The organism is Vibrio sp. 1CM8B (assembly GCF_023161685.1).
GTDB lineage: Bacteria > Pseudomonadota > Gammaproteobacteria > Enterobacterales > Vibrionaceae > Vibrio > Vibrio coralliirubri.
This window is the reverse complement of the sequence record NZ_JALNTU010000007.1, coordinates 1-57671: the sequence shown is the minus strand read 5'-3', so window position 1 is coordinate 57671 and position 57671 is coordinate 1. Positions and strand designations below refer to the sequence as shown.

The following is a 57671-nucleotide window of genomic DNA, read 5'->3' as shown; positions in this document are numbered from 1 at the left end:
GTGCGAACGGTAGTGCAGGATTTGCTCTTCACGTTGGACGACACGCTTCTTACGTATCGATTGAATACGGTCTGCTAACTTAGAGAAATTCGCATAGTCCAACCATTCCAGTTTATGGCCGACAGACTTATTGGTCGTTGGGTCATAGTAACGACGCTTCCATTTCGGTTTGCCTTTACGCAGCCAGCGCCAAAGAATATCTCTCAAATCATCTTTGAAGATCTCACGTAGAGCGTAGATGAAAGACATCGCCACAATGAAGGAGGCGGTAATCTCACCAAGAAAGTCACGAGCCAAGATCACAGTAGTGGTCACGACAACCATCACCAAACCCGTTGCAATACCTTTCACGGCGCGCTTAACGTTCTTACCCATCGATGTCGTCTTTTCTTTAAGCACGATAGGGTGCTCAATCAAACGACGCAGCAAACGCATCTTGTTACTCAAGCGAGTAACGTCTTCTCGAACTCTCGCTGAGTTGTAGCGGTTCAGTTTACGGTGTGCAGTCTCTTTATCACAAAGCGTTAAGAGTCGTTCTTTAATCGTTGAATACTCACTGCCACGTGGCATATGCGAAACCAGCGATAAGAACTTTTGCTCTGTGTACCATGAAAGGTAGTTATCAATATTTGCGTAGTAGCGTTTGAGGTTCTCTTCATAGGGAATACTACGACGAAGCTTTTTCAGAATATCTAACGCCAGTTCAATGACTTCATCTACTTCATCAGCCGTTACGTCGTCACTATCAGTTTTATTTAAGCTGCTGACTGCTTTATCTAAAGCAATAACATATTGGTAGGCAAACAGACTCAAACTGACACGATACTGTGTTGTAGATAAGCGTCCACGTTTTGCTAAGCGACTGTGTACCAAAGGTAAAAGTGTTTTGTCACTATAGTAGGCACGTTTTTGAGTGATCGAGCTGTAGAAAAAGGCACTTTCAGAAAGCACTTCAGGAGTCAGTCCAAGTTCACCGGGAATGAATAGATAAACGTCCATGTCGAGCTTTTTGGTCTTAGCCATGGCATGGTTAATTTTAAGTGTTATCGCATCTTGTTTATCAACGGTGATCAACGATGTCTCCTAGAATGTAAAAATATGAATGAAACTAGCGAAAGCATATCAGAGATCACGTATAATCTCCGCCAAATTTAAAGTAGAGACAATCTTGATGATTAATATTGGTCAAATAAACAACTTAGAAGTAGTAAAACAAGCAGACTTCGGTGTATTCCTTGACGCGAGCGACTATGGAACCGTGTTGCTGCCGAAACGATTTACTCCTGAAGGTGTGGAAATTGGTCAAAAGCTAGATGTTTTCTTATACATTGATTCTGACAACCAGATCGCTGCAACCACAGAAAAGCCGATCGCTCAAGTAGGCCAGTTTGGTTTGATGACGGTTGAAGGTGTTAACAGCACTGGTGCATTCATGAGCTGGGGCGTAAAAGGTAAAGACCTTCTTGTTCCTTTCAGCGAGCAGCGCGGCCGTTTAAACGAAGGCCAGTCAATCTTAGTATATGTGTATATCGATAAAGCATCGAGCCGTATCGTTGGTACAACGAAGTTCAATAAATGGTTAGACAACACGCCTGCGACTTATAAGCAAAATGAGCAAGTCGATCTCATTATCGCTGAGCGTAGCCAACTTGGTTACAAAGCGATCGTGAACGGTGAACACTGGGGTATGATTTTCCCATCTGACATCATCGGTAAGCTGTTCATTGGTAAAACACTAAAAGGCTATATTAAAAACGTTCGTGAAGAAGACGGTAAGATTGATCTGTCTCTTCAGAAAGTTGGTGTCGCTAAGATGGATGACCTAAGCACTAAGGTTCTTGACCTGCTTGAGAAGAAAGGCGGTTACCTGCCTTTGAATGATAAGTCTTCTCCTGATGCTATTTTCTCTGCATTCAGAACCAGCAAAGGTACGTTCAAGAAGACAATTGGTGGTTTGTACAAATCTGGCAAGATCACTATCGACAAAGAAGGTATCAGCTTAGTTAAATAAGCGGTCCTCTCGGTCAAAAAAAAGCCCAAACCTTCCTGTTTGGGCTTAGGGGAAAGGGCTCCGAAGAGCCTACGCTAATCGTTTTAATCTTTTGACTATTAGATTGAAGTCTAGTTTAGATTCCCTAAAGTGCGATTTTTCTTTTTGTAAATAGTGACTTGAATTGATATTTATGTAATTAGTTGTTGATTTACAAGCGCTCGCACACTGAGTTACATGGCCGATAGAATAGAAAAAGCCCAAACAATTAACGTTGTTTGGGCTTTTTGTTTATCTAGCTGTATACAGGGAGAAAGCTTTAGAATAGGTTCTTATCGCGCACTAACTCGCGTGGTAAACCGTTCTTCACTCGGTTGCCAACCCACTTACCAAGGCCGATGATTGCACCGTTGTACTTCACTAGTACTTCACCTTTGCCAGATAAGCCTTCAGGGCGAACATCGCGTCCCATGAACCATTCACGAGCATCTTCAATGCTTAGCTCGACAACATTAGCTTCATTACCTGTTGCAAGCGTTGTCGCTACTTGGTGCTGCCAGCGGTAACCTTTTTTATGGGTTTCGGCGATCTTGATTCCCATGCGAGAGAAACGGAATTCACCGATCATAGGCTCTAGCGCTTCTGGGAATAGCCAAACGTCTTTGTCACGAATCCAAACTTGAGTATCGCTTGGTAATTCGATATCGAGAGTACTCATCAGTTGTTCAGCGACTTCTTGCTGAGTTTTGTTTGAGGCTTTTTCAAATGGGAATTTACCCATACGCTTTTTAACTTCTAGTGGAGTCACAGATGCTAGCTTGCGAATACGAGCAACGAAGAAGCCTTCAGAGTCATAAACTTGTGGGAAGATGTGTAGAAAGCCTTCCTCTGTCGTGGTTGCTTTTGCATTGTCGAACAGTGATTCCAGAGATTCGAATTCAACCGCATCACCAAAGGTTTCTTTTAGGTGATGACACACTTGTTGGTTCTCTTCGGTGCTAAGCGTACACGTTGAGTAAACTAAAACACCATTAGGTTTGAGAGCATGGAATGCACTTTCAATCAGATCTTTTTGCGTGTCGGCAATATCGACCACAGATTGATACGTCCAGTTCTTCATCGCATCGGCGTCTTTACGAATGGTACCTTCGCCAGAGCAGGGTGCGTCTAGCAACACAGCATCAAACTGTTCTGGTAACCAACCACCGAAAACTCGACCGTCAAAGTTACTTAGAGCGGCATTACGAACACCACAACGTTCTATGTTAGCGTGAAGGACTTTTACACGGCTTGCTGCGTACTCATTGGCAACCAATACACCGCGATTATTCATTAGCGCAGCGATTTGCGTTGTTTTAGAACCGGGTGCAGCCGCAGTGTCTAACACCGCTTGGTAATCAGCTTCGCCTTGGAAAAGTGCCGAGGGGGGCATCATCGAGCTGGCTTCTTGGATGTAGAAAAGACCAGACATGTGTTCTGCCGTATTGCCTAGTGGCGCTTCACTTTCATCAGCTGTAATCCAAAAGCCCGTTTCACACCAAGGTACAGGCTCCAGTTCCCAGCCTTTCTCTTTTGCTCGTACTAGGAAGTCTTCAACACTGATTTTCAATGTATTGACTCGAATACTTTTACGAAGTGGTTTTTGGCATGACGCAACAAAAGAAGCCATATCTAGATGACTAGGCATGATTGCTTCGATGTGCGTTAGGAATTCTTCAGGAATATATACGTTAGCGTGCAAAAGAGTATCTCGATTTATTGCATTAATGCGGGGAGTTTAAAGCAAAATGAGGCCGTCCTAAACCATATTTGCAGCAAACAACAAAAATGCAGCCTAATGGCTGCATTTTGATGAAGAATTAATCTTCTTGAAACGTCAGGGGATTCTCTCTATGGGCGAGGAATTGCTGTTCTCCATGATTTCCACTCATCTTCGGCTTGAGGATAGAGATAGAAAGACTGATCTTCGCTTGCCACTGGTTGAAGTTCATTCGTCGGCGGCGTTGAGAATGTAATCCCACCTCTTAACAAGCTGTCTACCGTTCCGGCTTTGATGTTGGCGCCAGACAGACCGATAGAGACATCGACGCCCGACACGTTCCAGAACACAGTGTTTGCGCGGATTAGATACGCGTAGTCTGGTTCTATTTGAATCGTAGAGATGATGCGGTCAGCGAACTCGCCTAACTGAACATCGATAACACTGCCGATTTCTAGCTCACGGAATAGGATAGGCGTGCCTTCAGATACCGAGCCTCGCGTTTCGCTTTGTAGCTGGAATATCTTGCCTTCAGGCTGCACAGGTCCCTTACTAAGCTCAAATTTAGTGTTTCTTTCACCTTTACCCGGATCTACGTTAATGTGCTTAGAGAGCAGCGCAGAGACGTTTTTGATGCCGTTAAGGCCAATCTCAGGTTCTGCCAACCAGAAGTGACTGTTCGCCACGGCAATTTTGTCGACGTATTCAGGTAAAATACGTGCAGTGATTTCAATGCCGCCCTTGTTGAAGTTCGGAATCACCAAAGTAACCTCACCAACAGTGACACTTTGATATTTGATCGCCATGCCCTTGCTGATTTCTTGATCGCCAGAAGAGGTGATAGTAATTGCGCGACCAAATTTTCGAGCAGATTTCGAATCTTTATATAGCTTCCACACATCGCCGAGTTTGTTGTCGATTCCTGGCAGAGAGTCAAAAGCAATACCGCCTTGGATAAGGGTTTTAACTGGTGCCGCTTTAATGCTGATACCCGATAGCGATGCATCAACCTCAACGCCTGAACGGTTCCAGAAAACAGTGTGCTTATTGAGTAAGTGCGTGTAACGATTTTCGATTGTGACTTTGATTCTTACGCCACCGTCTGCAAGCTGAAAATCAGAAATACTACCCACTTGTAGGTTACGGTAGAGGAGTGGGCTACCTTTAGAGATTGAAGGTAACTCACTGGCAAACAAAGAAAGTGTCTTTGAACCAGACTGATTAAACTTAGCAATTTCTGCTAACGACTTACTTTGGAAAAGTTGGTAGTCCGTTCGAGCTTCAGATTTACCTTCACTCACAAAGCTAATCGAGCCAGTAAGGAGCTGTTTCGCTGGTGGGACCGTAACACTCAAGCCTGATTCGGTTAGCTCTGCGGTAGCACTGCCTGTCACAAAGAAACGGTTGTGGCTTTTGATAAGGTGCGCGTATTCATTATCGATAAGTGCATCCATGAAGACTTCGTGTTTATCAGAGCCCGTACCAACACCATCAACTAACCCTACATGGATGATAGAGCCAACGGCAATGCCTTTGTAGAGAAGTTGTGTACCGACATCTAACCCGAACGAATTGTTCGACGTTAAGCGAATCGCAACGGATTTCTCTTGTTCCTGACTGAATTCATTTTTGCGGATTGCAGTAAATCGACGCGCCTTTTCACCTTCACCCGGTACCAAGGTCAAAAAGTTACCTGTCACTAAATTGGCAATGTTTTTCATGCCAGTAAGCGACAGTTCAGCCTCTTCTAGAACGAATTTACTGCCGCTGTTTAAAAAGTCACTGAATGCCGGTTGGATAGCGGCAGATGCAACGACGTTTTCACGCCCTTCACTTAGCGATAAATCAGTGATTTGACCGATTTCAATGCCGCGATACATGATCGGAGCACCCGTTGCACTTATTTTATTATCATCGGGAACGGCGATCTTGATAGAGATACCACGACCCGCTGTTTTCAGATCTGGGTAGAGCTTGAACTTGGTGTTCATCTCAACCGGTTGGCCTTCTCCTGGAGAGTCGACCGCAATTGAACCGCCAAGCAATGCACTTAGGCTATCTAAGCGAACATCAACACCAGAAAAACCAATACTGGCACCTAAACCACTGACATTCCAAAAACGGCTTTGGTCTGTAATGATATGGCTGTACTCATCTTTAATTGACGCTTGAATCGTAACGGATTTCGCGTTGTCGTTTAACTGGTAGTTGTAAACCTCACCAATTGGGATTTTACGGTAAACGATTTGAGAACCCACAGACACACCGCCCAGATCTTTGGTCGTCAGTGAAATATTCAAACCTTCAGAAGCCAGTAAGTCAGAAGGGGATGATTCTAAGGCTTGGAAAACGGTTTCTGGGTCTTGTTTGGTTTCGCTCGGGTGGATAGCAATATAGTTACCTGAAACAAGTGCGTCTAATCCTGAAATACCCGACAAACTAGCTGTTGGTTTTACTAGCCAGAATCGAGTGCCTTTTGAGAGTAGCTTCTTCGCTTCTGGGTAGATGTCAGCATCGACATAGATGCTCGATAGATCTTTGGATAAAGTGATGTCGCGTACCATACCCACCTCTAAGCCTTGGTAACGAATCGTTGTTCGACCTGCGACTAAACCTGCGGCATCTGAGAAGTATATCTGAACACGCTGCCCAGCATCGTGTATCGATTTCATGACCAACCAACCGGCTAAGGTGACGGTTAATATCGGCAGAATCCACAAAGGAGAGATGCCTTTGTTTTTCCTTACTTCTGGTGAATATGACGTTTGTGATTGGTTATCGTTGTTCATTCACTGACTCATCTTTAGAGGTGTAGTTATCCCAAATTAGCCTAGGATCTAAGCTTTCCGCTGCTAGCATCGTGAGAACAACTACGACACCAAAAGCGACGGCACCATAACCTGGTGAAAAGTTTAAAATTTGTCCACGGTCGACCAAGGTCATCATGATCGAAATAACGAACAGATCCATTACCGACCATTTTCCCACCCATTTCACGATGAAATAGATGGTCATACGTTGCCTGTGGTATACGGTGCGCTTCATCTTGATACAGATTAAGATGTACGCGAGGCCCAGTATTTTCGCGACGGGCACGACGATACTGGCAATGAAAATGATCGCTGCGATGCCATACATATTGCTATTAATCAGCGAGGCGACACCTGAAATGATGGTGTCTTCCAGCCTTTGACCGTTGGTAATAAGGATAGAGATAGGAATAACGTTAGCGGGAACAATAGCCACGGTTGCGGCAAACAGCAGAGCCCAAGTCTTCTGTATAGAGTAGGGCTTGCGGTGATATAAGTCATGGTGACAACGCACACAAGTATGACCGTCAGGCTGAGATAGGTGACAGTTGTGACAGTGTACGTTCTTACTTTCAGCAAAAAAGTATTCAGATTCTTTTGCCCAAGCTTCCCAGTAGCGACGCACACTGATACGGCTTACCAGTAATACGCTGAATAGCTGCAGAAGAATCAGGCCAATCAAACCAGGGCCGACGAAAATGTCTGAGTAATCTTGCAGTTTGAAACATGAGACCGCCAAACTTACCAGAAACACATCCAACATCATCCAATGTTTGAGAGTCTGAATAATGGCTAATGCATAACGAAAGGGTGTGAAGATCTTAAAACGCAGTGAAGCATGAGTGATGAGTACCGAGGTGCACACCAGCAACGGAGCGATCGAACTGCAGAACAGGATCAGTAAACCAAGTAGAGGAAAGCCTTCGCCCATTAAGGTAAAAACACCCGATGGTAACGTCGCGGGTATCATGACACCAATCAGGCGAATACTGATGAATTCAAAAAAGTGCGATGGGATAAACAGCAATAAGCAGGTAATTGCAATTGCTAGGTTTCCAGAGAGGCTAGGGGTGCCGCCTCTATAAAGCTGAGTTCCGCATCTTGGGCAGTAAGCGGATTTCCCTAAAGGGATGTCCATTTTATCTACGGGAAGTTCGCAGCCCTGGCAAAGACGCACTGAGCTGCTGTCGCATTGGTGTTTTGTTGATAAAGGGTTGGTTACGGATGGGGAGGTCACGCGACCTCCCAAATTGAAACGTAAGTTAGGTGAGCAACCCGACTTAAAGACTCAGAGCCACAAACATCAGGCGTGCGATTGCACACTGCCGTAGAGTGTTTGATAGAGTCCTTGTTGTTCAACCAATTCACCATGTGTTCCCGTCTGTGTGACTTGTCCATCTTCTAAAACATAGATTAGATCGGCTTGTTTCACCGCTGATAATCGATGAGCCACTATCAAAGTTGTGCGATCTTTCAAAAACTCGCTCAACGCTTTATGCAGCGCTGACTCTGTTGCTGTATCGAGTGCAGATGTCGCTTCATCAAGAATAACAAACTTAGGATTGCTCAGCACCATACGAGCTATTGCTAAGCGTTGTCGTTGACCACCAGACAGTCGAACGCCGTTCCTACCAATTTGTGTATCTAAGCCATTACTAAGTTGCTTGATGACATCTTGCATTTGAGCGACTTCAAGCGCACGCCACAACGACATTTCATCGTATTCAGCACCAAGGGTCAGATTATGCCTTAATGTATCGTTAAAGAGTATAGGTTGTTGTAAAACCACGGCAATTTGATTGCGTATTACATCAAAGCTGATGTCATCGGTTGTTTCACCGTTATAGCGAATGCAACCCGAGTCTGCTTGGTAAACCCCAATCAGCAACTGGATTAAGGTAGATTTACCACCGCCACTTGCGCCCACCAAAGCGACTTTCTTACCTGCAGGGATGTGCAGCGATAGCCTATTTAAAACAGTGTTTTCCAATGTGTAAGAGAATGTAACGTCTTCGATGTCGACTTTCACTTCCTGATCTTCAGTGAATGGGTTCACTTTACTAATAGGGCGCTTCTCTTCTTCTAACTGAAGAAGATCGTTGATGCGTTGCAGTGCCGCTTTCGCGCTATACCAAGAGAATTGAATCCCTAGTAGCTCTTGAACTGGGCCTAACATGAACCACAAGTAGCCAAATACTGCGAAAATCTGACCAATGGTTAAGTCACTGAATAACACCATTAGCATAGCGACGGCACGGAAAAGCTCGAAACCTAATAAGAAGAGTAGAAACGAAACACGGCCAGCAGCTTCAGATTGCCAAGCATATTTGTCTGCATCGATTCTTACTTGGTTTGCTTGAACCTTAAGTTCATCGAGAAAAATGCGTTCTTTATTCGCCGCACGCAGTTGGTAAATGCCGTCTAAGGTTTCCACCAAACGGTTTTGAAAGCGCTCGAAAGATTGGTTTTCGTACTTCTTAAGGTGTTTGACCCTGCTGCCTAGTTTACGGGAGAAATAAATCACAACAGGATTGACCAGTAAAATAAACAATCCTAAACGCCACTCTAACCACAACAGCACGATCGCTGTCCCGAAAACGGTCAGGAAGCTGATGATAAATTTAGAAAGGGTCGAGCCAATGAACTTATCTATTGTCTCTATGTCTGTTATTAGGTGGGCGTTAATACCGCCACTGCCTTTGGTTTCGTATTGTCGAATACTGATGCGGCCAAGCTTATCTATCATCTTGCTGCGCATCTGATAGGTAATTGTTTTGGACACAAGCGTAAACTGACGCCCTTGCAGAATGTTCAGCGCTTGGCTAACGGAGCGCATGATAATCACTAACAACAAAGTTAGTGCTATATAGCCAGTCGGTGTTTGTAATGAAGATGGAAGTAGGTGGTTCATCATCTCTAAGCCTGAAGCGGGCTTATCAAGTAATACTTCATCAACCATTAATGGCATGAGCAACGGGATAGGGACACTAATGAGAGTTGCAAATATGGCAATAATGTTAGCAAACAGTAATTTGGACTTGTGTTTTTTTACTTGAGTTATTAACCAAGAACGGCTAATAGTGTCTTCTGAATTGTTCATTGTAATGAGAATAAGTCCTATTTAGTTTGATGGCCGCATTCTACTGCGTTCTCTTGATAATGGAAGTCTCAATTTAATTGGAAGTTAATATGAAAATAGAACATTACCAACGCTTAACCAAACAAGCCGTTGCATTAATTGAATCAGAAACCGATCTAACTGCTAATCTTGCTAATATCAGTTCATTATTATTCATGGAATTGGATGACTTGAGTTGGGCGGGTTTCTATTTAATGAAGCAGGATCAAGCTAAGGAAAAAGACGAACTTGTACTGGGTCCTTTCCAAGGTCAACCTGCTTGTGTGCGAATTCCGGTAGGGCGTGGTGTGTGTGGAACTGCGGTTGCGACGAATACAGTTCAGCGCATTCATGATGTTCATGAGTTCGAAGGTCACATCGCTTGTGACGCTGCAAGTAACTCAGAAATCGTTATTCCGTTCTCGATTGGTGGAAAAATAGCAGGCGTTCTTGATATCGATAGCCCAAATGTTGGTCGTTTTTCTCAAATTGACGAGGACGGATTAACATTTTTCATGGCAGAAGTGGAAAAGCTGCTTAATTCGCACGCGAACAAGGCATAAATTATTCTCTTACTGTGGTTTTTCCCAAGCATCTCTCTATAATACGTAAAAATATTTTCTTAATGCTCGCGGAAAACCGCAAAAACCAGGAACCCACATGGAAAACACTGAAAAGTTAAAAAACAGCAAAGAAGTTATCGCATATATTGCTGAATGTTTCCCTAAATGCTTTACTCTAGAAGGTGAAGCGAAGCCACTTAAAATTGGTATTTTTCAAGATCTTGCTGAACGTCTAAATGAAGACGAAAAAGTAAGTAAGACTCAGCTTCGTGCAGCGTTAAGACAGTACACATCATCATGGCGTTACCTGCACGGCGTAAAAGCTGGCGCAGAACGTGTTGACCTAGACGGCAACGCGTGTGGCACACTAGAAGAAGAGCACGTTGAACACGCAAAAGCTACACTTGCAGAAAGCAAAGCGAAAGTTCAGGCTCGTCGTAAAGAACAAGCACAAAAAGCTCGTGAAGAAGGCAAAGCAAAACCTAAGGCGAAGAAAGCTCAACAGCCTCGTCGTCAAGCGCCTAAAGCACCAAAAGTAGAAAAGCCTGTAGAAACACGCGCTTTGAACGCTGACGAATTCATCGCTGGCAAAGAAGTAAATGTGAACATGGGTAAAGGAAACATGGCTGCGACCATTGTTGAAATCAATAAGGAAGATGTGCGTGTTCAGTTAGCAAACGGCCTACAAATGGTTGTTAAAGCGGAGCACTTGCGCGCTTAAAGGAGATACTCCTACGCATGAAATGCCGTTCAAAATTGACACTGATTGCTGCTAGCTTTTGGCTAGCAGCTTCAGCTCAGGCTCTTGAAGCCAAATTAGATCAGGACGATTTACCTCTACTCGCTCCTGAGGTCCAACACGAAACTGCTAGTAAACGTGTTACTTCTCGATTTACTCGTTCTCACTATAAACACTTCAATCTCAACGATGATTTCTCTCAAGCTATCTTTAATCGTTACTTAGAGATGCTGGATTATAATCGTAATATCTTCACTCAAGCTGATATTGACTCTTTCGCTGCGTCATCTACACAAATTGATGATCAACTGAAAGCAGGCAATAACCAGATTGCATTCGATGTTTATAATTTGTCTATGCAGAAGCGTTTTGAACGTTTTCAATATGCATTGTCTTTGCTAGATACAGAGATTAAGTTTGATACTGATGAAAGTATTGAGCTCAATCGTAGTGAAGCTGAATGGCCAAAAGATATCGCTGAAGTGAATGAGCTTTGGAGAAAACGCGTTAAATACGATGCGTTGAATCTAAAACTTACTGGCAAAGAGTGGCCAGAGATTCAAGAAGTTTTGGAAAAGCGTTACAACAATGCGATGAAGCGTATTACGCAATCGCACAACGAAGATGCTTTCCAAATCTACATGAACGCATTCGCGCGTGAAGTTGATCCGCACACCAGTTACCTTTCTCCAAGAAATGCAGAACAATTCCAATCTGAGATGAATCTATCTCTAGAAGGTATTGGTGCTGTACTTCAGATGACAGACGACTACACCGTTATTCGATCTTTAGTTGCTGGTGGCCCCGCGTCAAATAGCAAGCAATTGAGCGATGGCGACCGTATTGTTGGCGTTGGTCAAGATGGCGAAGAGATTGTTGATGTTATCGGCTGGCGTTTAGACGATGTAGTGCAATTAATTAAAGGACCGAAAGGGACTAAAGTTAAGCTACAGATCTTGCCAGACGGTAAAGATGCAAAAAGTCACGTTGTCACAATTGTACGCGATAAGATTCGTTTAGAAGACCGCGCTGTTAAATCAGAAGTTATCGAGAAAGATGGCAAGAAGATTGGTGTACTTGAAGTACCTAGTTTCTATGTTGGTCTTTCTAAAGATACCGACAAACTGATCACCGAGCTTAAAGAGCAAGGTGTTGAAGGTATTATTGTTGATCTGCGAAACAATGGCGGTGGTGCACTAACGGAAGCAACCGAACTCTCTGGTTTGTTTATCAAAGAGGGGCCTGTTGTTCAGGTTCGTGATAGCTACGGTCGTGTCAAAGTGAACAGCGATACTGATGGTGAAATCAGTTACCAAGGTCCGTTAACGGTATTGGTGAATCGCTACAGTGCTTCGGCATCTGAAATCTTTGCAGCAGCGATGCAGGATTACGGTCGTGCAATCATCCTAGGTGAAAACTCTTTCGGTAAAGGTACGGTACAACAACATCGTTCTTTGAATCATATTTATGATTTGTTCGACAAAGAGTTGGGCTACGTTCAATACACAATCCAGAAATTCTACCGAATCAATGGTGGTAGTACGCAAAACAAAGGTGTAGTGCCTGATATTGCTTACCCAACGCCAATTGACCCAGCAGATACTGGTGAAAGTGTTGAAGACAATGCTCTACCTTGGGACAGCATTGATAAAGCAAATTACTCAGTGTTACAGCGTAACGATGAGCAAATTGCTGCTTTAACAGCTCAACACCAAGCTCGTATTGCGACAGATATGGAATTTGGCTTTATCGCGCAAGATATTGAAAAATATAAGGCAGATAAAGACGATAACGACCTTTCTTTGAATGAAAAGGTACGTCAGCAAGAGAGCGATGATGCGGATGCGCTTCGTCTAGATCGTATTAATCAACGTCAAAAAGCCGCTAAGTTAGAGGCGTTTAAAACGTTGGATGATATTCCTAAAGACTATGAAGCCCCGGATGCTTATCTTGATGAGTCTGTTGCCATCATGCTTGATATGATCAAGAAATAGAGCAAACGCCTGATAAAAGGTGATTGTTTAAAGATACACGCTTAAAAAGCGAGCCTAGGCTCGCTTTTTTTGTGTCTATGATTTGACAGGAATATCTGATTGTAACCGTTGAGATTGTCGCCAAGAACACTCAATATTCAGGGGGATTTAGCTCTGTTTTGCGTTGGATAATGACACTTAAGTTACTTCGCACTTAAAATTTAGTGACTTGGATCATATTTTTTCGCTTTCTAATCATTACGTGCCTAAGCTTAAAGAAAATGAGGGGGCGCGTATGAAATGGATTCTACTAATTTTATCTTGTTTAAGTTTTGTTGCTTTTGGGAGCGAGGTCGCTTCGAGCAACCAACAATCAAAAAGTGATAGTAATCTATCTCATTTTGACCTTCCTCTGCTGCTTGGTGATTGGTATTTGATGAATCCAGATCCTGAGCAAGGTACTGAAAACTTTAGAGCAATCAAACTCACTCTCGATTCAAATTACTCATTCACTATCGATATCCAAAAGAAAGACTACAGTGTGGATCATTGGGAAGGTTTGTATAACGCCAATGAAGACACCATTATTTTAGGTTTGAATACTTCTGAGCCTCAGGTTTACGCGTACAGCAGTAACCATAATATGCTGAATCTTAACGGTGTTATGTTCACCAAAGCCTTGCCCAACGCCCTGGCTGGAATATGGTCAAGCGCCGAACTGTCTGGAAGCGACTTACGAGCCAGCAACATTCAAAAAATGGATTTAGTGCTTCAACCTGATTTTATCTTCATGTTCCGAGTGTCCGATGAAGAAGGGGGTGAAGTCATTCGTCGTGGTGTGTATTACACCGAGGGCGACCAATTAGTACTGCTTTATGAGAACGGTGAGCACGGCACTCGTTACACATTGAATAGTGATGTTTTGACGCTTCAAGGTGAAGAGGGAGACATGTTCGCGGTGCTTAATCGCATACGTTAACTACGAGTTTTAGCCATAAAATCGGTTCGTTGAAAATATGGCACACAGTTCATTTCTTAGCCGTTCCTTTCTGATTTGATTGATAAAATAGCAAAACATGGAGGCATTTTCCTACAATGCCTCCTTTTTTTAATATTCCCCTTGTGTTCTTGGCGCTCAACCTTTAGATATATACAGTTAACAAATAATTACGTATAACGATCAAAAGGAACCCGTCATGGCACATACACCTCAAGCCAAGTATCGTAAAGATTATCAATCACCATCTCACACTATTTCTGAAATCGATCTTACTTTCGATTTGTACGATTCAGCATCCATCGTTACGGCGGTGTCTAGTGTTAAGCAAGAGAAAGATAGCTCGACCTTAGTACTTGATGGTGAAGGCTTGAAGTTGGTTTCTGTCTTGGTAGAAGGTAAAGAGTGGACTCAGTATGAGCAGTCTGAAACTCAACTGACGCTGAACGATTTACCAAAAGAATTCACATTAACGATCGTGACTGAAGTCGATCCTGAAGGGAACAGTGCACTTGAAGGTCTGTACAAATCGGGTGGTGCTTTCTGTACTCAATGTGAAGCGGAAGGTTTCCGTCGTATCACTTACTACATGGATCGCCCAGATGTCTTGGCAAAATTCACCACCACGGTTATCGCGGACAAAGCAGAAAATCCATTCTTATTAAGTAATGGTAACCGTGTTGATGAAGGTGAAGCTGAAAATGGACGTCACTGGGTGAAGTGGCAAGACCCACATCCAAAACCAGCATACCTATTTGCTTTGGTTGCGGGTGACTTTGACGTACTTCGTGATGCTTACACCACGCAATCGGGTCGCAAAGTTGACCTAGAAATCTTTGTCGACAAAGGTAACCTAGACAGAGCTAGCCACGCGATGGTTTCTTTGATTAACTCAATGAAGTGGGATGAAGAGCGTTTCAACTTAGAGTACGACTTAGACATCTACATGATCGTCGCCGTTGATTTCTTCAACATGGGTGCGATGGAAAACAAAGGCCTGAACGTATTCAACTCTAAGTTTGTTCTCGCGAACGACCAAACTGCAACGGATACAGATTACCTAGGTATCGAAGCGGTAATCGGTCACGAATATTTCCATAACTGGACCGGTAACCGAGTGACTTGTCGTGATTGGTTTCAACTAAGCTTGAAAGAAGGCTTAACCGTATTCCGTGACCAAGAGTTCTCATCTGATCTTGGCTCTCGCGCAGTAAACCGCATCAACAATGTTCGTATTATTCGCGGGCCGCAATTCGCTGAAGACGCAAGTCCAATGTCTCACCCAATTCGTCCAGAAAAAGTGATAGAAATGAATAACTTCTACACATTGACTGTGTACGAAAAGGGCAGTGAAGTGATCCGAATGATCCACACATTGTTGGGTGAAGACGGTTTCCAAAAAGGAATGAAGCTTTACTTTGAACGTCACGATGGTACGGCTGCAACATGTGAAGACTTCGTCGCGGCAATGGAACATGCGTCGGGCGTCGACCTATCTCAGTTCCGCTTATGGTACAGCCAGTCTGGCACACCGACGCTGTCTGTTAAAAGCCACTACGACGCAGAGAAGAAACAATACACATTAACAACTCGCCAAGTAACAGCGCCAACTCATGAGCAAACGGAAAAGCAGGCTCTGCATATTCCTCTTGATATCGAGTTATACACGGCTGCGGGTGAAGTTGTTGAGTTACAATGTAACGGTAAGCCAGTTCATAATGTATTAGATGTGAAAGAAGCAGAGCAAACGTTGGTGTTTGAAAACGTTTCTGAGCAACCGATCCCATCATTACTTCGTGAATTTTCTGCGCCAGTGAAATTGGAATACGACTATTCAGATGAAGAACTGATCTTCTTGATGGTGAATGCTCGCAATGAATTCTCTCGTTGGGACGCGGGTCAAATGCTATTAGCGAAGTACATCCGCAGTAACGTTGAGAAAGTTCAACAGGGTCAAGCGTTTGAGCTTTGTGATTCTGTTGTTGATGCATTCCGTGGCGTACTGCTGAGCGATTCGCTGGAGCCTGCGTTTATTGCAGAAATGCTTTCACTACCAAGCCACAATGAAGTATCGGGTTGGTACGAGCGTGTTGATATTGATGCGGTCGCATCGGTTCTTAACTCAATGAAAGTAACGTTAGCTGCAGAACTTGAAGACGAGTTAGCGGCGGTTTACCACAGCCACGCGCTAACGGAATACACGATCGATCACGATTCGATTGGTAAGCGTACTCTACGTAAAGTTTGCCTAAGTTACTTAGCTCATACTGAGCAGGGTAATGGCTTGGTTGTTGCGATGTACCAGCAAGCAAATAACATGACAGATACCATGGCAGCAATGGGTGCGGCAAACAGTGCACAACTACCATGTCGTGAAACCTTGATGGCGGATTACAGTGACAAGTGGAAACACGATGGTCTTGTTATGGATAAGTGGTTTGCATTGCAAGGTACAAACCCAAGTTCAAACGCCCTTGAAGTGATCAAAGCGTCGATGTCGCACCAAGCGTTCAGTTTGAAGAACCCGAACCGTACCCGTAACTTGGTCGGTTCATTCTTAAACATGAACCCGGTTCAATTCCATGACAAGTCTGGTCAAGGCTATGCATTTGCTGGTGAGATCTTACGTGAGCTAAACAGTAGTAACCCGCAAGTGGCTTCACGTTTGATTGACCCACTACTTAAGTTCCGTAAGTACGATGATGAACGCCAAGCTCTTATCAAACAGGAACTAGAGACGTTAAAGAACATGGACAACCTAGCAAAAGACTTGTTTGAGAAAGTAACGAAAGCACTAGAAGCTTAAGTTAAACGCTCAATAAGATAAGCTGTTTGCTACAACGAAAGGTCATCAGTGGTAGAGAATATCTGCCACTGATTTTTTGTTTCTGGTTCATCGAATTTTCGATAAGCTAGAGAAGTTTTTAAGCTCAGTTTCACCGTCAGACATCGTTAAGTGCCAAAAAACACCGGCACTGTATATTTATACAGGTATCGTATGAATCGCTATATTTTCCAACTAAACATCTCATATCAGCAGTTTTTGGCCAGCTATTCTGGTGCGGCAAGTAAAGTTCAAGTGATAACAACAACAGGTTTACGCTTACAGTTACCTGCAACTCGGTTCAGACCATTTCTTACACAAATAGGGGTTAGAGGGCAGTTTAGGCTGACAACTGACCAAAAAAATAAGTTTATTAAGTTAGAAGCTCTGTAAACCTTGGCGTGCCTAGTGAGTTAAAAGGAATCTTAATCACATAATCAAACATTTCACCTCTTACCACCTCCAAAACAATTAACTATTTTTCAATAATGCTTTTACAATAAATGAATGCATTACCTTTGCTTAACTCGTTAGTAGAAAAGCGCTCAACGGCACGTTTCAAACACCAGATTAAGTGATCCCCCTAATAATAAAATATAATTCTAATTGTGGAGTGTGACTATGACCGCACGTGAAACTGTGGTTCCAGTTTTACTTGAAAAAGTTTACAAGCTGATTCAAGACAAACTTGACCTTGCTCATCGACCTCTCGTAACTCAACTTGCTCAACACTTGTTTAGTAACGTTTCTCACGACGATCTGACTCAGAGAAACGAATCCGATTTATATGGTGCTGTAGTTAGCTTATGGCATCACATCAATGAAAAGAAAGCCGACGAAATCTCTGTACGCGTTTTCAACCCGACGGTAAGTCGTCAAGGTTGGCAGTCTACTCATACTATCGTTGAGATAGTCGTTCCAGACAGTCCGTTCCTTGTTGATTCTGTAAAAATGGCACTTACTCGCCTAGACCTTTCTTCTCACCTTATGCTTCATAACCCAACACAAATCTCTCGCTCAGATAAGGGCAGTGTTGTCGGTGTTAGCAATAACGAAGGTGCATTCCAATCGCTTTTCCATATCGAAGTAGACCGTTTGAGCAGTAAAGCTGAAATGACAGCGCTTAAAACGGAGCTACTGGATATCTTTACCGATACTAGCTTAGTTGTGAACGATTGGTTGAAGATGGTTGAAAGACTTGAAGAAGTAACCAATCAAGTAGAAAAGCAGAAAGAGAGCATTCCTGTAGATGGCCAACGTTTTGATGAAACGTTGGCGTTTCTTCGTTGGTTAGGTGAACACAACTTTACATTCATGGGTTATAAGGAATATGACCTAGTTTCAGTTAACGGCGACACTGAACTGCAACCGACCAAGGAGCAAGGTCTTGGTTTGTTTGCGAATTCAGATCGTGTACGTAACGTTAAGTTGTCTGAGTTTTCTGATTCGGCACGCCTTGAAGCGAAAAAGCCTTATGTACTTATTGTAACCAAGGGCAACACGGCTTCACGCATTCACCGTCCAGCTTACAACGATTACATTGGTATTAAGAAGTTCGATAAGAACGGTAAGGTCATTGGTGAGCACCGCTTTACTGGTCTTTACACATCTGCCGTTTATAACCAAACCGTTGAAACGATTCCTCTTGTTCGCGAGAAAGTAGAGCGTATCTTGGATGCGAGTGGCTACCGTGAAGGTTCATACTCTTACAAAGCTCTGCACAACATTCTTGAAAACTATCCACGTGATGAACTGCTTCAAGCTCGAGAAGAAGAGTTACTTGAAGTGGGTACTGGCGTAGTACAAATGCAAGATCGCGATCTTCTGCGTCTGTTCGTTCGCAAAGACCCGTTTGGTCGTTTCTTTAGCTGCATGGTTTACGTAACAAAAGATCGTTACAACACAGAGCTTCGTCGCCAAACACAGCGCATCTTGAAACAGTACTTTGGTTGTGAAGAAGAGGTTGAATTTACAACGTATTTCTCTGAAAGCCCGCTAGCAAGAACACACTATATTGTACGTGTTGATAACAACAACATGGATGTGGACGTGAAAACAATTGAGCAAAATTTAATGGAAGTATCGTCTACGTGGGATGACCGTCTGTCTGAGTCAATCATTGCAAACTTCGGTGAAAGCAAAGGTCTTCCATTATCGAAAGAGTACATGCGTGCATTCCCACGTTCGTACAAAGAAGACATGATGCCAGGTTCAGCTGTTGCTGACATCGAACGTTTAGAAGCATTAAGTGAAGACAACAAACTGGGTATGCTTTTCTACCGTCCTCAAGAAGAAGCGGCAGATTCAAAAGCAGTTCGTTTGAAGTTGTTCTACCACAGCGATGAGCCAATTCACCTTTCTGATGTTATGCCAATGCTTGAAAACTTTGGCCTACGCGTTATCGGTGAATCTCCATATGAAGTGCGTAAAACTAACGGTGTGACATATTGGATCCTTGATTTCTCTATGCTGCACAAGAGCGATAAGACCATTGATCTTCGTGAAGCTCGCGATCTTTTCCAACAAGCCTTTGCTGCAATTTGGGCGGGTGAGCTAGACAGCGATGGTTTCAACCGCTTAGTGCTTGGCGCTGGTCTTTCTGGCCGTGAAATCTCAATCTTACGTGCTTATGCTCGTTACATGCGTCAGGTTGGTTTCCCATTCAGCCAACAATACATTGAAGACACATTGTCTCATTACCCAGAGTTAGCGAAAGGGTTAGTGAGTTTATTCGGCAAGCGTTTTGACCCTAAACTAAAGGGCAGCGCAAAAGGCCAACAAGATCTTATTAAGAAGATCACTGAACAGTTGGATCATGTAGAAAGCTTGGATGATGATCGTATCATTCGTCGCTACATGGAAATGATCACTGCAACGCTTCGTACTAACTACTACCAAGTAGACGAGAACAAGCAGTCTAAACCTTGGTTAGCTCTGAAAATGAGACCAAGCGAGATTCCAGATATCCCTGCGCCGGTTCCTGCGTTTGAGATCTTCGTTTACGCACCAGACATTGAAGGTGTGCATCTACGTGGCGGTAAAGTAGCACGTGGTGGTTTACGTTGGTCAGACCGTCAAGAGGACTTCCGTACTGAGATTCTAGGCCTAGTTAAAGCGCAACAAGTTAAGAATACGGTTATCGTACCGGTTGGTGCTAAAGGCGGTTTCGTTTGTAAGCGTCAACACATGATGTCAGGCCGAGACGAGATCTTCGCTGAAGGTCAACGTTGTTACAAGCGCTTCATCCGTGCATTGCTAGACGTTTCAGACAACATCATTGAAGGTGAGGTTATCCCACCTAAGAGCGTTGTTCGTCACGATGAAGATGACCCGTATTTGGTTGTTGCTGCCGATAAAGGCACCGCGACATTCTCAGATCTAGCGAACTCAGTAGCGGAAGAGTACAACTTCTGGTTAGGTGATGCGTTTGCATCGGGTGGCTCTAACGGTTACGACCACAAAGCCATGGGTATCACGGCGAAAGGTGGTTGGGAATCTGTTAAACGTCACTTCCGTGAAATGGGCATCAACTGTCAAAGCACAGACTTCACTGCAATTGGTGTAGGTGATATGGCGGGCGACGTATTTGGTAACGGTATGCTGCTATCTAAGCATATTCGCTTACAAGCTGCGTTTAACCACATGCACATCTTCATTGACCCGAATCCAGAGTCGGCATCAAGCTGGATAGAGCGTGACCGTTTGTTTGATCTGCCTCGTTCAAGCTGGGAAGATTACAATAAAGACCTGATTTCTCAAGGTGGTGGCATCTTCTCTCGTCGAGCGAAGTCTATTTCCCTAACACCTGAAATTCAGAAAATGCTGGGTACCAAGAAAGCTTCTATGGCACCCAATGACTTGATCAAAGCGATCTTGTCTATGCAGGTTGATCTACTTTGGAATGGCGGTATTGGTACTTACGTTAAGTCTTCTAGCGAGACTCATACTGATGTGGGTGACCGTGCAAATGACGTGTTACGTATTGATGGACGTGACCTAAAAGCTAAGGTTGTTGGTGAAGGCGGTAACTTGGGTATGACTCAATTGGGTCGTATTGAATACGCTCTAAGGGGCGGTCGAGTAAATACTGACTTTGTTGATAACGTTGGTGGTGTAGATTGCTCGGATAACGAAGTTAACATTAAGATCTTCTTGAATGGCTTAGTGTCTAATGGTGATCTAACCGTTAAGCAACGTAACCAAGTGCTTGAGTCAATGGAAGATGAAGTTGGTGAAATCGTACTAGATGATGCGTACTGCCAAGCTGAGTCCATCTCTGTGACTGAGCATCAAGGTGTTGGCTTAGTGAAAGAGCAAATCCGCTTCATCCACACAATGGAAAAAGCAGGGTATTTAGACCGTGGTTTGGAATACATCCCAGATGACGAAACGCTGCTAGAGCGTGAGAAGCAAGGCCAAGCATTAACAAGACCTGAGCTATCAGTATTGATCGCTTACGGTAAAATGGTTCTAAAAGAAGATCTTGTAAGTGATGATATTGCGAATGATGAGTTCCATGCTCAACAACTGATGCAATACTTCCCAACAGAGTTACGCCGTAACTACTCCCAGCACATGGATAACCATCCACTACGTGCCGAGATCATTGCAACTGCGCTTGCTAACCAAATGGTTAACGAGATGGGCTGTAACTTTGTGACTCGTTTGCAAGAAGAGACGGGCGCGAACATTGTTGATATTGCGAATGCTTACGCGGCATCACGTGAAATCTACGGTCTAGGTAAGGTACTAAAGAGCATCCGTGAACTGGACAACATCTCAAGTTCTGAAGCTCAATACGAATTGCTTTATCATGTGCGTCGTACGCTTCGTCGCCTAGCACGCTGGTTGCTAAGAAACCGTACGGGTAAACAGTCAGTGAACGCATTGATTGAGCTTTACCAAGGTGATGTGGCTGCGATTACTGAAAAACTGGACGAAAACTTAGTAGCTTCAGAAGTAGAAGAGCATCAAGCAATGGCTCAACTATGGATTGATCAAGGTGTAAATGCTGAGCTGGCTAATTCAGTGGCTCGTTTGTCTAGCCTGTACTCAGCACTGGATATATCCACAGTGGCTCGTGAAACAGGTAAAACAGTCCAACAAGCGTCTAAGCTTTACTTCAACCTTGGCGACCGTTTGTCACTGCATTGGTTCTTGAAGCAAATCAATGGCCAAGCTGTAGACAACAACTGGCAAGCGCTGGCACGTGCTGCATTCAGAGAAGATCTGGATTGGCAACAACGTCAGCTAACTGGCCAAGTACTTAACTGTGGCTGTGCTTCAGACATCGATGTGATTAAAGCGCTTGATGACTGGATGGAAAGTAACTCTGTTTCTCTGCATCGTTGGGAGAGCATCTTGAACGAATTCAAAGTGGGTTCTGTTCATGAGTTTGCTAAGTTCTCAGTGGCGTTACGTGAATTGATGTTGTTGAATCTAAACTGCATGTCGAAAGACTAGTCACTAGATAAAACGAAAAATATAAGGGCAGGCCACAAGGTCTGCCTTTTTCGTTTCGGTAAAGTGGGATCAATAGAACTAACGATTTTTGAAGGACCAACCTCGACGGACACGTTGTTTGTTGTTAAGTGAGTTGGTGGCTGTACTAAGGTTGAGATTAGAAATGGGTTAATAACCTGAAGAAACGATAACGTTTGCTTAATAATGAACCTCATTCGTTAGCAAACTCGATTATCTTACCCTTACAGACAGTAATAGATTGAATAGTTGGGTAAATAAGTAAATAATATCGCCCCGTTTACACGGGGCTTTTTTCTATCGGAGGCACAATGCTTTACCGTCTAGCCAGAACTGGCTTTTTCCAACTTGATGCCGAAAAGGCACATGATCTTGCAATTCAAAATTTCAAACGCTTTACAGGCACACCAATTGATCTTTTGTATCGCCAACAATTACCTCATCGACCTGTAGAGTGCATGGGTCTTACTTTTAAAAACCCAGTTGGCCTCGCGGCAGGCCTAGATAAAAACGGCGAATGTATTGATGCATTTGGCGCTATGGGTTTTGGTTTCGTAGAAGTAGGAACAGTGACTCCACGTCCACAAGCGGGTAACGACAAACCTCGATTATTCCGTCTTGTTGAAGCTGAAGGTATCATCAACCGCATGGGCTTTAACAACCTAGGCGTCGACAACCTTGTTGAGAATGTTAAGAAGTCGAACTACGATGGCATCTTAGGTATTAACATCGGTAAGAACAAAGACACACCAATTGAAAAGGGCGCTGAAGATTACTTGATCTGTATGGAGAAGGTATATCAATACGCTGGTTACATTGCTGTGAACATCTCTTCACCAAATACTCCAGGACTTCGTTCTCTACAATACGGCGAAGCTCTAGACGATCTGTTGTCTGAACTTAAAACCAAACAATCTGAACTGGAAGAGAAGCATGGTAAATATGTTCCTCTTGCTCTTAAGATTGCTCCGGATCTAAGCGACGACGAAATTAGCCAAATTTGTGAATCATTGATCAAAAATAAGATCGATGGTGTGATCGCAACAAATACAACATTGGATCGTTCAATCGTTGAAGGTATGAAACATTGCGATGAAGCGGGTGGCCTAAGTGGACGTCCAGTTCAATCTCGCAGCACTGAAGTAGTTCGCAAACTTCACGAAGAGCTTGGTGACAAACTGCCGATCATTGGAGTAGGTGGTGTTGACTCGTATGTTGCTGCAAAAGAGAAAATGATGGCAGGCGCGAAGCTTGTACAAGTTTACTCTGGTTTCATCTACAAAGGTCCAGGCCTAGTTGGCGACATCGTTAAAAATCTATAAGCTGAAAATTGCTTTTATTCTTGAAAAGCGACAATCTGGCATCGTCTTACTAAAAGAGACACTGTAACTCACTGAGTTGTAGAGAAAAGCGATAAGAAAGAGGAATTCATTTCCTCTTTTTTTTTGCCTATTGCTCAGTAAAATTACTGTAATTGAAGGTAATTTTGCGTTTTACCTAATGGAATGGTTCAACAGTGTGAGACGAAATGATGCTTAAACCTAGCGATACATGGAGTTGGTATTACGATGAGCAGCAATGTTCATTAATGCTAAACCTCGGAGAGGATATGATTTTCAAAACGAATCTGGTCCGCAATAAGCTGGTGGACTGCGCGTTTAGAGATAATGAATTCACCGTTGATGACGCATCTTCATACCAAACCTTCAAAGAACAAATTTCTGGCTTAGAACTGTCTGAGCCTCGCCAAGCTGAACTCGCGCTTTATTGCGTGGCAGCAAAGCGCTTCCACAAGCCTGTACAGCCTAAGAGTTGGTTCTTCGACTCACAGGGTGCTGGCCACGAATATCCTCAAGAAGGGGATATCGTACAAATGAATAACGAGCATAGCTTAGGGTATTTCATTGTATTAGAAGTGGGAGAGTGTGCGAGCCTATGCGCATTTGTCGACCTAGAAGAGTTTCTGCTTACACCTTCAAAAGGGTTACGCTTTGGCGACTCAATTAAGGTCATGCACGATAGAATGATAGACGCGAACGCTATTCTTCATCAAACGCACATTGCGATGGTCGGTTAGCCTTCAATCTAGTCCATCATTTCTCACACACATCGCAACGCATCAACCTGTCAAGTCTTCCCCAAAATCGGCTCATTAGCCGATTTTTTTGTGCCTAAAAAACCTCACCCTGATAAATACATCACTGCTTAACCATTTAAATAGTGAACTTACGACTATTTTTTCGCCTTAATTTCTGCCTGTTTTTATCGCCAGAAGTGTAATTTACCCATCTTTATTCCCTGTTTTCTCCCTTTTGTAGCTAACTTTCAACCCTAAATCCGACTTGGTATATACCAATTTAAGGGTGAATATAAATTCACATTGTCGCTTTGGTCGGTATTTGGTCCTGAATCGTGTTGGTTTGATAAGTCTTATGTTCTAAGGGGATGTGGGTAAGCGATCGCTTCAACACTGTGCGTTTGCTAGCCAGTTAGAAGAAAGATTCAATGAAAAGACGAGTTTAGTGTGATGCTCTAGTAACAAATTCAGGTATAATCGAGCTCATTTTTATCAATAAAAGAACACTATGAATCAATATCTAGCGGTTACCTCAAATGGCCTTGAGAATTTATTAGTTGAAGAACTAACCCAACTAGGGATTACAAACGCAAAACCTGTTCAAGCAGGTGTTAAATTCAAAGCCACCAATGAGCAAATTTATCGTTGTTGTTTGTGGAGCCGTTTGGCTTCTCGATTTGTACGTGTCCTTTCTGAATTCACTTGTATGGACGACATGGATTTGTACCTATCAACCACTGCGGTTAACTGGGTAAATCAATTCCATAGCTCTAAGCGTTTTGTTGTTGACTTCAATGGTACGAACAACGAAATCCGTAATAGCCAATACGGTGCAATGAAAGTAAAAGATGCCGTTGTTGATTGCTTCGAGAAGAAGTCTCTGCCTCGTCCTTCTATCAGCAAAGAGAACCCAGACATTCGCATTCACGTTCGTCTACACCGTGATAAAGCGATTCTTGGTGTTGATATGGTGGGCAGCGGTCTTCACCAACGTGGTTACCGTCCAGAATCAGGTCGTGCACCTCTGCGTGAAACACTTGCTGCAGCGATTCTTCTTCGTAGTGGTTGGGATGCGACTAAGCCTTTCCTAGACCCTATGTGTGGTTCAGGTACGTTAGTGATTGAAGCGGCAATGATGGCTGCAAATATGGCTCCAGGTGTTAAACGCCAGAAGTGGTGTTTTGAATCACTAGAAGATTTCGAACCAGAACTTTGGGCTGAAGTGAAAGCGGAAGCGAATGTTCAAGGTCGTCGTGGCGTTAAGAAAGTAGAATGTAAGTTCTATGGCTATGACAATGACGAACGCATGATCAAAACAGCGCGTGATAATGCTCGTCGTGCTGGTGTTGAAGAGTTGATTGAATTCGAAGTAGGTGATGCTGCAAAACTTAAGCGTCCTACCGAGTTTACTGATGGTGTGATTGTTTCTAACCCACCTTATGGTGAGCGTCTTGGTACAGAGCCGGGTCTTATTGCTCTTTACACAGCATTTGGCGCGCAGCTTAAAGCGGAATTTGGCGGTTGTAACGCGTCTATCTTCTCTAGTTCAGACGAACTACTGAGCTGCTTACGCATGCGTGCAGACAAACAGTTCAAATTGAACAACGGTGCGTTACCGTGTCACCAAAAAAACTACTCAATTTCAGATCGTCCGATGTCAGAACGTCCAACGGGCGAGCAAGAACAGCTGATTGCGCCAGACTTTGCAAACCGTCTTAAAAAGAACATCGGTAAAATTGGCAAGTGGGCTAAGAAAGAGCAATTAGATTGTTACCGTATCTACGATGCGGACTTACCAGAATACAATGTAGCGATTGATGTATACCCAGGTCACCTTGTGATTCAAGAATACGCAGCGCCTAAAGATGTACCGGAAGAGAAGGCTAAACGTCGCTTAACCGATATTATCCGTGCTTCTATTCAAGTAACAGGCGTTGAAGCAAACAACGTGGTTCTTAAGGTTCGTCAGAAACAGAAAGGCCGTTCTCAATACCAGAAGATGGCTCAAGACTCATCTAACCTAGAAGTGAACGAATACGGCGTTAAGCTGATTGTTAATCTTCATGATTACCTAGATACAGGCTTGTTCCTAGATCATAAGATCACTCGTCGTCGTATTGGTGAGATGGCTGCTGGCAAAGATTTCCTAAACCTGTTCGCTTACACTGGCAGTGCATCTGTTCATGCTGCAGTCGGTGGCGCACGCTCTACAACAACGGTTGATATGTCGAATACCTACCTTGAGTGGGCAAAACAGAACATGGAGCTTAATGGCCGTGTTGGTCGTCAACATCAGTTTGTTCAAGCTGACTGCTTACAGTGGTTGGTTAAAGAGCAGGGTTCTTACGACCTGATCTTTATTGATCCACCTACGTTCTCAAACTCTAAGCGTATGGATCAATCGTTCGATGTTCAACGTGATCACATTCAGTTGATGGAAAACCTTAAGCGTCTTCTTCGTGAAGAAGGCACGATTGTGTTCTCTAACAACAAACGTCACTTCAAAATGGATCTAGAAGGTCTAGAAGCGTTAGGTCTTAAAGCTCAGAACATTTCTGCTAAGACGCTTCCATTGGACTTCTCTCGCAATAAGCACATTCATAACTGCTGGTTGATTACACATAAGTAGTTAAGAGATTGTATAAGGATATATAGTGCTGACTCTCTACAGTACAGAAGGCTGCCATCTATGTGAGATGGCATTCCAACTCACGGAACAGTTAAACATTAGCCATCACGTCAACGTCGTCGACATTGCATTTGATGATGAGCTCTTTTCCCGTTACGGGGTCACTATTCCGGTGCTCAAATTTGAAAGCTCTGATCTTTCTCAAAGCTCAGAGCTTAACTGGCCATTTGGCTTGTTAGAACTTAATGATTGGTTAAAGAAGAATGGCATTACTTACAATTCATAATGGGCAATTAGCGTTTGGCGATCACCCGTTATTAGATCGTGCGGACTTTGCACTGCAAGAAAACGAACGTGTGTGTTTAGTAGGGCGCAATGGCGCTGGTAAGTCTACATTGATGAAAATCCTGTCTGGGAACATCATCATGGACGACGGCAAGATGCAAATCACACAAGATGTGGTTGTATCTCGTCTTGAGCAAGATCCACCGCGTAATGAAGAAGGCACCGTTTATGATTACGTTGCTGGTGGCCTAGCGGAAATCGGTGAACAGTTGAAGATCTATCATGATCTTCTGGATCTCATCGGTACTGACCCAAGTGAAAAGAACTTAAACCGTCTTACTCGCGTTCAAGAGCAGTTGGATCATGCGAATGCATGGCGTTTCGAAGATCGCGTAAGTAACGTAATGGCTGCGCTTAAACTCACTGCTGAAACAAAACTGACTGATTTATCTGGTGGTTGGCAACGTAAAGCCGCACTTGCTCGTGCGCTTGTATGTGACCCAGACGTGCTTCTACTCGACGAACCGACTAACCACTTGGATGTTGCGACAATCGAATGGTTAGAAGGCTTCCTGAAAGACTTCCGTGGTTCAATCATCTTTATCTCGCATGACCGTGCTTTCATCAAATCAATGGCAACACGCATTGTTGATCTTGATCGTGGTAAGTTGAGCTCGTTCCCTGGCGATTACGATAACTACCTATTAGATAAAGAAGAAGCGTTACGTGTCGAAGAGATGCAAAACGCTGAATTCGATAAGAAGCTTGCTCAAGAAGAAGTATGGATTCGTCAGGGCATTAAAGCTCGTAGAACTCGTAACGAAGGCCGCGTACGTGCGCTTAAGAAGCTACGTGAAGAGCGTTTGAACCGACGTGAAGTGCAGGGCAAAGCGATTATCCAAATCGACGATGGTCAGCGTTCAGGCAAGATTGTATTTGAAGCTGAGAACATTAACTTTGGCTTCGAAGGCAAAGAGATTGTTAAAGACTTCAGCTTCAACATCATGCGTGGTGATCGTATTGCTCTGATTGGTCCTAACGGTTGTGGTAAGAGTACGGTGCTTAAACTGCTTCTTGACCAACTTAAGCCAGATTCAGGTCGTCTGCATTGTGGTACTAAGCTTGAAGTCGCTTACTTCGACCAATACCGCGAAATCCTAGACCCTGAGAAGTCGGTAATTGATAACCTAGCGGATGGTAAGCAAGAAGTGACAGTAGGCGGCCGTGAGCGTCATGCACTAAGCTACTTACAAGATTTCTTATTCTCGCCTAAACGTGCTCGTACTCCTGTTAAAGCGCTGTCTGGTGGTGAGAAAAACCGTCTGTTATTAGCTCGTATCTTCCTTAAGTCGAACAACTTATTGATTCTCGATGAGCCAACCAACGATCTAGATATCGAAACTTTGGAACTTTTAGAAGATTTGCTTGCCAACTATCAGGGTACGCTTCTTTTAGTGAGCCACGATCGTCAGTTTGTTGATAACACGGTTATGACAAGTTGGATCTTCGAAGGTAACGGTGTGATTGAAGAATTTGTTGGTGGCTATCACGATGCTCAGCAGCAAAGAAAGCAAGCATTAGAGTACCGACAGGTTGAAAAGCCATCAAAGCCTGAGAAAGTAGTTGAGGAAACTCCCAAAACTGCGCCAGTTAAGGCTAAACCTAAGAAGTTATCGTATAAGCTACAACGAGAACTAGAAGCGCTACCAATGCGTTTAGAAGAATTGGAAACTCAAATTGAAACTCTTCAGGAAGAAGTCAACGATCCAAGCTTCTTTTCAAAATCTGTAGAGCAGACACAACCAGTATTAGATAAGCTATCTGCAGCAGAGCAGGAGCTTGAAGTTGCTTTTGAGCGCTGGGAAGAGCTCGAGGCACTACAACAGGAAAGTTAAGAAGTAATAATGACTTGTACTAAATTTAAATTAACTACAGTTGCAGCATTAGTTTTTGCTGCAACTAACGCCAACGCAGCGCTGTATAACGTAGTGGAAGTAACTCCCTCGATTACTGGTGCATCTGAAATCTTTGGTGTTGCGATTCAGCCTGGTGCTGCTACTGATGGAACGAATGACCTTACATTAGGGTGTTTTGATTCTGCAGCTACTAATTGTGCGGACACTACATTTAAACTTGCAGGTGAAACTCGCAATGCTGTTGACGGTATCGGTTATCGAGAGGAAGTTCCTTTCGCAATGGATGCACCGTTCCAATACATTCAAGAACGCGATGACTTCGAAAACTACTGCTACCGTGAGCTTAGATATTCTACTTGTGAAAGTTGGGCCGACAATCGCTGGGCTACTTGGAGCAAAGAAAGTGACCTCAGCTATGTGAATGCGAAAGCTTTTGTTGGGGAAAATGGTAGTTCTATTAGTTCTTTTAACGTATCGATTACTGCACTTGATGATTCTGGTGCGCCTTTAGGTATAGAGTCAAACGGTAATGATATTCGCTATAACGCAGTTACAACAGTGCCTCTAACAGCTTCATCTGAATCACGTGCTTTTGGTGCTTTAACTGTTGATAATGCAGGTACAGACATCATTTACAATTTTGGTAGTATTTCTGTTAAAGGACCAGTTACAGATACTTCAAATACGACATTTAGTTCAAAAGCTGCAATTTGGAAAGATGGCGAAGTTCATCAGTTTGAATGGACCCGTGGTGGTAATGCTCAAGAAGGCGATTATTTTGCACAAGGTAGCATGCGTGGCCTTGCGGTAAATTCTGGAAAGCTATATGGCGTTGGCTTTGACACGGTTAACGGTAATGGTGATCTGCAAGACATGAATGCCAGTGTATTTGTGAGTGACTCACTAGATATTACTGGTGCGACTTGGGAAACTAAAATTATCAGCGGCGCCGAGGTTAAGTCTGGTTCATCTAACGATGATGCTAGATACAGTAACTCTGTAGCGACTGATATTAACGATAACTTGTTCGCTGTTGGTTATTCTAAGCGTAATGGTTATGTGCCAGAGAGTGGCAGTGCTGGTAACAAGATTTTCGTTGTAACGGATGCTAAAAACCCGACAGCAACGTACTTGTCTGGTGGTATCTTTTTTGGTGGTTCGAGCGGTGAAGCTAAAGCAGTTAACAACTTTAACGAGTTTGTTGGCCAAATAGATGCAGAAACCACTCGTGAGGTTGATGGTAGTGAACGTAGACATCGTGGTTTTATTTACCCGTATCAAGCGACCGGCACTGATGCATCAAGAATTGCGTTGTTTGAGAGCAAAGCTTGGTGGTTAGATGATCTAACAAATGATGGTGTTGTTTCCGGAGAGAACAACAAGTTCCGAATCATCGATGCTACTGACATTAACGATGCTGGTGTAATTTCTGCTACTGCTATCAAATGTACCGTTGGTGGCACGACTCAACCATACGATACTACGTCTCACAACTCATACTGTGGTGGCGCTTCGTCTAACGCGGTAGAAGAGGTTGTAGCCGTTAAACTGGTTCCAATTGCTGGTGCAACTAAAGATGATATTCAAACTCGCAGCGCAGATACCGAGAAAGTAGATCGCCAAGGTGGTAGCCTAGGTTGGTTAACTTTGACTGTGCTTGGTCTGTTAGGGTTCCGCAGAAAATTTAAATAATTTTATCTCTTGAGCCCGAGTTCACAATTCTGAACTCGGGCTTTTTTTCACCTTGAGAAAAGTGAAAATTTGATCGATTCTTAAAGTTGGAGTCACAAAAACTCCGCAAAGTTGTAATCATTGTATGTTAGTAAATGGAACACCCGTATGAGGACTGCACTATGAAGAGACAAAAGCGTGATCGACTAGAACGAGCACAATCTCAAGGTTACAAGGCTGGTTTAAATGGACGGTCGCAAGAAGCTTGCCCATATAGCCAAATGGATTCTCGGTCTTATTGGTTAGGTGGATGGCGTGACGCCAAAGATGACAAGCAATCAGGTCTCTATAAGTAGAATAGGGCACAAAGAATTAAAGGTCAGGGCTCCATTGTCTGTTGATTACAACGGCTGGAGCCTTGTTAGTTTCAGAAGAGTGCTAATCCCCAGAGCTATAAAGTTATTATAATCTCGCTATTATAAGAGCGTCTTGCTGGTGGATTTAACCTATTTCACGCTTAGGTCTGAATACTTTGATGCACTATAACTAAATTTATTGAAATGAAAATAAAGCAGCTATGGGCTGCTTTATTAAAAATCTAACTAATAGATTAGAATGCTGACGTATCTTGGAAAAGGCCAACTTTCAGATCTTTAGCAACATAGATCTCTTTACCATCAACAAGTACGCGACCATCCGCAAGGCCCATCACTAGTCGACGGTTAACAACACGCTTCATGTGGATCTCGTAAGTTACTTTTTTTGCTGTAGGTAGAATTTGACCTGTGAATTTCACTTCGCCAACACCCAGAGCACGACCTTTACCTTCGCCGCCAACCCAACCAAGGTAGAAGCCAACAAGCTGCCACATTGCGTCAAGGCCTAGACAACCAGGCATTACTGGGTCACCCGGGAAGTGACAATCGAAGAACCATAGGTCAGGAGTAATATCCAGCTCAGCAAGAACTAAACCTTTACCGTAATCACCTTCAGTTTCAGACATCTTAGTGATGCGATCCATCATTAGCATGTTCGGTGCTGGTAGTTGAGGGCCTTGTGGCCATAGTTCGCCTTGGCTTGATGCTAGAAGCTCTTCGCGAGTGTAAGAATCACGTTTGTTTTGCATTATCAATTACTCCGATTTTTGATAGGTGCATATTAGTGAACAGGTGTACGCTAAACAAGTCCGATCAGTACTAGACAAACCAGTTTTTAATGCGTCCAACGATTCCAATAGGGTGCTCATGTCTTTCAAAGTTTTCAATACGTTCCGCGATTTTACTCAGAACGCTTTCTTGTTCATCATCTCTAAATGGTTTGTTCATAATGAGGGGAATTGCTTCGTCTACATTAGACACAGACCAAATATGGAATTCTTCATTCTTAATGCTTTCAATAAGGTCAGGCTTTAGTGCGAGGTGTCTTAAATTCGATCTTGGAAGGATCACACCTTGTGCACCTGTTAAGCCGTTGTGCTTGCACACATGGTAGAAGCCTTCGATTTTCTCGTTTAGTCCGCCTACCGCTTGTACACGACCAAATTGGTCTACTGCACCAGTAACCGCAATTTGTTGATTGATAGGGTATTCAGACAAAGCACTCACCAGAGAGCAAAGTTCCGCTAGAGAAGCACTATCGCCATCGACTTCGCAGTACGATTGCTCAAACACAACAGAGGCGGCGTATGGCAACGGATCTTCAAGGTTTAGTGCGCTGCTCACAAATGCTTGCATGATCATCATACCTTTAGCATGAAGATTACCACCCAGTTCAGCTTTACGCTCAACGTCGGCAATGTCACCATCACCAAAGTGAATAACGCAGGAAATTCGTGCAGGTTCACCATAAGAGATCGGGTGTCCTGGAACATCGATAACCGTCAGACCATTAACTTGACCAACTTGTTCGCCCTCGGTTTCGATAATGACTTGGCCATCTCGAATATCATCAAGAGCGCGTTCTGGTAGGTACGATTCACGGTTGTATTTGTGCTGTTGAGCTTGTTGGATATGGTGAATATCAATCTCACCATTGTCGGCTTCAATCAGAGCTTCGTTCAATAACGCATTGTGCCAAATAGGGCATAATGGAATATAGCTTTGATCTTCCGTTTCTCTTGCTCCGGCAGTAAGAATGCCCGTCAACGCTTGTTGCGTGATGGTTGGCAATTTATAGCGTTGTTGAAGCCACTTTAGGTAACCAAGATATTGAGTCAAAGTCTCTTCAGATAGCTTGATGTCTTGTTCAATTTCGCTAAATAGGCAAAAACCGGTTTGAATATCGCTGTCTAGATAATCAAGGTCACCTAATTGAGCTCTGTCTCCAACCACAATCAACTTAATGTTGTAAGTCAAAGGCAAAGTCGGGGATTGGTTCAAGTGCTCTGGATTACTGCTGATTGGTTCTACGGCTTCACCAAGCAGTGCTGATTTAAGCAGTAACCAGCTTCCTGGGTTGGCCAAGATCAAGTTTGCTGAAACGATCAGATAGCCGTTGTTTGCTCTAGCCAGTAGGCCGGGCTTTGTCGCTATAACCTTACCGTCTTTTGACTGAACTTGGTCAAACAGAGAGACAGCATTTAAAGACTCAGTTTTTATAACCGGTAGAGTGTGATCATCTAAAGCAGTGACTAGAGATTCAACAATCATTTGACGATAGATCGAATTGTCTGGAGCGTTTACAAGTAAAACACGCGAAAGGTTAGACAAACGGACAAAGCGGGTTAGCGCATCTTTGAATCTATGTTGAATATCTGAAAACGGGAAAGGCGAGATGTCAGGGAATTGCTCTAATTGAGCGCTATATTCGTCGTACTGAGGCGTAACATGTCGCCAATCTACTTGAGTCATTTAAGTTTCTGATTATGATAATGAGGTAGGGAGTATATAGAAAAACCGATCTCGCTTGTAGCTCTATGTTGTAGTTACTAATCACTAAGCTAATATAAGTATGATCTTGGTCTATTCTTTCAAGATCATAATTGTTAAATAGCCTATTTTGGGTTACGCTGTCACTAGGATTAACTCTCGAGATTAGACATGAAATATCAGCAACTTGAAAACTTGGAATGTGGTTGGAAATGGAACTATCTGGTCAAAAAATGGAAAGAAGGCGAGTCGATCACCTGCCACATAGATTCAAGTGAAGCTGACGTTGCTGTTAAAGCCTTATTGAAGCTTGAACACCAACCTACAGGTGTCCTTGAGTGGATATCTAACAACATGTCTCCTGAGCTCGATAACAAGCTTAAACAAGCGATCAGAGCTAAGCGAAAACGCCACTTCAATGCTGAACAAGTTCATACAAAGAAGAAATCAATCGACCTTGATTACCGTGTATGGGAAAAGCTATCTCAACGTGCGAACGAGCTAGGTTGTACGCTCTCAGATGCCATCGAGTATTTGGTTAGCGAAGCGTCTCGTAGTGAGCAGGCCAGCAAGACGGTGACTAGCCTCAAAGAAGACTTAAGCAAGCTCCTTTCTGACGATAAATAACCATCAACAGTAGTGGTGACATTATGATGTACGTAATCTTAATCGGTGCGGTATTAGTTTTTTGGTTAGTAGCAGTCGACCGACCGGTATTGAAAATTAAATTTAGCGACGGGGCGATCGAACAAGTTAAAGGGCATCTCCCACCGAGCTTTAAGCACAACCTTCAAGAGATTGGTCATAACAATACTTTTAAAGGCGAGCTAAAAGTGTATGCAAAACGTTCTGGCTACAATCTCAAGTTCACTAAAGATGTTCCTAAAAACGTACAGCAACGTATTCGTAACGTGTTCCCGCATAATGGTTTTAAGTCTAAAGGCTCAAAGAAAGCGTAATCGTTGAGAGTTACGCGCTAGCTAGTCAATCTTCATACTAAGTTAATCCCTCATTTCTCTTAAATCTCCGCATACTGTTCTCACCCTCAACAAAGAGAGAGCAGTATGAGATATCTAGTATTACTATTATGTTTTTTCTCCCCAGTCGCTTTTCCCGACGATGCATTGGTTAATCCTGTAGCTAAAAAGATAAAAGTCACCGTCATGAAAGGGCTCAACAAGAGTAATGTTGATTTCGAGGGTTATTGCGATCTGATGATTGAGATGAAGCACTCTAAAGGTTACGCAAGAATCAAAAAGGTGAGAACGTCTGGAGATAGTAAAGTTTGCAAGCAGGCGAAAAAACATCTACCGACGAAGAAAAGCTTCAAATACAGCTTTCCAGAAAAGTATATCCGGCTACATATCACACATTAGCTACTCTCAACGCACTATAACTAAATATCCTTAATTTTATTGAAACAATTTCGTGAACCAACCTCTAATTTCTATTAATATTAGTTTTGTTATAAAGGCAGGATATGCAGACACAAGAGCATTTACGGCAAAGGAAAGTCACGGTTGTTGTTAACAAATAAAAGTTACCCCCCTGAAGTGATAGAGATCTCTAGGAAGGTCTCAATCAACGTTGAAGCTCGCTTTAATCGATGGTTAATCTCACCTGAATATAAGCTTGCACAATCTAAAGTAGACACGTTACTAAGTTTAGAAAATAGGTATTGTGATAGCGTCATATTTGATGAATCTGACCGCATATCTCATAACCAACGTATTCTACTGCGCTGTGAACAAGATAGAGTTAATGCTCATCGTGAGAAAGTCAACGCGAAGCAACAAACCTTACGATACGTTATCGATGATGTTAGCAATGCAGCTTCGGCTCTAATGCTTGAGAAGCTTCAAGGCACATTAATAAGTTCGCTATTTTCAGACTTACCCGATTACAATCAGTTCGCTAGTGTTGCGTATTCGCCATCTTTAAACTTTACTAAACTTCACGAAATATCTGCGAAAAGCAGGCCATTGAGCTCTAGCTTAATTGAGTTTGTTTCCAATCAAGAGTTTGCAGATAAGTATGGAAAGAAATCTAAGGTAGTTCTTGATCCTAAAGTTGCAGCACGACAAATAGGAATAGAAAATTGTCGTTTATTGTTCCCATTGTTAATGAGTCAGCAGCTGATTAAGTGGAATGATGGCAACATTAAACACATCACACCTAAGGTTTGGCAACACTTGGTCGTGACGTCAAATGCGACTCGAATTCGACTTCAAGAAACGTCGGTTAAAGATCCTAATGTAGGAATTTTACTTGGCGTGTTGAGAGTTCTACCTTTGTTTTTAATTTGTAACCATTTTTCTTCAACGTTTGAAGACGCATTGGTAAAAACGATGCTTGGTTATCGTGAAGCAAGTGACAAGCATGATGAATATTATGCTTGTACTGAAGTGATGCCAAACACACAGTTTCTCGAAGCAATGGTCGAGCAGCTAGAGCTTAAGCTACTAAAAAATCTCGTTGAATTTATCGATTGGAGCCCTGGAAACCAGTTCATCAAGAGGGCACTTCTAGAGGAAGTGAATGACATTCCAGTACTTGAGCGAACGGTTTATGGTGCAGCTTTGGCTCAAGGTAGAAAATATTCTGTTTTCGAGGCGTTAGATAATAGTGAACTATTTAACGTTAAGCACCGACCTTATTGGTTTTCAACTGTTCAAATGTCTATCGCGACGATTGAGCAGATGCAAGATAAAGTGCTGGGGAAGCTTACGGTGAACATGTAATAAAAAAGAGAGAGTCGCATTTATGTGGCTCTCTTTTTTGTTGCGCTGTAACTTTATGTAAATATCTGGTTTTAGCGCTAAACAGTAGGATTAGACTCTACTTAACTGACCACTTCGAAGGTAAACGACTCCTGCTTTGCTATTGCGTGTTTAACAGGGATACCAAGGCGCTGGCAAGTCATCATAACTTTTAACTTCCTGTCGGCAGGAGCGTGCTCTGAGAGAATAACCGAGCTTAGGCACTCTCTATTAAGGTAGAGTTTATTTCCGATCATCTCATCATTAGGTAATACCCAACGGTATTCCTTTTCATAGCGCCAATTAGAATGCTTAATTTTGAATATCTCAGCTCCCAGTCTTGCTGTTTGTAAACCACTTAGCGATGCCGGGTGGAACATACTCGGTTCGTCTTCATACTGGACTTCAAAACAGTTGAGGTTGGCCTCGCCGTTATAGCAGTTGAGATCATACTCGATACACATGCCTTTAAAGTTGTCACCATACTGCGACCATAGTATTGGGTGGTCGCTCGACTGAGAGAAACACATGATCTTAAAGTTTTGTTGAAGCTCTTTGTTGAATACGTGGTTAGATTCAAAAGGGTTATTAAAAGTTTTAGCGTAATCAAACCACAACGAACACTCGGAAATAGATTGTATGTTTCTGTCGTGGAGCGATCTGAACTTATAAAGTTTAGGCAACATATCAAACACCTAGTTTACAAAATTGCCTGATGTTAACACTTTAATTTATTTTTAAGGATTGAATGCATAGCATTTGATTGCTTAATCACCAAATTTATTCGTATAACTGTTTGATAGATCAAAATTTAAACACGAAATAGTAGCCTGTTAAAGTGGTTTATATTGCATTAAGGCTAAGCTTCCTGGTTGTAACTTTTTATGGAAGATACAACGTAACTTTATTTATGGTTGAATTGTCTTGTTAAAGTAAAGGTCGAGTAGGGAAAGGTAAATAGGTGACCAAGATTAAAGCCGAACTTTAAAAAGACGGCTTTAATTGTATTGAGTCTACGAGTGAATCAAGTTTAGAAGTGGTACCTTGCACCTAGATAAGCGGTTTGGGGGGATACATCGATGGATTCAATTTCAACGTTGGCATAGCGGTAACCGATATGGATGTCGATGTTGTCTGTTACTATCGCACCTAGTTCAGCACCAACTTGGTAGGCGGCTTCAGATTTAGAATCTGATACTCCAAAAGCTTTCGCTTCCATATCCATAGAGCCAACACCGGCTAATAGAGATACATACAGATCTAAGACGTCACCTTTAACAATAAACTTTGGTTTAATGTTTACGAAGAAAGCTTGGCCTTCAATATCCATTAAGTCGTTATAGGTAACTTTTCCGATTTTTCGGTACTCTGCCTCTAGTCCCAGTTTGACGACGTCATGTGTATTGAATTCGTAGCCTCCAACCAAGTTATAGCTAAAGTCTGATAGATCAGATGAATCTTCAATGGCGCTGCCACGATATTCTAATTCAGTTTCATTATAAAAGCCGATATCAACACCAGCATAAAAATGACCATGCTCTCTAGGTGAGTTTTCGTTTTCACTAGCAAGCGCCTGCGAGCTGATGCCAAAAAAAGCGGTGAATAGCGATAGGGCGATTGTACTGATTTTCATGTAAAGCCTTCTAAGATAATAAGTTATTCAGTTCCAGAATATGTTAACAAACAAAAGATACTCTAACTAATTGAGAACTAGCCTAAATATCTAATTTTAAAGACTTGTTGGTAATAGAAGTATCATTATCGCAGTTATGAGACAAGGTAATACAGTCCAGACAGAGGTTGATAGAATTTATGTTGCACTGTAACTTACTATCAGCCAAGTCGTTTAGAGAGGTTCGTTTTGGATGGCAACGCAGTTTGGTAACAATGACCGTTGGGCATCAGAAAATTCAAAGTCAGTGGTTTGAAAAACGAGTACGGATGTTACTGATGGCGTTGATAGTTGATTCAATCTGGTAAAGAACAAGCCAACATAGATAAACAAGACTAGATGATTCGGGAGTTCGCTTGGTCTTTTTAGACCGTTAAATCTAGCGAACAAGAGTAACCAAGTCTTTTCAGTCTATTGGTAGTACGGACAATAGACCGAGAGTTAGTGGAAGCGTTAATCATCTAGGTTCTTTTGGTAAGCAAAATCAGCGTAATAGTTTTTTAATACTCAACCAGCAGAGACTCTGGACTAACTTTGGAGATGCATTCGTAATTAGAAGTCTTAATTAAGTTTGAGCAGATATGTGATGAAGCCATCACGATTTAATTCAATTAACGTGGAGTCAAAGCCAGAAAGTAATTAAATAGATAGATTTATGCGTCGCTCTACGTGAAATCTACTGGTAATAAGGCTACGAACACTCTCAGATTTCAAGCTCCTTCGATGCGTATTATGTCTGATTATGTTTAATGGTGCATATCTTATAAAATCAGTGCAGCCTCTTGTATTTAGAGGTTTTATCATTGAAGTATCGCGAAATGAGTAAGAATTACATTTTTCGAGAGTTAGAGTGCCAAATGACGAAGGAAGAGGTCGCTGAACTGTGTTTTAAAACTGTGAGAACAGTCACAGCTTGGGATGAGGGAAAACCAATACCTCCCGAGTGCAAAAGACTTATGCGAATGGCTAAAGGTAGGGAACTTAGCATTAATGAAGATTGGGTGCAGTTCAAAATGTTATACGACAGTATGGAACTGCCTACTGGCCAAGTGGTGAGGCCACAACAAATATTGGCAGGGATTGCATTATTGGGTATTCAATCAGAGTTAGAGATTAAGACTTCAACACACTTGCTTGGCCTTGCTAGAGCGATAGCTAATATCAAGAAATAGAATTAGAAAAGTATGATTCTATCAAGGTGAATTCAAAATCTAGGGCATCTTTGCTAACTGAATGACTTTTTGCTGTTATGGTTAACTCGACTGGCGAAAGATAGACCCTGTTTAGTGGAATTAACCTTGTTTAGTGGATTAGCTAGTCCTCCTTTTTGGTCATATCAAGGAGAAAGAAGCCGGACCTTTATCGAGAGGGTCCGGCTTTTTCATGTCCAATATTAACTATGTTCAAGAGCCTTTTAAGTTCTTTAGCAACGCACTGATTTGGTCGATTCCGTCAAATGTGCTTGGGAGCTTTTCTGAATCCGAAAGAATGCCACTAAAGATAAGGCTTTCAAATTTCTCTAATGATGTAGAGTCTTTAGATTTAAGCTCGGATGCATACTCCGCATAGCTTTGAATGAATTGACACAACGTTTGACGCAGCTCTATTTGCATTATTTGAGCTTTAGTTGAACGATAGTTCATCAAAATAATACGGAAAAAATAGATAAGTATTAGTTCAATGGAAACCAAAGGAATTAATTTAATTAGGTCAGCCAATAGAAAGTTTGATGATGTATCTGTAGTTGAGATGGATACAAACTCAAGAACCAAAGGGACTAGTATGAGCAAGGACATGCCTATTAATGACCAGAATAACCACGTAAGCTCGTTTTCTTTCTTGTCTCCTAGGTCAGAAAAACCTTGATATAATCCTACGAAATTGAAGCCAATTTTAATTTTTTCAAGCCTTTTGTCTAAGATATCTACAGCTTCTTGCTTTGATTGTATCTGGGCATCCCACTCTTGTTTTAGTTGTTCTGCTTTATCCAATTTATTTTGGAATTCAGACACGGCTACTAAATCTTTGTTGTTTAGATGACGTTTGGTAATATTTGCAGGCATCTCATACAATGCGTAAATGATCTGACTTTTTGTTGCCGAATCATACTCTAGAGCATCTTTAATTATTTCTGACCGGAGAGCTCGAAGGTCGAAATTAAGTTCAGATTCTGCCCCAACGAAGAAGTCGAATTCACATAAGAAACGGAATGACGATGTATAAATATTGTTGATAATACTCATAGTGACTTCATAGTTGTCGTCAGAAGTAGAGAAGTCAGTTAGGTTACCTATAAAGCTTTGACCAATGTAGTGGATATTGAAACCACAGCGATCGTCCCACCCTTTGCCATCCTTAGACATAAACTTGATAATTGTTCGACTATGCTCGAGCCTTTTCTGAACCGCCTCATCATGGGTGTATTTAAAATGCTCTGTACGATTTAGAAAATCATTAAGCACTTTAGAGTGGTATTCGGATTGGAAAAACATTTTAACTCCATGATGTTGATTACTAGGTGCGAAGCACATATTGTTTGAAGTTAGATTACCATCGTTATGATTAAATCAATAATGTTTTGATTCAAGAGCTTAGTTAATACTGAAAGCTGTAGATAGGTTTAGTGAACTCTGATTGTTATGATGAATTTACCCCCGTGATACAACACGGGGGTTGGCTTCCTCCCGCCGCGCTCGTCCTCCTCAGTCTTCGTCGTCCTCACTTGTTGTCCGTCAGCACTGAAAGAGATCCTTTTCGACACTCAAATGATTTTAAAGAAAGCCAGTGAACACAAAAAAGCCTTACCGATGTGGCAAGGCCTTAAAGAGCGATTCTGGCAGGATGAGGGAGGGTGCTAGTTAGATTGGCATTGGCAGTTAGAAACACTCGCCAGTTAAGACATACGGACTAATAACCTCTACGGTGTGGCTCGGTGCCTCGTTCGCGCTTCGCACTCTCTTATCCCTGCGGGGCTAGCTAAAACAAACTTACATCAGCTCGACTCACTTCTGGCAAAGCGGCCGCCGCAGCTGCGTAAGGCTTACATGTTATCAACTTCGACAGCTGGCCTCTGTTCAGCTTCAACAAGCAATCATCAATCCGGTCAAACGTAATGTCGTAAGCTTTTAGAAAGTGTTCGTTTACCGAGTAGAAACCATCGAGCGCTTCCACCTCGATGCTAACATGACGTTCAATAGAGCCGTTTTTAATAGCGAAGTTCACACCCGTTACAAACGCTTTCTTAATTCCCTCAAAAGGAAGTACCTCAGCTATAGGAACATGAGAAAGGCTATCTTTGTCAGTGCCTTTACTGCTATCCCCACTAGAAGATACATCCCCAGAAGCTTCACTATTTTTGCTAGGTAGTATTTCACTTTGCTTAGGAACGGCAGTTGAAGACGTTGCCTGTCCCGCTTCCTCCACCGTCTCAGTAGTTTCAAAATAACGATTGGATAAGTCATAGATTATGTACCCGAAACAGAATATGGATAAAAGGAAAACCAAAATAGCTTTAGGACTACGAAAAAGCGTATTCATGGCAAGTTGTTGTTTGGCGCTGCCTGTCCCCGTAGATTTGTAGAGCAGGAAAGAGTCTAAAGGGATTTTTTGATTGGTTAAGTTGACGTCTTTCTTTTTGGGTATGACTGGAGTCGATACCGATTTGTCATGTTTCAAGATATAAGGATTTCGTTTCGTCCAGAAAAACTGATCGCGTCCCTTATGAAAGAAGTTCTGGTTTGCACATGCCTTGATTCCTGAATCGATTTGCTTCCAATCTGGTGAAAGTAACTCGATATCCCAATCATATTTTCGGTGCCTCATGAACCCCTCATTGAAGCTGTGAGGATAGATAATTCTGCCTTCTGAATCGTACTCAGCAATCCCTCTATCATCGATTTCAGAATCTTGTAATTCGTCCATGTTCGCAGGGGTGTAACGAGAATTGAAAAAGCGTTCGTAATCTTTAGGTAGTAAGCCGTCACGAGGTGATTGGGTGATGAAGTCAGACAAAGGTTTGTACTTCACTTTGCGTATGTCAAAGCCCACATTTTTAGAGAAGATATCTTGGCACTCATCAATAACAATCAGAGCGCCAATAGGGCACCAACAGAAAAAGTGCGTCCATAGGTGAACGCCAGATTCGTCCCTAGAGCTAATACGAAAGAGTTTAGCGGTGCTAGGAAACTGGATATTAAATCGCTCTTCAATGACGTTTAAGGGCTGCATACCCTCGATGTTAGTTACAACCGTTCTACCTGCTTTTAGAGCTTGATAGATAGAGAAGTAAGCCGTGTATGCAGACTTGTAAGAGCCATTAGCGCCCGTTCTTATGGTGATAGCCATTATCTAGAGAGCCTCATTACTAAAGCGGTAGTGAAGAAGTTAGCCCAGACAGCAAGGCCTTGAGGGACGCCAAACTTAAACGCATAGAATCGCAACTCGTCAGGCAAAGCATTAAAAGCTTTGGAGAGTATGTCGTTAAAGCCGATCTCTTTTAGGAGGATTTGAGCCGAGTTATAAGAGAGCTTGATAAACTCCAATTCCGCTTTTAATTTCATCTTAATCATGAAAATCTGAATGTATGAAAAGAGGTCTAGAGTCATTTGTGGGATAGCTTTAAAGAAGTCCGTAATAAACGCCATCTGTAAGCTAATCCAATCAATAAAAGAGTAGATGTAATCCATAACTAATCCTTACCTAACATTCTGGTACCAGACAAAACAAACAAGAACATCACAACCGCTGAGATGATCGTCGCGTTCTCCAATAGAGCAGAGAGCACGCCTGATTTGAAAGAGCGTTCAGCATGGTTAACATTGAGATTTAAGGTGTGCTCTTTATAGGTGCCGTTATTAAAAGAGCTGGTATCGATAGAGAATAACGCTTTGAATTTTTCAAACTCATCGGTCATTTCTTGTTTGATTTCTAGGACTTCATTTTGCACTTCAGCAATTTGATTTTGAGCGACAATGAAGCCCTCACCATCAAAGCCATAATTAGGTTCAACAAAGTTATTGTTGTTAGTAACACCATCAATCAGGTCAGTTAATTTGCTTTCTACGCCCGACATGTCAGAAGTATCTAGACCATCTATTTTGTCAGATAAAGACTGAAGGCCAGTTTCTAAACTAGTTAAATCAACCGTTGAAGAGCCGCCTGAAATTGATGATATTTTGCTATCTAGTTGGTTTAACTTTTCGCCTTGAGCCAGAGCCAACTCGTAAACCTCGCCTAAGCCATAGTTCACGCCATCAATACTGTTTTTTTGCTCTTTAAGTAGCTTATTGTTTAGATGAGCTTTAGCCGCGTTTTTTAACTGTTTGATTTGTGAAGGTGTTAAACCTGAACCATCACCACCAGACCCGTCGGTGTTTAACTTGTTAATGATTTCAGCCGTACGTCGATAGACTTCTGAAAGGTCATTTTTAATATCGTCTGTTTGTCCCATTACATAACGTGAATTAGAAGCAGCTTCACCAGACGATTGACGAGCCCTAAAAACATCATCTTTAATATCATCTAAGTTTCTATTAACAACAAAAAAACCACCCTCAATGACACTTTTTAAAGAGTATTTAGTATCACTTAATTGATTAAGAATAGATGATTGAGTATTACCTTGAGCCAGCGATAAAGCGTCTAATTTTGATTTAAAATAACCATCATTTTTATTAATTGTAGAAACAAGGGAACCGATAGACTCTCTAAAATCCGTACGCCTAACACTTCTCAAACTAAGGTCACGCAATGCACCCGCTAAATCACGGTTATTTTCGGTTAAGTGTTTCATTGTATAGCGATAAGAGCGACAGTCTTCATCATCGGTATTACAACCGACAGGCTCATTAACATCTGAAAGACGGTCGTAAAAATCATCAATAGAGTCGGGGACGCCATTAGCATTATCATCGACAACAACTCGATCACTTTTATATGGGTCAGGGTCTTCACCGTTGGGAGTTCCATCGCCATCCCAATCTTCAAAATCGTCGTTAACACCATTTTGGTTAACATCATTTTCAAAAGGGAACGGCTCAGGCGTATCACCAGAGAAGCGGTTAATCTCATCAAAAGCACAAGTGCTACCCGTATAAGTAAATTTATTCGTCCACTTATTACCCTCTACAGATATAGAAACTGAACCCGCCGTCATCCTACAAGCAGCACCCGTTGAACGATCACCAATGCAGTAAGAGCGAGGATTATCACCCCAAATATAAGCGTCCCAGGTTAAGTTTTTTCCTGTTCCCTCCAGTATCTTACAAGAACTAACGCACACACCCTCAACTTCAACTTGTCCAGCACCACACTGCAAAGCATTGGAATTGAAAGCGACAAGGACTAAAAGAAGAGAGAGGTATTTTTGATATTGTTTCACTGTAAAACCCCAGATAAGAAAACGCCCCCAAACTAGGAGGCATTGATACCCGTATATACTCCATATACGAATGACATAGCCATAACCACCCCAAACAGGACGGTTACGACTTGAGAGACAATGTCTCCCATTAGTTCCCCATAGAGTTCATGATAGCGCGAAGACCAAAGCCAATAGCAGCAAGACCGATAAGACCAACCACAACCAAACCGTAGTTCGATTGACCAGTCGTTACAGCTTCGTTGATAGCGGTTGTGATTGCAGTGTTATCAGCAAATGAAGAAGCAGATACAAATGCAGTAGAACCTAGAACCAATAGACGTTTTTTCATGATATTTCCTTTTTTAAGAGTGTGTTACTAAAAGTTGCCCCTTAGCCTTTGCCAAGAGTTTTTAAGATTCGTCCTAGCACATGGCCAGACACGAAAGATAATAAAATCCAACCTGAAACAGCGGTATAAAGTTCACTGTCGATGTTCAAAGACTGAGACGCAGTGACTAGATTGTTGTATTCAGAATCAGTGAGCATTACGAGCTGACAATCAAAGTCGGTTGACGTTCTTAAGTAACCTTGCTGAGTGGTCGTAATGCAGTTCATTGACTAAGCCTTGTTAGCTTTCATAAAGTTATCGAAGTGCTTTTTGACTTCTTCATCGACAGGAACAAGCTGATTCACCAAGATATCGAGTGGATCATTTGGGTTAGCACCAAAGCTCAGTTCGTATTCACGGTTAGCAACAAAAGCGCGTGATTGGATAAGCTGACGAGCGTAGGCCACATCAATTTTCAGAGCTTGTTTGTTGTAAGGGATGTCAGTTGAGAAACCGATACCCGTTTGCTGAAACTTCTCGTTATCGACTTCTTCAACAGCACGTAGGACAGACAGCTCCGCGAACTCCATATTAGATTTCGGGAAACGCTTGATAGAGATACCAGTTATTGTAGGCATATTCTTGACTCCAAAATTTCGATTTTCTGTTTAGTGTATTCGTCAGGAATGCCTAACGAGGTTTCAAAGTTGGCGCGTCTATGGTGCGTAGGAATGAGCATTCCGAATGCTTCACCTAAGTCTCCCTCAGTCATTGCCACAACTTCAGAAAGTGCTTTACCACATTGGCGACGAACCCAAGCAATACGAGCAAAGAACTCAAGACCGGCTTTCTTTTTGTTAAGCTCAATCTTCATCGGTTCGGCAGGGTCGATACTTGCTGAGAAGTCACACAGACCAGCAAAGGCCGAAGCAGGCGAGGCGAGTAGTGCCAAATCGCACTTCTTCAATTCCACTTCATTGCGATACCAAATCACTTCAGGGTCAGCGATGTTTTGCTCAAACTTCTTGTTGTACACACGCCAATAGATTGCAGAGGTACGAGAGCCAACTAAAACGGCTTCCTCTGATAATTCACCGGATTGCGAAACGCGCTTATGAGGAACCATTGTCGGACCACGACCGCGAGAAGCAGTGCGAAATGCTCCCTCATAAAAACATTTCTCAGCATACTTACAGTCAAAGATTCCGGTGTAGTCATCCACACAGAGATCCAAGCGGGCTAGGCGAGTGATACCCAAAAGTGACAACCACCAATGCACCTTTTTGTGTGTGGTGAAGTCGAACAACTTAGCGCAACCCGTACCATTGATTTGTACGTAGACCGTATCGTTGTTGCCACCAACACCCACTAAGCCACATTCAACCGTTCCCGTAGAATCGTAAATCACCATTGAATCTTCATAGCCATGCAGACCACGGCCACGCATAGGAGACAGACGGAAGTTAAAGACTTTTGCCATGAACTCATCGAACCTATCGGCTAAAACCTTACGACACTTGTTACGGTGTAACTCGATTGATTTCTCGATAGCTTCCGATGAGTTAAAGCGACCGTTAACGCTTTGCTTTTTAAACTCTGGGAACTGCATGTTGATAAAGTCTTGTTCGTTCGAGTTATCCAAATGTCTAAGCGAACCGTACGAAAATGAAAACGCTAAGTGATCCACTTGAACCGGACGAATTTCATCATGGAACTTATGAGGCTTTTTAGATGGCATGGAACACACCCTTAACCAAAAGCTCTTGGTAGTTTTCATCCGTGATTTCAACAATCTGAAATGACACCATGCCGTAATGAACTTCCATGAATTGGAAGAACTCACGCTGAGTCTTGAAGAAGTTATGACCCCAAGGGAAATAGGCGTTGATACCGTGATTGGGTTCGTTGTCGAAGTAGATTGAATCCATGATTAACTTCTCAATGCTTGAGCGAGTTTGTTTGCGAATGAGTTAACAGCAAGCTTCATAGCTGCATTACATTCTCTGCATACTGTTTGAGATGTGAAATTGTTCATACACGCAGTGCAAAGAGAATTTGTAGGAATCTTTAAATCGTAGAACGAACAGAACTGTTCAAGCTCTTGGTCGTTATCAAACGTGAAAGTGAAAGAGTCACTATAGTTATAAAGTGGATTCTTATAACTGACTGTGTGAAACAGTTCTTCACCAATTGTGCGTTGGCCAAACTCAAGTTCGCTAACAAGGAACTCAAAGCAGATTTCTAGTGGTGAGTTATGAAGAGACACAGACGCGTGTGTGAAATCTGGGTAGTTAGAGAAGCTAACGTGTTCAGATTTCAAAACAGAGCCGTATTGAATAGATTCAATTTGGAACATAGAAGCCACCAGAAGTAGTAAGTACGATGATTTCCGTACAGTAAATACGATAAATCTCGTAGTGGCAATACGATAAAATTCGTGTTTATGAGCTAGAATCGAGCTAGAGGAAACAAACGAGGTTTTCAAAATGTACACAAAGAAACTCATAGATGCTTATAAAGAGCACATGAACTATGTCCAATATAAGCAAGTCGCATCTGATTTAGGCATTAGCACTCAAATGCTAACGGATATTCGAAAAGACCGAGCGTTTTTAAAAGAGAATCAAGTACTTATGCTTGCTGACATTGTTGGTGAGGATAAAGAAAAGGCATTAGTTGGTCTTGCGTTAGATAAAGCAAAAACGTACGAAGCACAGACACTGTGGAACAGCATTGCAAAAAAGTATAACGGGCTTGGTTTAAGAAGTATTTCAATGGCTTGCGGTGGATTAGCACTAATGGTTTCTACCCCAAATGAAGCCCTAGCCAACTGCGTATTATGTATATGGGGGTAAAGTTTTGGCGGCCCATTTAGTCGGGCCCGTTTTCCTCTAACACTCTAATAACTCTTTCATTTTTCTGCTTGTTAGGCAGAAGACCAAACACCACATTCTGATCCGTTTCGCCTAACATATCACCGATCTCGAACGCGACGTCCCAATCCATGCCAGAGATGCCTCTTCGCCAGTTGTAGAGCCGTTTGTCACTTACTTTGAGTTTTCTTGCTAATTGATACTCTGAAGGTAGGTGATACTTGGCTTTTACTCTATCTAAAAGTGCATTTGTATAGTTAATAGCGTGCATATGATTTCCCGTCCTTTGAAGCGATTAAAAGATAGAATCCTCCGAATTACCATCCCTGACAGGCATTTCCAGTAGGTAAAAATTCGGATAGGGTGAACTTGATCGGGGTAGATATACGCTAGAAGGACGTATGAAAAATCATGAACCAGACGTGGATGAAACATTAAATGCTGCAGAGCAAGCCGTCAAAAATGGCAAGCTGAGATCGAGTGTCAGATTGTTGATTGTCTCACTGAGACAGATCTTAGAACGCCAAAAATTGGCGGTCAAAAATCGTAGCAAGGGAGCTTAATAGGCTTTGATTTGTTATGAACCAACTTTGCCCAAAGAAAACCTCTCAACGTAAACGAAGTGCCCGTCCTCTAGCGGCGCTGAATCGTGGCCGTTGGATTAAACTGCTCGATAACCCATCTCAATACGATTATTTGTTGTCTCCATCCGGCAAGTCCACACAACGCCAATATCTAACTGATGTCGCGCGCGTCATGGATTACCTTGTCAGCGAACTGGAGTTTCGAACCAGTAAAGTCGGTGTGGTGACCGCGAATGGTTTCTTATTGCGTACTTGGGCGAATGTCGCGAGAGGCACCGGATTACCTGAATGGCGAGTTAAACAGTGCGTGAAGTATGCCAAAGACCGTGGGTGGATCACATCGAAACAACCACGCGAAAACATTAATGGAGATTGGTACGGACTGGCGTCGATAAAGCGTATAACAGACAAATATTTCCGCGATATTGGTTTGAACTTGGCGTATTTGAACGCGAAGCAAGCCGCGACCAAAAACCTTAAGAAACTCTCGGCTTCAACCGGTGTTCACCTTCGTTATTTGCTCACGCCCATCACTTTACTACGCAAGTTTGCCCGTCGAGCGACTCAAACTAATACCGTTACTTTCCCTTAAAGTACATAGGCCAAACTGCGCCTCGATCTGTCTAAACCCTCATATTTGACCTATTTTAGCCAATATAGTCCTTAGAATGACCGAGTTTGAGTCAGTGGATCTCGAGTTGTGGATAAGCACGTCAGTAACACATGTATGGCCGTCATAACTACTCCATGACGTTATCCCACAAGCTCCCAACGCATAGTCTAAAGACTAGTGATCTATCTAAAGATAGATGTAAGGGAGAGTTACTGTTACCCCGTGAAACACGGGGATAACTTCGATAATGATGGCGCTCTACGTGCTCGCAAGCGAGCTGGAGCTTAATAGGTGCTAGACCTTGGGCAGCAAGGCGATAAACACGGTAAACGTTAAACAGTCACCAGCTTTGAGTCGCTGCGCGACGGCTTAGCAGGAAAAGAAGGCGGGATTGAATTTGGATTTTGATAACCAAAACCTATTAGGTTTTATAATTTGATTGCTATAATCTATTAGTTAACGTCGAGAGACAGGGACAACCAACGTCGTGAGACAGAGGAAAAAACAATGAATCACCACCAACAGACTTACCATCAATTGGTTAGGGAACTGGAGAGCGTGCAACAGACGCTCACTCAGTCGGTACCGGACTGGGACAGTATCCCAGCTTTGAAAAAGCCCATAGCCGCTATCCAAGCGGCGCAAGAAGCCAGTCATCATATCGCCACGTCGACCCAATTACTCAAAGCACTCATGGAGAACTTCCACCTTAGATTGTGTGAGTTGGAGGCGAACCATGGCCAGTAAGAATCCAATCAAAGGCTACATTGCGTGCCCAACACACGGGTGCGGTGAAGTGTGCACGATACATGCCGTTGGCGAGCACAAAATCCTTGAAGGAGGCGACCCGCCTAAAAACAAGCGCCGGCTCGGCCAGCTTTATACGATATGCCCACGTTGCAAAACCAATCAAAGTGCAGGTAAACCGTTTCAAGACTGGTTAACAAACCACATGGTTTCCAGTCCAGAAAAAGCCACTACTGGTTATACATCCAGTGGTGGTGGTAAGTCTAACCCAACGCCATCATCGAAAACCAACGAAACCAAGTCGTATAAGGCTTCTTGCGTGATTGAACCGTCAGAGAGCGTAACCACCGAAACCACAAACGTTCGGTTAGGTTGGTCATTATTGGCATTAATTGGAACGTGCTGCCTGTTGTGGATCGCGTTATCGACCAGCAAAAAGTCAGGAATCAGCCATGAACATTGAAACGACAACCACCCATGATGACAACGTCTTGGATGAACGTGATCAACAAGCCTTAGAGGCGGTGAATGCGTTGAGACAAGAACGAGAGCAAACGGAACAATCAGAAGATTCTCAAGAGCCCGAATCAATATCTGAAGGTATCAGCTTCGGTGAAGAAGACGCGCGCATGATGTTGTCGTATGGCTTGGGCGTGGTGGAAATGACCGTCGCCAGTGTGTTCGATGTGCCATTTGAAATTGAAACCCAAGCTGGTAACCAATGGCTAGATGCGGCCTCGCCGATGCTCCAAAAGTACGGTCCGGTAGGATTGAAATGGTTCGGGCAATATCAGGGTGAATTCATCTTTGCGATGGCCTCAATGACCTTGATCGGCGGGTGTGCCAAACAAGTGCGTCAATTGAAGCAAGCCCAAGTTGAGGCAACCGAGCCGGAAACGCCACAGGAGGCTGATGGTGAAGCTGCCCAATCCAGTGAACAAGAATAACGCCCACAATGCCGAGCATGTTTGTTATATGGGGACGACGGGCAGTTGTAAAACCACGGCCATTCGCCGGCTTAACTTCATTGAGCGCCAGTCTCAAGTGGTAATGTTTGATCCCTACAGTGAGCATCTTGAGGCGCCACTTAAAGGTGGTCGCGTGCAAGCGTGTTACAGCTTCGACGAGTTCTATCATAAAGCGTGGTTTGCCCGTAAGAAAAAGGCCGCGTTTCGTTTGGCGTTGGTTGAGCAAGACAGGACGCGCGAGAACCTTGAGCGGTTCGCTAATATGGTGTGGTCATTGGGTAATGGCCACCATCCTAAAAAGCTCCATTGCGTTATCGAAGAGTTAGCCAAGTTCACGCATTCACCGTCCAAACTCGATGGTATCGCTGGCGAGTTATGGACGGGCGGTCGCGGGTTTGGTTTGGTTATGCATGCGACGTTTCAACGTGGCCAAGAAGTGCCAAAGACGGTGCTTGATGAATCCAAGTATGTGTATGTGGGCGCGGTCAGTTCAAGGCGCAACGCTAAGTACATCTCAGAGTATTTCGACATTCCAATCGACGCCATTCTTTCGCTGCAGAGCTGCGTAGACCGTGAGCATTTAGGGCGTAAAAAGTTCGCCGATTACATCCTCAAATCCCCGGGTTTAGGGAAATGGCAGCAAGGTAAAATCTACCCAAACCGATAAAGGTAACCTAATAGGTTAAACCCTTTACCTAACAGGCTTTAGGGACTGGTGATTCTGATATGAAAGAGCCACGTTAACAGCATCAATCATTCTAAAGGAACTCCCATGAGATTGAATGTGAAAAACGTGGCGATTGTCGCCGGAATTGCGGCGGTAACGACGGGTGCAATCGTCTTTGCCGTGAATAATAAAGTCGGTGGCCTAGATAAGTTACTCGGTCGTTCTGGCTGGTTCTAAAGGGGATCACGATGTCAGTCAAACCAATCAAACTCAATTCGATGGTTGGCGCGTCGTGGGGACAGAAAGGCACGTTGCCTATCCCTAATGGCCCGACATACCACGAGCTTATCCTTGAAACCAACGCGAGCGCGGCAGATATGTTACGCATCGCGATCACTCTGAACGCAGAAGAGATCTACGTTCTAAGTGGCGAAGAGCTGTTGATGCTAGAGCGTTATAAGCGACGTGATGCCATTGCGGGGCATTTTGTTATCCCGTTCAGTGACATTGTGGCGCGTACTAAAAACGGAGTGCGTTACACCGGTTTAGTCACAGAGCTTGGCGATAACATCCACCTAGATATTCAGTTCAAGAGCAAAGCGGCGAACGCGACGCCGTTGTCCATTCAAGTTCATGCATGGGTGAGTAATTCTCAAGCCATGCGAGTGTTGGTCCCAATGATCAAACGCGAAACCATGCCAGCCAATGCTCAAGGTGAGAACGAGTTCACCAACTTGGTAACGAGTCCACTTATCAGTATTAGGCGCATGCACTTTATGCACGACAACATCAGCAAGCTTGAAATAGAGCGTGATTTTGTCAAAGAGTACGAAGCCAACACCTTTATTTCAGAGGCTAATGCCAAGCGGAATCAGCGTACGCCACAAGATGGTTATTTCCATTTTGACCCAATTGTACGTGGGTTCTCTATTGATGAGTTGTTTCCAACGCAGCACAGCTCAAACCTCAAGTTTTCTGTCACGACAACGGATGTCCCTGGATCGATACCTATCTTAGTGGAATCGGTAAAAGTCACACGTCCTGAAGTGCTGCAAAGTGGTACGGGATAAGGAACGGCGATGAAAAGCTTCTTTGATGATCTCTTAGAGTTTGGGTCGGGTGCTTTGGATTCCGTGGGGGAAAACGCGTCGTGGCTTTTTCCGAGTAATGACCAGTCAACCAACCCAGATAAGACCCAACAACCGAATCATCCTGTCGTCGATGACAGAGGGAACGCCGTAACTACACCTCAAGGGCAACGTCAGGTTGATCAAACCTTGCTGTATGTCGGTGGCGGAATTGGTTTGATGGTGGTGCTGTTATTGGGCGTACTCGCATTTCGAAAATAGGGAGAAGGTCATGCCATTAGTGTTGTGGGTGTTAGGTGGCGTAGGCGCGGGCAGTCTCATCGGGATCAGCGCGAGCAAAGGAATAACCAAAGTGTTGTTTGTGGCGCTCATCATTGCCTCATGGATTTGGTTTAAAGGAGGGCAATGATGCTCGGATCATTAACATCACTGACGGGAGGTGGCGGTTTGCAAGGCGGTATGGCAGGGCCTGCGACCTCTGGAACGGCAGGTAACACCACGAACAACAGTGGATTCGAAGGCGGGCACATCAGCCTCGGTGAATCCAAAGGAATGCCGTGGTGGTTCATTGTATTGATGGCGTTATTTGCGTTGTATGCGCTGTCAAAACGCTAGTTTGCGACCGGCGACATGGCAACAGGTTCAGCAACGGTTAAAACCGGTACTTAGAGACTACTACGAACAAGCACAAACTGAGGTAGCACAAGGCTTAGAGGCAACGTTTCAAATAAGTGACACTGTTATGTTGTTGCGTGGTGAGCAGTTAAAAAACAACACCAAAGAGTTGGTTGTTGTGGGGTTGGTGGGAGAAATGGCCACCGGCACGTTGGCCGCCATTGAGCATGCGAAACAGCATGGTTTTGATTCGGTGCGAGCGCATTTTTATCGTGATGGTGCCGAGCGATTCATTGCAAGACGATTAAAATTACCGGTTCACGAAATTGAACGTCGCGGTGATGAACGGGTTTTACAAATAAGGTTAGCGGATATGGGTGGAAGAAGTTCTTCGAAAAGTCGTCAAAGCAACACCACAACGACCACGAATACCAGCAGCAGTGCTGCGGTGGGTCGCGATAATACCGGCGTGATGATGTCGGGCGTCAGTGACTCGGACATCAATTTGACCATGACCGATCATGGCGCAATGGCCATTGCTGGACGAACTGCAGAAGAAGCGTTTGATTTTGGCACCCAAGCCTTGAGAGTCAATGAATCGGTCGTCGGAGATTCATTGAACATGGTCGATAACTCGCTGCGCGTGGTCGACAACACCGTTGACGAAGCGTTTGGGTTTGGATCTTCCGCGCTTGAAGAGCAATCCGAAGTGAGCCAATACGCGATTGATTCAATCAAGTCGATGGCAGGCCAGCAAACGGAAACCACTAAAGCGGCGATTGCTTTGGCCGATGGTGCTAAATCTCGAGAGCAAACCGGTACCTCAGAATCGGACAATTCAATGTTGAAGAAACTGTCTCTCACAATGGGGATCATCGGCACCATTATCACGATAGGTGTTTTGATGGCAGGGCGTTCATCATGAAACAGACTCACACACTAAGACCTAATCAAACGTTGACGTTTAACGTGGGTCAGTCCGGTAAGTACCTTATATTACGCGACACTACGCACTCGTTACTGCTGCAGGGCGATACCATGCGTCCAGTTGAGATCTTTGGTGGTGACACCGTTGATGTGTCAGCGCTGGATAAGCTCGAATTACACAATCACCAACCCGTTTCCGTGACCTTTGAATACCAAGTGTCGGATTTACTGATCATGACTAAGGCTCAGAAAATCAGCGTCAACAATGCGCTGTTAGTCAGTGAAATTGAAAAGCCAATAAATGTTAGAAAAGTGCTCGATCCGGTTAAGGTTAGTGACATTGTAACTCCAATAAAAGTGTCTGAAATACAAACGCCTATTACGATTAGTCAGGTTCAAACACCCGTCAATGTCAATCGAGTGGCCGAGCCGGTTACCGTCGACCAAATCACACAGCCGTTGACCGTTGAACGTATTCAACAACCGGTGAATGTTGAGGTCGGAAATACATCACTAAACGTGCAAGCTACCATCACCAATAGTGAATTGAAAGTCACGTCGGATCCTGAGCGGGTGACGTTCGCCAAAATCGGCAATGGGACTCTGGCATTAACGGGGCGAACACAGACCATTCGCAGCAAAACCGCTAGAAGGCTCCTCATTTTACAAGCGGCTTCGACCAACAAAGCGTCGGTCATGGTGCAAGAGTTTTTGGAGTTACGCCCGGGTGGGCATTTGATGCTCAACACTAATCAAGCCGTGAGCTTGAAAGGCACCGCGAGCGACCGCCTTAAAGTAGGAGAAGCGCTATGATGTTGTCATTAACCAATCCTGAGCTTACGAGCGCTAATGATAGTTTGTTGAACGTGGAGGCAAAGCACGACAATCAGATGAAATTCATTTTCGGCTCAAATCGAAAGGCGTCGTTCCCACTTTCTAACCATGTCGAATTGCTCGATTTGACCCTTAGGCGCTTTAAGCAATCGCAAGCAACGCCTCACAACCAGAGCAGTAGTTCCTCTCGGATTTTGGCGAAACCTGGCATCGTCTATATCAGATTTCTCAGGGCCAACAACACGCAAGTGTCTTCGCGTCTCTTGTATCTGTATTTTGCCTCGAATTCCCTTTATGGCTATCCACTGTTTCTTATAAAACCGAAAGCCGCGGCCAAACTTGAAATTACCGTTTCCAACGTTGATGCCAGCGTTACGTTGCATTCGAGACTCCTAGTGAAATCGGAGGACGAATGAGATGGATAGTGTTACTCGCCAGTGGCTTACTGGCTGGAGTGTATCTTATGAATAAGAAAACCATCGATGAGTCGGTCAGCAACTTTGTGTTGTCTGCTCGCAGTGAAGCTCGAATGCTCGGTGTACATGGTGATTTGAAGAAAGTGGTCCGTAGGGCCTTACAGATCTCGCCATACGATTTCGGTATCACGGAAGGGCTACGTACCGCAAAACGCCAATACCAACTCTATCAGGAGGGCTTGAGTCAACTCGACGGCCACAAACGCCCAAGTCGCCATCAATCCGGTCATGCGATTGATTTCGTGGCTTACGATGAAAACAGTAAGGTGACATGGGACTTTAAGTATTACGAAGCGATCAGCAAAGCCTTTAAACAAGCGGCTAGGGAGCTTGAAGTCTCAATCATTTGGGGCGGAGACTGGAAAAGCCTTAGAGATGGTCCACACGTTGAGTTGAATCGTTTGGTGTACCCATGATTGGCGCGTTATTGAATCTTGTGACCGGTGGCGTAGCGACGTATAGGCAGCTCAATCAAAACAAAGCTGAGGCGTTAAAGCGTAAAGATGAACTCGAAAATGAGAAGCATCAGGCGAGGGTACGTCGATTACAAAATGGCGAAGAGCAGGCCAGCAGCCTTGATGAAACCAGCATTCGAGATAGGGGATTTAAGGATGAATTCATTCTGCTCGTCGTCTTCGTACCGCTCATCTTGTCTTTCATTCCTAATTACGCGCCATACGTCGAGCAAGGCTTCAATGCACTGCAGAACATCCCTAACCCTTATTGGTTTGTGGTTGGTGCCGTTGTAGTCGATACGCTAGGCATGCGTGCCATGGTGCGATACCTGCTTGAATACTACGCATCTCGATGGAAAACGAAGTGATGGCGTACCTCGATGCGTTAATCATCGCACTTATTACAGGTGGAGTCTCAAGCCTTGGTACGATTGCGGCTTTGAAAACTGACATCAACTGGATAAAGCGAGTGCAGCAAGACCAAGAGCAACGGATACGAAAACTGGAGATACCGAATGAAAGGACACAAGTGCAAAGGCCGCCGACCAAACGGCCAACTTAAGAAAGGTTACACGCTCAAGAACGGGCGAGTGGTTAGGGCGAATACCACACGAAAACGCTACAAGAAACGCAGATAATTCACACCAATCTAAAGGGCTACTTTCTTACGAGAGTAGCCCTTTCTGCATTTCTACGACAAGAATCTACATTTTAAGCATCAAGTTTTACAGCTAATGGTTTAAATCACTGTTATAGGTAGGGTTAATGGTTATAATCCTTTTCCATAAATCAGACTAGATAGAAAAATTCTGTATTTAAATACAGAATTTTTCTGTCTAATAAGCTGTTATGCGATTGGTCCATTGCCAAAATTAGGAGAGATGTAATGGGTATATTTGATCTGTTTTCGAAGAGACAAAAAAGACTTCGTGGTGATGTACCAGATGTTTATAGTTATGATTCCTTACCAAACTCTTTGAGAGTACAGATTATTCATATCTGGGATGATGCTCTAGGTAATAATCAACAGTATTGGGACTTCGGAGACGTCCGTGACACATACAAGTTTATCGTGGACACATTATGTCGAGAGTACGGCTTGTTCAAACTGCCGACTGCTAAAGACTATGGTGAGCGCCATTATTTAGAAGAGCTTGCTAATTATCTTTTGAAAGAACAAGACGTTGAAAAGCAATTAGATGTTGTTGAAATGACTTTCAAAGCTATCAACAAGTTGACTCGTGAATATCGTTATACTGGAAAGCAAAATGCTTCTCAAGTTGCCGACAGTGCCATTGATGAACTCAATAAACGATTTAAAGAACATGGTGTAGGTTTTCAGTTTACCAATAATGAAATTTTCCGTATAGACTCGGAGTTGCTACATATTGAGGCGGTCAAACCAGCTTTAAGGTTATTAAATCAACCTAATTATGAGGGAGCGCAAGAAGAGTTTCTGCTTGCATATGAACATTATCGTCATGGTAGGTATAAAGAATCGCTAAACGATTGCCTAAAGGCTTTTGAAAGTACAATGAAGTCAATTTGTGATAAGCAAGGGTGGCATTACCAAGCTAATGCAACATCAAAATCGCTTATAAAGGTATGTTTTGACAATGATTTGATTCCCGCATTTTGGCAACAGCAAATGACGTCGTTAAGAAGTTTACTTGAAAGTAGTGTTCCAACTGGACGCAATAAACTAAGCGGGCATGGTCAAGGCTCTGAACCAATAGAAATTCCGGAGCACCTCGTAGCCTATATGCTACACATGACAGCTTCGACTTTAGTTTTCTTAGCAACAGCGGAAGAAAAAATCGCATAACAAAGCATTTAAGAGTGATTCCCAACGCTTGGCATTTTTCATTCCATCGTTGGGTTTTGGGTTTTGTGTTTACGGTGGTGTGGTTAGGTTTCGTGGTAGCGTTGCTCACACCTTAATGCGGCTACATGGATTCCCCCCGGGTTGTCAAACATCCGCTAAACTTATTTTGATGGGTTTTGG

Annotated in this window: 59 protein-coding genes (1 of these 59 running past the window's edge); 39 read left to right on the top strand and 20 right to left on the bottom strand. The window is 43.3% G+C overall.

The window, feature by feature from the left end; all coding sequences use genetic code 11:
- Positions 1-1074, bottom strand: partial view of a hypothetical protein gene (locus MSG36_RS15135; protein WP_048610915.1) — the 5' portion only. It extends 282 nt beyond the left edge of the window; only the first 1074 of its 1356 coding nucleotides appear in the window; its start codon is at positions 1072-1074; the stop codon falls past the left edge of the window.
- A gap of 28 nt (positions 1075-1102) precedes the next feature.
- Here MSG36_RS15135 and MSG36_RS15130 point away from each other — a divergent pair, with 28 nt between their 5' ends.
- Positions 1103-2011 (top strand): S1-like domain-containing RNA-binding protein, encoded by a 909-nt coding sequence (locus tag MSG36_RS15130; protein WP_197275897.1) that lies wholly within the window; start codon positions 1103-1105, stop codon positions 2009-2011.
- Between the two features lie 298 nt (positions 2012-2309).
- Here the strand turns inward: MSG36_RS15130 and rsmF are convergent, their stop codons facing one another.
- The 4 genes from rsmF to MSG36_RS15110 all read right to left on the bottom strand — a co-directional run bounded on the left by rsmF (position 2310) and on the right by MSG36_RS15110 (position 9659).
- Positions 2310-3731, bottom strand: coding sequence for a 16S rRNA (cytosine(1407)-C(5))-methyltransferase RsmF (gene rsmF / locus MSG36_RS15125; RefSeq protein ID WP_248368585.1), 1422 nt, complete (start codon positions 3729-3731; stop codon positions 2310-2312).
- A gap of 149 nt (positions 3732-3880) precedes the next feature.
- Positions 3881-6538: an MlaD family protein gene (locus tag MSG36_RS15120; RefSeq protein WP_248368582.1), complete on the bottom strand. Its 2658-nt coding sequence runs from the start codon at positions 6536-6538 to the stop codon at positions 3881-3883.
- Complete coding sequence (locus tag MSG36_RS15115) at positions 6525-7808, bottom strand: paraquat-inducible protein A (RefSeq protein ID WP_248368579.1); 1284 nt, start codon at positions 7806-7808, stop codon at positions 6525-6527. Before MSG36_RS15115 ends, MSG36_RS15120 begins: the two co-directional genes overlap by 14 nt.
- 54 nt (positions 7809-7862) lie before the next feature.
- A complete protein-coding gene (locus tag MSG36_RS15110; protein WP_248368577.1) occupies positions 7863-9659 on the bottom strand; it encodes an ABC transporter ATP-binding protein in 1797 nt (598 codons plus the stop codon).
- An 89-nt stretch (positions 9660-9748) separates the two neighbouring features.
- Here MSG36_RS15110 and MSG36_RS15105 point away from each other — a divergent pair, with 89 nt between their 5' ends.
- From MSG36_RS15105 to rmf, 14 genes are all read left to right on the top strand, one after another.
- Entirely contained in the window at positions 9749-10240 is a 492-nt protein-coding gene (locus tag MSG36_RS15105; protein ID WP_248368575.1) for a GAF domain-containing protein, read from the top strand.
- A 97-nt stretch (positions 10241-10337) separates the two neighbouring features.
- A complete protein-coding gene (gene proQ, locus MSG36_RS15100) occupies positions 10338-10961 on the top strand; it encodes an RNA chaperone ProQ (protein WP_017057223.1) in 624 nt (207 codons plus the stop codon).
- Positions 10962-10978: 17 nt separating this feature from the next.
- Positions 10979-12973, top strand: coding sequence for a carboxy terminal-processing peptidase (gene prc, locus MSG36_RS15095; protein ID WP_048612134.1), 1995 nt, complete (start codon positions 10979-10981; stop codon positions 12971-12973).
- A gap of 274 nt (positions 12974-13247) precedes the next feature.
- Complete coding sequence (locus tag MSG36_RS15090; protein WP_086969803.1) at positions 13248-13931, top strand: hypothetical protein; 684 nt, start codon at positions 13248-13250, stop codon at positions 13929-13931.
- A 217-nt stretch (positions 13932-14148) separates the two neighbouring features.
- On the top strand, positions 14149-16755 hold the full coding sequence (pepN, locus tag MSG36_RS15085) for an aminopeptidase N (RefSeq protein WP_248368573.1): 2607 nt from the start codon (positions 14149-14151) through the stop codon (positions 16753-16755).
- A gap of 192 nt (positions 16756-16947) precedes the next feature.
- Positions 16948-17166, top strand: a complete 219-nt coding sequence (locus MSG36_RS15080; RefSeq protein WP_004733645.1) for a DUF2835 domain-containing protein — start codon at positions 16948-16950, stop codon at positions 17164-17166.
- 228 nt (positions 17167-17394) lie between these two features.
- Positions 17395-22236 (top strand): NAD-glutamate dehydrogenase, encoded by a 4842-nt coding sequence (locus MSG36_RS15075; RefSeq protein WP_248368571.1) that lies wholly within the window; start codon positions 17395-17397, stop codon positions 22234-22236.
- A gap of 329 nt (positions 22237-22565) precedes the next feature.
- Positions 22566-23576, top strand: coding sequence for a quinone-dependent dihydroorotate dehydrogenase (gene pyrD / locus MSG36_RS15070; RefSeq protein WP_017059681.1), 1011 nt, complete (start codon positions 22566-22568; stop codon positions 23574-23576).
- Positions 23577-23782: 206 nt separating this feature from the next.
- Positions 23783-24331 (top strand): cell division protein ZapC, encoded by a 549-nt coding sequence (locus tag MSG36_RS15065; RefSeq protein WP_017059680.1) that lies wholly within the window; start codon positions 23783-23785, stop codon positions 24329-24331.
- A gap of 508 nt (positions 24332-24839) precedes the next feature.
- Positions 24840-26960 carry a bifunctional 23S rRNA (guanine(2069)-N(7))-methyltransferase RlmK/23S rRNA (guanine(2445)-N(2))-methyltransferase RlmL gene (gene rlmKL / locus MSG36_RS15060; RefSeq protein WP_050621305.1) on the top strand — a complete coding sequence of 707 codons (2121 nt, stop codon included), beginning with the start codon at positions 24840-24842 and terminating at the stop codon, positions 26958-26960.
- 25 nt (positions 26961-26985) lie between these two features.
- Entirely contained in the window at positions 26986-27246 is a 261-nt protein-coding gene (locus MSG36_RS15055) for a glutaredoxin family protein (protein ID WP_019823251.1), read from the top strand.
- Positions 27224-29140, top strand: coding sequence for an ABC transporter ATP-binding protein (locus MSG36_RS15050; protein WP_248368569.1), 1917 nt, complete (start codon positions 27224-27226; stop codon positions 29138-29140). The genes MSG36_RS15055 and MSG36_RS15050 overlap by 23 nt, the downstream gene beginning before the upstream one ends.
- A 9-nt stretch (positions 29141-29149) precedes the next feature.
- Positions 29150-30853 (top strand): DUF3466 family protein, encoded by a 1704-nt coding sequence (locus MSG36_RS15045; RefSeq protein WP_248368566.1) that lies wholly within the window; start codon positions 29150-29152, stop codon positions 30851-30853.
- Positions 30854-31014: 161 nt separating this feature from the next.
- On the top strand, positions 31015-31188 hold the full coding sequence (gene rmf / locus MSG36_RS15040; protein WP_017059676.1) for a ribosome modulation factor: 174 nt from the start codon (positions 31015-31017) through the stop codon (positions 31186-31188).
- A 254-nt stretch (positions 31189-31442) separates the two neighbouring features.
- On the opposite strand, the gene fabA is transcribed toward rmf, so the two are convergent.
- A complete protein-coding gene (fabA, locus tag MSG36_RS15035) occupies positions 31443-31958 on the bottom strand; it encodes a bifunctional 3-hydroxydecanoyl-ACP dehydratase/trans-2-decenoyl-ACP isomerase (protein ID WP_017059675.1) in 516 nt (171 codons plus the stop codon).
- Between the two features lie 70 nt (positions 31959-32028).
- Positions 32029-33681: a Lon protease family protein gene (locus tag MSG36_RS15030; protein ID WP_248368564.1), complete on the bottom strand. Its 1653-nt coding sequence runs from the start codon at positions 33679-33681 to the stop codon at positions 32029-32031.
- 189 nt (positions 33682-33870) lie between these two features.
- Here MSG36_RS15030 and matP point away from each other — a divergent pair, with 189 nt between their 5' ends.
- The 4 genes from matP (at position 33871) to MSG36_RS15010 (ending at position 36440) form a co-directional block, all read left to right on the top strand.
- Positions 33871-34326: a macrodomain Ter protein MatP gene (gene matP, locus MSG36_RS15025; protein ID WP_017059673.1), complete on the top strand. Its 456-nt coding sequence runs from the start codon at positions 33871-33873 to the stop codon at positions 34324-34326.
- Between the two features lie 23 nt (positions 34327-34349).
- Positions 34350-34658: a DUF3634 family protein gene (locus MSG36_RS15020; protein WP_017059672.1), complete on the top strand. Its 309-nt coding sequence runs from the start codon at positions 34350-34352 to the stop codon at positions 34656-34658.
- Between the two features lie 105 nt (positions 34659-34763).
- Positions 34764-35075 (top strand): hypothetical protein, encoded by a 312-nt coding sequence (locus MSG36_RS15015; protein ID WP_248368562.1) that lies wholly within the window; start codon positions 34764-34766, stop codon positions 35073-35075.
- A 144-nt stretch (positions 35076-35219) separates the two neighbouring features.
- Positions 35220-36440, top strand: a complete 1221-nt coding sequence (locus MSG36_RS15010) for a hypothetical protein (RefSeq protein ID WP_248368560.1) — start codon at positions 35220-35222, stop codon at positions 36438-36440.
- A 101-nt stretch (positions 36441-36541) separates the two neighbouring features.
- On the opposite strand, the gene MSG36_RS15005 is transcribed toward MSG36_RS15010, so the two are convergent.
- Together MSG36_RS15005 and MSG36_RS15000 are read right to left on the bottom strand one after the other, a co-directional pair.
- Positions 36542-37144: a DUF2971 domain-containing protein gene (locus tag MSG36_RS15005; protein ID WP_248368558.1), complete on the bottom strand. Its 603-nt coding sequence runs from the start codon at positions 37142-37144 to the stop codon at positions 36542-36544.
- Positions 37145-37488: 344 nt separating this feature from the next.
- A complete protein-coding gene (locus tag MSG36_RS15000; RefSeq protein ID WP_248368556.1) occupies positions 37489-38091 on the bottom strand; it encodes a porin family protein in 603 nt (200 codons plus the stop codon).
- Positions 38092-38933: 842 nt separating this feature from the next.
- Here MSG36_RS15000 and MSG36_RS14995 point away from each other — a divergent pair.
- Positions 38934-39302, top strand: coding sequence for a phage protein (locus MSG36_RS14995; RefSeq protein WP_048659339.1), 369 nt, complete (start codon positions 38934-38936; stop codon positions 39300-39302).
- Between the two features lie 231 nt (positions 39303-39533).
- Here the strand turns inward: MSG36_RS14995 and MSG36_RS14990 are convergent, their stop codons facing one another.
- The 10 genes from MSG36_RS14990 to MSG36_RS14945 form a co-directional block, all read right to left on the bottom strand.
- Positions 39534-40622 carry a hypothetical protein gene (locus MSG36_RS14990; protein WP_248368554.1) on the bottom strand — a complete coding sequence of 363 codons (1089 nt, stop codon included), beginning with the start codon at positions 40620-40622 and terminating at the stop codon, positions 39534-39536.
- A 484-nt stretch (positions 40623-41106) separates the two neighbouring features.
- Positions 41107-42474, bottom strand: a complete 1368-nt coding sequence (locus MSG36_RS14985) for a zonular occludens toxin domain-containing protein (RefSeq protein WP_248368552.1) — start codon at positions 42472-42474, stop codon at positions 41107-41109.
- Complete coding sequence (locus MSG36_RS14980; RefSeq protein WP_048659343.1) at positions 42474-42815, bottom strand: hypothetical protein; 342 nt, start codon at positions 42813-42815, stop codon at positions 42474-42476. Before MSG36_RS14980 ends, MSG36_RS14985 begins: the two co-directional genes overlap by 1 nt.
- 2 nt (positions 42816-42817) lie before the next feature.
- A complete protein-coding gene (locus MSG36_RS14975) occupies positions 42818-44509 on the bottom strand; it encodes a hypothetical protein (RefSeq protein WP_248368550.1) in 1692 nt (563 codons plus the stop codon).
- Positions 44510-44639: 130 nt separating this feature from the next.
- The gene (locus MSG36_RS14970; protein WP_055319872.1) at positions 44640-44840 is read right to left on the bottom strand and encodes a hypothetical protein; all 201 of its coding nucleotides are present in this window, start codon (positions 44838-44840) and stop codon (positions 44640-44642) included.
- A 41-nt stretch (positions 44841-44881) separates the two neighbouring features.
- On the bottom strand, positions 44882-45106 hold the full coding sequence (locus MSG36_RS14965) for a hypothetical protein (RefSeq protein WP_248368548.1): 225 nt from the start codon (positions 45104-45106) through the stop codon (positions 44882-44884).
- A 3-nt stretch (positions 45107-45109) separates the two neighbouring features.
- Positions 45110-45457, bottom strand: coding sequence for a DUF1293 family protein (locus MSG36_RS14960; protein ID WP_048659348.1), 348 nt, complete (start codon positions 45455-45457; stop codon positions 45110-45112).
- Positions 45445-46557 (bottom strand): replication initiation factor domain-containing protein, encoded by a 1113-nt coding sequence (locus MSG36_RS14955; protein ID WP_248368546.1) that lies wholly within the window; start codon positions 46555-46557, stop codon positions 45445-45447. Before MSG36_RS14955 ends, MSG36_RS14960 begins: the two co-directional genes overlap by 13 nt.
- Positions 46547-46747 carry a hypothetical protein gene (locus tag MSG36_RS14950; RefSeq protein WP_020699819.1) on the bottom strand — a complete coding sequence of 67 codons (201 nt, stop codon included), beginning with the start codon at positions 46745-46747 and terminating at the stop codon, positions 46547-46549. The genes MSG36_RS14955 and MSG36_RS14950 overlap by 11 nt, the downstream gene beginning before the upstream one ends.
- Positions 46748-46749: 2 nt before the next feature.
- Positions 46750-47175: a hypothetical protein gene (locus tag MSG36_RS14945; RefSeq protein ID WP_248368544.1), complete on the bottom strand. Its 426-nt coding sequence runs from the start codon at positions 47173-47175 to the stop codon at positions 46750-46752.
- Positions 47176-47305: 130 nt separating this feature from the next.
- Here MSG36_RS14945 and MSG36_RS14940 point away from each other — a divergent pair, with 130 nt between their 5' ends.
- Positions 47306-47674 carry a DUF3693 domain-containing protein gene (locus MSG36_RS14940; protein WP_248368542.1) on the top strand — a complete coding sequence of 123 codons (369 nt, stop codon included), beginning with the start codon at positions 47306-47308 and terminating at the stop codon, positions 47672-47674.
- A gap of 16 nt (positions 47675-47690) precedes the next feature.
- On the opposite strand, the gene MSG36_RS14935 is transcribed toward MSG36_RS14940, so the two are convergent.
- Positions 47691-47963, bottom strand: coding sequence for a hypothetical protein (locus MSG36_RS14935; RefSeq protein WP_048613574.1), 273 nt, complete (start codon positions 47961-47963; stop codon positions 47691-47693).
- Positions 47964-48093: 130 nt separating this feature from the next.
- On the opposite strand from MSG36_RS14935, the gene MSG36_RS14930 reads away from it, so the two are divergent.
- The 18 genes from MSG36_RS14930 to MSG36_RS14860 all read left to right on the top strand — a co-directional run bounded on the left by MSG36_RS14930 (position 48094) and on the right by MSG36_RS14860 (position 57491).
- A complete protein-coding gene (locus MSG36_RS14930; protein ID WP_193840767.1) occupies positions 48094-48255 on the top strand; it encodes a hypothetical protein in 162 nt (53 codons plus the stop codon).
- A gap of 16 nt (positions 48256-48271) precedes the next feature.
- Complete coding sequence (locus MSG36_RS14925) at positions 48272-48868, top strand: hypothetical protein (RefSeq protein WP_248368540.1); 597 nt, start codon at positions 48272-48274, stop codon at positions 48866-48868.
- Between the two features lie 528 nt (positions 48869-49396).
- Positions 49397-49636, top strand: a complete 240-nt coding sequence (locus tag MSG36_RS14920; protein ID WP_048612119.1) for a hypothetical protein — start codon at positions 49397-49399, stop codon at positions 49634-49636.
- Positions 49626-50099 (top strand): hypothetical protein, encoded by a 474-nt coding sequence (locus MSG36_RS14915; protein ID WP_248368538.1) that lies wholly within the window; start codon positions 49626-49628, stop codon positions 50097-50099. The genes MSG36_RS14920 and MSG36_RS14915 overlap by 11 nt, the downstream gene beginning before the upstream one ends.
- Complete coding sequence (locus tag MSG36_RS14910; RefSeq protein WP_248368536.1) at positions 50089-50583, top strand: hypothetical protein; 495 nt, start codon at positions 50089-50091, stop codon at positions 50581-50583. Before MSG36_RS14915 ends, MSG36_RS14910 begins: the two co-directional genes overlap by 11 nt.
- Positions 50549-51271 (top strand): hypothetical protein, encoded by a 723-nt coding sequence (locus MSG36_RS14905; RefSeq protein ID WP_241487281.1) that lies wholly within the window; start codon positions 50549-50551, stop codon positions 51269-51271. The genes MSG36_RS14910 and MSG36_RS14905 overlap by 35 nt, the downstream gene beginning before the upstream one ends.
- 105 nt (positions 51272-51376) lie before the next feature.
- The gene (locus MSG36_RS23875; protein ID WP_016787086.1) at positions 51377-51508 is read left to right on the top strand and encodes a hypothetical protein; all 132 of its coding nucleotides are present in this window, start codon (positions 51377-51379) and stop codon (positions 51506-51508) included.
- 11 nt (positions 51509-51519) lie between these two features.
- Positions 51520-52341 carry a major capsid protein P2 gene (locus MSG36_RS14900; RefSeq protein ID WP_048613583.1) on the top strand — a complete coding sequence of 274 codons (822 nt, stop codon included), beginning with the start codon at positions 51520-51522 and terminating at the stop codon, positions 52339-52341.
- Between the two features lie 9 nt (positions 52342-52350).
- Entirely contained in the window at positions 52351-52620 is a 270-nt protein-coding gene (locus MSG36_RS14895; RefSeq protein ID WP_048668538.1) for a hypothetical protein, read from the top strand.
- A gap of 10 nt (positions 52621-52630) precedes the next feature.
- Positions 52631-52768 (top strand): hypothetical protein, encoded by a 138-nt coding sequence (locus MSG36_RS14890; protein WP_170960649.1) that lies wholly within the window; start codon positions 52631-52633, stop codon positions 52766-52768.
- Positions 52768-52974 (top strand): hypothetical protein, encoded by a 207-nt coding sequence (locus MSG36_RS14885; RefSeq protein WP_048668539.1) that lies wholly within the window; start codon positions 52768-52770, stop codon positions 52972-52974. The genes MSG36_RS14890 and MSG36_RS14885 overlap by 1 nt, the downstream gene beginning before the upstream one ends.
- Positions 52955-53899 carry a hypothetical protein gene (locus MSG36_RS14880; protein WP_248368533.1) on the top strand — a complete coding sequence of 315 codons (945 nt, stop codon included), beginning with the start codon at positions 52955-52957 and terminating at the stop codon, positions 53897-53899. The genes MSG36_RS14885 and MSG36_RS14880 overlap by 20 nt, the downstream gene beginning before the upstream one ends.
- On the top strand, positions 53896-54714 hold the full coding sequence (locus tag MSG36_RS14875; protein ID WP_248368530.1) for a hypothetical protein: 819 nt from the start codon (positions 53896-53898) through the stop codon (positions 54712-54714). Before MSG36_RS14880 ends, MSG36_RS14875 begins: the two co-directional genes overlap by 4 nt.
- A gap of 484 nt (positions 54715-55198) precedes the next feature.
- Positions 55199-55627, top strand: a complete 429-nt coding sequence (locus tag MSG36_RS14870; RefSeq protein WP_048668543.1) for a M15 family metallopeptidase — start codon at positions 55199-55201, stop codon at positions 55625-55627.
- Complete coding sequence (locus MSG36_RS14865) at positions 55624-56034, top strand: hypothetical protein (protein WP_248368527.1); 411 nt, start codon at positions 55624-55626, stop codon at positions 56032-56034. Before MSG36_RS14870 ends, MSG36_RS14865 begins: the two co-directional genes overlap by 4 nt.
- Complete coding sequence (locus MSG36_RS23905) at positions 56034-56228, top strand: hypothetical protein (protein WP_086049461.1); 195 nt, start codon at positions 56034-56036, stop codon at positions 56226-56228. The genes MSG36_RS14865 and MSG36_RS23905 overlap by 1 nt, the downstream gene beginning before the upstream one ends.
- Complete coding sequence (locus tag MSG36_RS23870; RefSeq protein WP_258186662.1) at positions 56182-56304, top strand: hypothetical protein; 123 nt, start codon at positions 56182-56184, stop codon at positions 56302-56304. Before MSG36_RS23905 ends, MSG36_RS23870 begins: the two co-directional genes overlap by 47 nt.
- 248 nt (positions 56305-56552) lie before the next feature.
- Positions 56553-57491, top strand: a complete 939-nt coding sequence (locus MSG36_RS14860) for a hypothetical protein (protein WP_248368524.1) — start codon at positions 56553-56555, stop codon at positions 57489-57491.
- The last annotated feature ends 180 nt before the right edge of the window (positions 57492-57671 follow it).

Coding starts and splice junctions, on each gene's coding strand:
- MSG36_RS14905 (WP_241487281.1), top strand. CDS start 50,549: ATGGTGAAGCTGCCCAATCCAGTGAACAAGAATAACGCCCACAATGCC.
- MSG36_RS23870 (WP_258186662.1), top strand. CDS start 56,182: ATGAAAGGACACAAGTGCAAAGGCCGCCGACCAAACGGCCAACTTAAG.
- MSG36_RS14960 (WP_048659348.1), bottom strand. CDS start 45,457: ATGCCTACAATAACTGGTATCTCTATCAAGCGTTTCCCGAAATCTAAT.
- MSG36_RS14895 (WP_048668538.1), top strand. CDS start 52,351: ATGAAAAGCTTCTTTGATGATCTCTTAGAGTTTGGGTCGGGTGCTTTG.
- MSG36_RS15130 (WP_197275897.1), top strand. CDS start 1,103: ATGAAACTAGCGAAAGCATATCAGAGATCACGTATAATCTCCGCCAAA.
- MSG36_RS14940 (WP_248368542.1), top strand. CDS start 47,306: ATGTACACAAAGAAACTCATAGATGCTTATAAAGAGCACATGAACTAT.
- matP (WP_017059673.1), top strand. CDS start 33,871: ATGAAATATCAGCAACTTGAAAACTTGGAATGTGGTTGGAAATGGAAC.
- MSG36_RS14985 (WP_248368552.1), bottom strand. CDS start 42,474: ATGGCTATCACCATAAGAACGGGCGCTAATGGCTCTTACAAGTCTGCA.
- MSG36_RS15065 (WP_017059680.1), top strand. CDS start 23,783: ATGATGCTTAAACCTAGCGATACATGGAGTTGGTATTACGATGAGCAG.
- MSG36_RS14860 (WP_248368524.1), top strand. CDS start 56,553: ATGGGTATATTTGATCTGTTTTCGAAGAGACAAAAAAGACTTCGTGGT.
- MSG36_RS23905 (WP_086049461.1), top strand. CDS start 56,034: ATGGCGTACCTCGATGCGTTAATCATCGCACTTATTACAGGTGGAGTC.
- MSG36_RS14935 (WP_048613574.1), bottom strand. CDS start 47,963: ATGCACGCTATTAACTATACAAATGCACTTTTAGATAGAGTAAAAGCC.
- MSG36_RS14875 (WP_248368530.1), top strand. CDS start 53,896: ATGAAACAGACTCACACACTAAGACCTAATCAAACGTTGACGTTTAAC.
- MSG36_RS15110 (WP_248368577.1), bottom strand. CDS start 9,659: ATGAACAATTCAGAAGACACTATTAGCCGTTCTTGGTTAATAACTCAA.
- MSG36_RS14965 (WP_248368548.1), bottom strand. CDS start 45,106: ATGAACTGCATTACGACCACTCAGCAAGGTTACTTAAGAACGTCAACC.
- MSG36_RS14930 (WP_193840767.1), top strand. CDS start 48,094: ATGAAAAATCATGAACCAGACGTGGATGAAACATTAAATGCTGCAGAG.
- fabA (WP_017059675.1), bottom strand. CDS start 31,958: ATGCAAAACAAACGTGATTCTTACACTCGCGAAGAGCTTCTAGCATCA.
- MSG36_RS15090 (WP_086969803.1), top strand. CDS start 13,248: ATGAAATGGATTCTACTAATTTTATCTTGTTTAAGTTTTGTTGCTTTT.
- MSG36_RS14870 (WP_048668543.1), top strand. CDS start 55,199: ATGAATAAGAAAACCATCGATGAGTCGGTCAGCAACTTTGTGTTGTCT.
- MSG36_RS15105 (WP_248368575.1), top strand. CDS start 9,749: ATGAAAATAGAACATTACCAACGCTTAACCAAACAAGCCGTTGCATTA.
- rmf (WP_017059676.1), top strand. CDS start 31,015: ATGAAGAGACAAAAGCGTGATCGACTAGAACGAGCACAATCTCAAGGT.
- MSG36_RS15050 (WP_248368569.1), top strand. CDS start 27,224: ATGGCATTACTTACAATTCATAATGGGCAATTAGCGTTTGGCGATCAC.
- rlmKL (WP_050621305.1), top strand. CDS start 24,840: ATGAATCAATATCTAGCGGTTACCTCAAATGGCCTTGAGAATTTATTA.
- MSG36_RS14885 (WP_048668539.1), top strand. CDS start 52,768: ATGCTCGGATCATTAACATCACTGACGGGAGGTGGCGGTTTGCAAGGC.
- pyrD (WP_017059681.1), top strand. CDS start 22,566: ATGCTTTACCGTCTAGCCAGAACTGGCTTTTTCCAACTTGATGCCGAA.
- MSG36_RS14880 (WP_248368533.1), top strand. CDS start 52,955: ATGCGCTGTCAAAACGCTAGTTTGCGACCGGCGACATGGCAACAGGTT.
- MSG36_RS14955 (WP_248368546.1), bottom strand. CDS start 46,557: ATGCCATCTAAAAAGCCTCATAAGTTCCATGATGAAATTCGTCCGGTT.
- MSG36_RS14925 (WP_248368540.1), top strand. CDS start 48,272: ATGAACCAACTTTGCCCAAAGAAAACCTCTCAACGTAAACGAAGTGCC.
- MSG36_RS15000 (WP_248368556.1), bottom strand. CDS start 38,091: ATGAAAATCAGTACAATCGCCCTATCGCTATTCACCGCTTTTTTTGGC.
- MSG36_RS15005 (WP_248368558.1), bottom strand. CDS start 37,144: ATGTTGCCTAAACTTTATAAGTTCAGATCGCTCCACGACAGAAACATA.
- MSG36_RS14990 (WP_248368554.1), bottom strand. CDS start 40,622: ATGTTTTTCCAATCCGAATACCACTCTAAAGTGCTTAATGATTTTCTA.
- MSG36_RS15120 (WP_248368582.1), bottom strand. CDS start 6,538: ATGAACAACGATAACCAATCACAAACGTCATATTCACCAGAAGTAAGG.
- MSG36_RS14915 (WP_248368538.1), top strand. CDS start 49,626: ATGGCCAGTAAGAATCCAATCAAAGGCTACATTGCGTGCCCAACACAC.
- proQ (WP_017057223.1), top strand. CDS start 10,338: ATGGAAAACACTGAAAAGTTAAAAAACAGCAAAGAAGTTATCGCATAT.
- pepN (WP_248368573.1), top strand. CDS start 14,149: ATGGCACATACACCTCAAGCCAAGTATCGTAAAGATTATCAATCACCA.
- MSG36_RS14865 (WP_248368527.1), top strand. CDS start 55,624: ATGATTGGCGCGTTATTGAATCTTGTGACCGGTGGCGTAGCGACGTAT.
- MSG36_RS14910 (WP_248368536.1), top strand. CDS start 50,089: ATGAACATTGAAACGACAACCACCCATGATGACAACGTCTTGGATGAA.
- MSG36_RS14970 (WP_055319872.1), bottom strand. CDS start 44,840: ATGAAAAAACGTCTATTGGTTCTAGGTTCTACTGCATTTGTATCTGCT.
- MSG36_RS15020 (WP_017059672.1), top strand. CDS start 34,350: ATGATGTACGTAATCTTAATCGGTGCGGTATTAGTTTTTTGGTTAGTA.
- MSG36_RS14890 (WP_170960649.1), top strand. CDS start 52,631: ATGCCATTAGTGTTGTGGGTGTTAGGTGGCGTAGGCGCGGGCAGTCTC.
- MSG36_RS14945 (WP_248368544.1), bottom strand. CDS start 47,175: ATGTTCCAAATTGAATCTATTCAATACGGCTCTGTTTTGAAATCTGAA.
- MSG36_RS15015 (WP_248368562.1), top strand. CDS start 34,764: ATGAGATATCTAGTATTACTATTATGTTTTTTCTCCCCAGTCGCTTTT.
- MSG36_RS14920 (WP_048612119.1), top strand. CDS start 49,397: ATGAATCACCACCAACAGACTTACCATCAATTGGTTAGGGAACTGGAG.
- MSG36_RS15080 (WP_004733645.1), top strand. CDS start 16,948: ATGAATCGCTATATTTTCCAACTAAACATCTCATATCAGCAGTTTTTG.
- MSG36_RS15075 (WP_248368571.1), top strand. CDS start 17,395: ATGACCGCACGTGAAACTGTGGTTCCAGTTTTACTTGAAAAAGTTTAC.
- MSG36_RS23875 (WP_016787086.1), top strand. CDS start 51,377: ATGAGATTGAATGTGAAAAACGTGGCGATTGTCGCCGGAATTGCGGCG.
- prc (WP_048612134.1), top strand. CDS start 10,979: ATGAAATGCCGTTCAAAATTGACACTGATTGCTGCTAGCTTTTGGCTA.
- MSG36_RS15030 (WP_248368564.1), bottom strand. CDS start 33,681: ATGACTCAAGTAGATTGGCGACATGTTACGCCTCAGTACGACGAATAT.
- MSG36_RS15045 (WP_248368566.1), top strand. CDS start 29,150: ATGACTTGTACTAAATTTAAATTAACTACAGTTGCAGCATTAGTTTTT.
- MSG36_RS14900 (WP_048613583.1), top strand. CDS start 51,520: ATGTCAGTCAAACCAATCAAACTCAATTCGATGGTTGGCGCGTCGTGG.
- MSG36_RS14980 (WP_048659343.1), bottom strand. CDS start 42,815: ATGGATTACATCTACTCTTTTATTGATTGGATTAGCTTACAGATGGCG.
- MSG36_RS14950 (WP_020699819.1), bottom strand. CDS start 46,747: ATGGATTCAATCTACTTCGACAACGAACCCAATCACGGTATCAACGCC.